The 57,671-nt window shown below is 60.8% G+C and carries 48 protein-coding genes, 3 tRNA genes and 1 pseudogene (1 of these 52 running past the window's edge); 41 read left to right on the plus strand and 11 right to left on the minus strand.

Annotation, left to right across the window (positions count from 1 at the left end):
* Nucleotides 1-103 precede the first annotated feature (103 nt).
* On the minus strand, nt 104-1,900 hold the full coding sequence (locus V7773_RS00005) for a methyl-accepting chemotaxis protein (RefSeq protein ID WP_336071504.1): 1,797 nt from the start codon (nt 1,898-1,900) through the stop codon (nt 104-106).
* 248 nt (nt 1,901-2,148) lie between these two features.
* On the opposite strand from V7773_RS00005, the gene V7773_RS00010 reads away from it, so the two are divergent.
* From V7773_RS00010 to nudC, 26 genes and pseudogenes are all read left to right on the plus strand, one after another.
* Entirely contained in the window at nt 2,149-2,415 is a 267-nt protein-coding gene (locus V7773_RS00010) for a DUF4212 domain-containing protein (protein WP_014338067.1), read from the plus strand.
* A gap of 11 nt (nt 2,416-2,426) precedes the next feature.
* Nucleotides 2,427-4,195 (plus strand): annotated as a pseudogene (locus V7773_RS00015) (sodium:solute symporter family protein).
* Nucleotides 4,196-4,364: 169 nt separating this feature from the next.
* Nucleotides 4,365-6,476, plus strand: a complete 2,112-nt coding sequence (locus V7773_RS00020) for a TonB-dependent siderophore receptor (RefSeq protein ID WP_336071507.1) — start codon at nt 4,365-4,367, stop codon at nt 6,474-6,476.
* An 813-nt stretch (nt 6,477-7,289) separates the two neighbouring features.
* Nucleotides 7,290-8,699 (plus strand): circularly permuted type 2 ATP-grasp protein, encoded by a 1,410-nt coding sequence (locus V7773_RS00025; protein WP_003201697.1) that lies wholly within the window; start codon nt 7,290-7,292, stop codon nt 8,697-8,699.
* Between the two features lie 3 nt (nt 8,700-8,702).
* Nucleotides 8,703-9,653 (plus strand): alpha-E domain-containing protein, encoded by a 951-nt coding sequence (locus V7773_RS00030; RefSeq protein ID WP_003201699.1) that lies wholly within the window; start codon nt 8,703-8,705, stop codon nt 9,651-9,653.
* Nucleotides 9,650-10,447, plus strand: a complete 798-nt coding sequence (locus tag V7773_RS00035; RefSeq protein ID WP_092143684.1) for a transglutaminase family protein — start codon at nt 9,650-9,652, stop codon at nt 10,445-10,447. Before V7773_RS00030 ends, V7773_RS00035 begins: the two co-directional genes overlap by 4 nt.
* Nucleotides 10,448-10,904: 457 nt before the next feature.
* Nucleotides 10,905-11,507 carry a transposase gene (locus tag V7773_RS30310; RefSeq protein WP_014338096.1) on the plus strand — a complete coding sequence of 201 codons (603 nt, stop codon included), beginning with the start codon at nt 10,905-10,907 and terminating at the stop codon, nt 11,505-11,507.
* A gap of 26 nt (nt 11,508-11,533) precedes the next feature.
* Nucleotides 11,534-13,138, plus strand: coding sequence for a ShlB/FhaC/HecB family hemolysin secretion/activation protein (locus V7773_RS00045; RefSeq protein ID WP_336071511.1), 1,605 nt, complete (start codon nt 11,534-11,536; stop codon nt 13,136-13,138).
* Between the two features lie 17 nt (nt 13,139-13,155).
* Nucleotides 13,156-14,955 (plus strand): DUF2341 domain-containing protein, encoded by a 1,800-nt coding sequence (locus V7773_RS00050; protein WP_336071513.1) that lies wholly within the window; start codon nt 13,156-13,158, stop codon nt 14,953-14,955.
* A gap of 10 nt (nt 14,956-14,965) precedes the next feature.
* Nucleotides 14,966-15,391 carry an ExbD/TolR family protein gene (locus V7773_RS00055; protein WP_072398773.1) on the plus strand — a complete coding sequence of 142 codons (426 nt, stop codon included), beginning with the start codon at nt 14,966-14,968 and terminating at the stop codon, nt 15,389-15,391.
* A gap of 2 nt (nt 15,392-15,393) precedes the next feature.
* Entirely contained in the window at nt 15,394-16,101 is a 708-nt protein-coding gene (locus V7773_RS00060) for an energy transducer TonB (RefSeq protein WP_336071518.1), read from the plus strand.
* Nucleotides 16,102-16,141: 40 nt separating this feature from the next.
* Nucleotides 16,142-17,833, plus strand: a complete 1,692-nt coding sequence (locus V7773_RS00065; RefSeq protein ID WP_336071519.1) for a putative porin — start codon at nt 16,142-16,144, stop codon at nt 17,831-17,833.
* Nucleotides 17,834-17,848: 15 nt separating this feature from the next.
* Complete coding sequence (locus V7773_RS00070) at nt 17,849-18,496, plus strand: DNA repair protein (protein WP_092143672.1); 648 nt, start codon at nt 17,849-17,851, stop codon at nt 18,494-18,496.
* Nucleotides 18,497-18,518: 22 nt separating this feature from the next.
* Nucleotides 18,519-18,998 (plus strand): YbjN domain-containing protein, encoded by a 480-nt coding sequence (locus V7773_RS00075; RefSeq protein WP_336071521.1) that lies wholly within the window; start codon nt 18,519-18,521, stop codon nt 18,996-18,998.
* On the plus strand, nt 18,995-19,939 hold the full coding sequence (locus V7773_RS00080; protein ID WP_336071523.1) for a peptidylprolyl isomerase: 945 nt from the start codon (nt 18,995-18,997) through the stop codon (nt 19,937-19,939). Before V7773_RS00075 ends, V7773_RS00080 begins: the two co-directional genes overlap by 4 nt.
* Nucleotides 19,940-20,152: 213 nt before the next feature.
* Nucleotides 20,153-21,133, plus strand: coding sequence for a LysR family transcriptional regulator (locus tag V7773_RS00085; RefSeq protein ID WP_092143666.1), 981 nt, complete (start codon nt 20,153-20,155; stop codon nt 21,131-21,133).
* 143 nt (nt 21,134-21,276) lie between these two features.
* Nucleotides 21,277-21,774 carry a GNAT family N-acetyltransferase gene (locus V7773_RS00090; protein WP_063321351.1) on the plus strand — a complete coding sequence of 166 codons (498 nt, stop codon included), beginning with the start codon at nt 21,277-21,279 and terminating at the stop codon, nt 21,772-21,774.
* A gap of 99 nt (nt 21,775-21,873) precedes the next feature.
* Entirely contained in the window at nt 21,874-22,368 is a 495-nt protein-coding gene (locus V7773_RS00095; protein ID WP_063321350.1) for a hypothetical protein, read from the plus strand.
* A 92-nt stretch (nt 22,369-22,460) separates the two neighbouring features.
* Nucleotides 22,461-23,132, plus strand: coding sequence for a DUF3313 domain-containing protein (locus V7773_RS00100; RefSeq protein ID WP_063321349.1), 672 nt, complete (start codon nt 22,461-22,463; stop codon nt 23,130-23,132).
* Nucleotides 23,133-23,259: 127 nt separating this feature from the next.
* Nucleotides 23,260-23,760, plus strand: a complete 501-nt coding sequence (tpx, locus tag V7773_RS00105; protein ID WP_063321348.1) for a thiol peroxidase — start codon at nt 23,260-23,262, stop codon at nt 23,758-23,760.
* Between the two features lie 177 nt (nt 23,761-23,937).
* On the plus strand, nt 23,938-25,254 hold the full coding sequence (locus tag V7773_RS00110; RefSeq protein ID WP_092224609.1) for an MdtA/MuxA family multidrug efflux RND transporter periplasmic adaptor subunit: 1,317 nt from the start codon (nt 23,938-23,940) through the stop codon (nt 25,252-25,254).
* On the plus strand, nt 25,251-28,346 hold the full coding sequence (locus V7773_RS00115; protein ID WP_336071529.1) for an MdtB/MuxB family multidrug efflux RND transporter permease subunit: 3,096 nt from the start codon (nt 25,251-25,253) through the stop codon (nt 28,344-28,346). The genes V7773_RS00110 and V7773_RS00115 overlap by 4 nt, the downstream gene beginning before the upstream one ends.
* A gap of 175 nt (nt 28,347-28,521) precedes the next feature.
* The gene (locus V7773_RS00120) at nt 28,522-31,626 is read left to right on the plus strand and encodes an efflux RND transporter permease subunit (RefSeq protein WP_336071531.1); all 3,105 of its coding nucleotides are present in this window, start codon (nt 28,522-28,524) and stop codon (nt 31,624-31,626) included.
* The gene (locus tag V7773_RS00125; RefSeq protein WP_336071533.1) at nt 31,623-33,098 is read left to right on the plus strand and encodes an efflux transporter outer membrane subunit; all 1,476 of its coding nucleotides are present in this window, start codon (nt 31,623-31,625) and stop codon (nt 33,096-33,098) included. Before V7773_RS00120 ends, V7773_RS00125 begins: the two co-directional genes overlap by 4 nt.
* A 475-nt stretch (nt 33,099-33,573) precedes the next feature.
* Nucleotides 33,574-34,386 carry a crotonase/enoyl-CoA hydratase family protein gene (locus V7773_RS00130; protein ID WP_336071535.1) on the plus strand — a complete coding sequence of 271 codons (813 nt, stop codon included), beginning with the start codon at nt 33,574-33,576 and terminating at the stop codon, nt 34,384-34,386.
* 6 nt (nt 34,387-34,392) lie between these two features.
* Nucleotides 34,393-35,223: an NAD(+) diphosphatase gene (nudC, locus tag V7773_RS00135; protein ID WP_336071536.1), complete on the plus strand. Its 831-nt coding sequence runs from the start codon at nt 34,393-34,395 to the stop codon at nt 35,221-35,223.
* On the opposite strand, the gene V7773_RS00140 is transcribed toward nudC, so the two are convergent.
* A complete protein-coding gene (locus V7773_RS00140; protein WP_063321341.1) occupies nt 35,191-35,970 on the minus strand; it encodes a TSUP family transporter in 780 nt (259 codons plus the stop codon). The genes nudC and V7773_RS00140 overlap by 33 nt on opposite strands.
* Nucleotides 35,971-36,362: 392 nt before the next feature.
* On the opposite strand from V7773_RS00140, the gene V7773_RS00145 reads away from it, so the two are divergent.
* The 3 genes from V7773_RS00145 (at nt 36,363) to V7773_RS00155 (ending at nt 37,401) form a co-directional block, all read left to right on the plus strand.
* Nucleotides 36,363-36,436 (plus strand) — tRNA-Cys (locus V7773_RS00145).
* Nucleotides 36,437-36,629: 193 nt separating this feature from the next.
* Nucleotides 36,630-36,716, plus strand: a tRNA-Leu gene (locus V7773_RS00150).
* A gap of 217 nt (nt 36,717-36,933) precedes the next feature.
* Complete coding sequence (locus V7773_RS00155; RefSeq protein ID WP_092143638.1) at nt 36,934-37,401, plus strand: hypothetical protein; 468 nt, start codon at nt 36,934-36,936, stop codon at nt 37,399-37,401.
* Nucleotides 37,402-37,529: 128 nt separating this feature from the next.
* Here the strand turns inward: V7773_RS00155 and V7773_RS00160 are convergent, their stop codons facing one another.
* Nucleotides 37,530-37,892 carry an NUDIX hydrolase gene (locus tag V7773_RS00160; RefSeq protein WP_092143635.1) on the minus strand — a complete coding sequence of 121 codons (363 nt, stop codon included), beginning with the start codon at nt 37,890-37,892 and terminating at the stop codon, nt 37,530-37,532.
* Nucleotides 37,893-38,177: 285 nt separating this feature from the next.
* Here V7773_RS00160 and V7773_RS00165 point away from each other — a divergent pair, with 285 nt between their 5' ends.
* Nucleotides 38,178-38,363 carry a hypothetical protein gene (locus V7773_RS00165; RefSeq protein WP_003201747.1) on the plus strand — a complete coding sequence of 62 codons (186 nt, stop codon included), beginning with the start codon at nt 38,178-38,180 and terminating at the stop codon, nt 38,361-38,363.
* An 88-nt stretch (nt 38,364-38,451) separates the two neighbouring features.
* A complete protein-coding gene (locus V7773_RS00170; RefSeq protein WP_014338117.1) occupies nt 38,452-38,679 on the plus strand; it encodes a PLD nuclease N-terminal domain-containing protein in 228 nt (75 codons plus the stop codon).
* Nucleotides 38,680-38,702: 23 nt separating this feature from the next.
* Here V7773_RS00170 and V7773_RS00175 read toward each other — a convergent pair whose 3' ends face one another.
* The 3 genes from V7773_RS00175 to V7773_RS00185 all read right to left on the minus strand — a co-directional run bounded on the left by V7773_RS00175 (nt 38,703) and on the right by V7773_RS00185 (nt 39,887).
* Complete coding sequence (locus V7773_RS00175) at nt 38,703-39,128, minus strand: hypothetical protein (protein WP_092224602.1); 426 nt, start codon at nt 39,126-39,128, stop codon at nt 38,703-38,705.
* Between the two features lie 121 nt (nt 39,129-39,249).
* The gene (locus V7773_RS00180; RefSeq protein WP_063321315.1) at nt 39,250-39,480 is read right to left on the minus strand and encodes a hypothetical protein; all 231 of its coding nucleotides are present in this window, start codon (nt 39,478-39,480) and stop codon (nt 39,250-39,252) included.
* A gap of 152 nt (nt 39,481-39,632) precedes the next feature.
* Nucleotides 39,633-39,887: a DUF6555 family protein gene (locus V7773_RS00185; protein ID WP_063321314.1), complete on the minus strand. Its 255-nt coding sequence runs from the start codon at nt 39,885-39,887 to the stop codon at nt 39,633-39,635.
* Between the two features lie 230 nt (nt 39,888-40,117).
* Here V7773_RS00185 and V7773_RS00190 point away from each other — a divergent pair, with 230 nt between their 5' ends.
* Entirely contained in the window at nt 40,118-41,017 is a 900-nt protein-coding gene (locus V7773_RS00190) for a polysaccharide deacetylase family protein (protein WP_336071543.1), read from the plus strand.
* A 102-nt stretch (nt 41,018-41,119) separates the two neighbouring features.
* On the plus strand, nt 41,120-41,311 hold the full coding sequence (locus tag V7773_RS00195) for a hypothetical protein (protein ID WP_013693334.1): 192 nt from the start codon (nt 41,120-41,122) through the stop codon (nt 41,309-41,311).
* 147 nt (nt 41,312-41,458) lie between these two features.
* Here the strand turns inward: V7773_RS00195 and V7773_RS00200 are convergent, their stop codons facing one another.
* The 3 genes from V7773_RS00200 to V7773_RS00210 all read right to left on the minus strand — a co-directional run bounded on the left by V7773_RS00200 (nt 41,459) and on the right by V7773_RS00210 (nt 44,587).
* Complete coding sequence (locus V7773_RS00200) at nt 41,459-43,255, minus strand: DAHL domain-containing protein (protein ID WP_336071546.1); 1,797 nt, start codon at nt 43,253-43,255, stop codon at nt 41,459-41,461.
* A 265-nt stretch (nt 43,256-43,520) separates the two neighbouring features.
* Nucleotides 43,521-44,375: a prohibitin family protein gene (locus tag V7773_RS00205; protein ID WP_083569183.1), complete on the minus strand. Its 855-nt coding sequence runs from the start codon at nt 44,373-44,375 to the stop codon at nt 43,521-43,523.
* A 124-nt stretch (nt 44,376-44,499) separates the two neighbouring features.
* Nucleotides 44,500-44,587: transfer RNA gene (locus tag V7773_RS00210), tRNA-Ser, on the minus strand.
* A 124-nt stretch (nt 44,588-44,711) separates the two neighbouring features.
* On the opposite strand from V7773_RS00210, the gene V7773_RS00215 reads away from it, so the two are divergent.
* Nucleotides 44,712-45,383, plus strand: a complete 672-nt coding sequence (locus tag V7773_RS00215; protein WP_336071549.1) for a Bax inhibitor-1/YccA family protein — start codon at nt 44,712-44,714, stop codon at nt 45,381-45,383.
* A 275-nt stretch (nt 45,384-45,658) separates the two neighbouring features.
* Here the strand turns inward: V7773_RS00215 and V7773_RS00220 are convergent, their stop codons facing one another.
* Nucleotides 45,659-45,937 carry a DUF1652 domain-containing protein gene (locus V7773_RS00220; protein ID WP_003201764.1) on the minus strand — a complete coding sequence of 93 codons (279 nt, stop codon included), beginning with the start codon at nt 45,935-45,937 and terminating at the stop codon, nt 45,659-45,661.
* 193 nt (nt 45,938-46,130) lie between these two features.
* A complete protein-coding gene (locus tag V7773_RS00225; protein ID WP_336071550.1) occupies nt 46,131-47,594 on the minus strand; it encodes an MFS transporter in 1,464 nt (487 codons plus the stop codon).
* A 132-nt stretch (nt 47,595-47,726) separates the two neighbouring features.
* Between V7773_RS00225 and V7773_RS00230 the strand changes: the two genes are divergently transcribed.
* The 7 genes from V7773_RS00230 to V7773_RS00260 all read left to right on the plus strand — a co-directional run.
* Nucleotides 47,727-48,623, plus strand: a complete 897-nt coding sequence (locus tag V7773_RS00230; protein WP_336071552.1) for a LysR family transcriptional regulator — start codon at nt 47,727-47,729, stop codon at nt 48,621-48,623.
* A gap of 340 nt (nt 48,624-48,963) precedes the next feature.
* Nucleotides 48,964-50,421: a serralysin family metalloprotease gene (locus V7773_RS00235; RefSeq protein WP_092347985.1), complete on the plus strand. Its 1,458-nt coding sequence runs from the start codon at nt 48,964-48,966 to the stop codon at nt 50,419-50,421.
* Nucleotides 50,422-50,492: 71 nt separating this feature from the next.
* Nucleotides 50,493-50,915, plus strand: a complete 423-nt coding sequence (locus V7773_RS00240; protein ID WP_336071915.1) for an AprI/Inh family metalloprotease inhibitor — start codon at nt 50,493-50,495, stop codon at nt 50,913-50,915.
* Between the two features lie 139 nt (nt 50,916-51,054).
* On the plus strand, nt 51,055-52,854 hold the full coding sequence (locus V7773_RS00245; RefSeq protein WP_336071554.1) for a type I secretion system permease/ATPase: 1,800 nt from the start codon (nt 51,055-51,057) through the stop codon (nt 52,852-52,854).
* Nucleotides 52,851-54,185 (plus strand): HlyD family type I secretion periplasmic adaptor subunit, encoded by a 1,335-nt coding sequence (locus V7773_RS00250; RefSeq protein WP_336071556.1) that lies wholly within the window; start codon nt 52,851-52,853, stop codon nt 54,183-54,185. Before V7773_RS00245 ends, V7773_RS00250 begins: the two co-directional genes overlap by 4 nt.
* Nucleotides 54,186-54,199: 14 nt before the next feature.
* On the plus strand, nt 54,200-55,549 hold the full coding sequence (locus V7773_RS00255) for a TolC family outer membrane protein (protein ID WP_336071557.1): 1,350 nt from the start codon (nt 54,200-54,202) through the stop codon (nt 55,547-55,549).
* Between the two features lie 256 nt (nt 55,550-55,805).
* Nucleotides 55,806-57,671, plus strand: the 5' portion of a protein-coding gene (locus V7773_RS00260) for an autotransporter domain-containing protein (protein WP_336071558.1). It continues 1,227 nt past the right edge of the window; only the first 1,866 of its 3,093 coding nucleotides appear in the window; the start codon lies at nt 55,806-55,808; its stop codon lies off the right edge, out of view.

Raw genomic sequence — 57,671 nt, forward strand, 5'->3', positions numbered from 1 at the left:
ATTCTGCGACTGCTGCGCAGCCGAGCGGGAGCAAGCTCCCTCGCCACAGGGTAGTGTTTGGTCCGTGGACATGGTTAGTTGTCTGGCTTGATTGCGCTGTTGATCACTCCGCCAACAACACCGCCGCATCGAAGCCCACCCGCAAATTGCCCCAATGACGGCCGCCGAAGAAGAACGGTACGTCGATCTCGGTCATGATTTCCCCGGTATCGCGCAGGTAGGTCTGCAGCAGGAAACGCTGGACGTTGCCCGCCGCACGCAGGCCGATCGGGTCGTTGAAGATTCGCTTGTTGCGGCACACCGGCAAATCCACCGCCCGGTCGCCGGTTGGCGGCTTGGAGACCCAGCTGTTATTCACCGGGCAGTAGCCCTTGCTGTCGACAATGAACGAAACCTTGCCACCCGGCGTGCTGCGGGTGAGCTTGTCGCATTCCTCCTGGCAGATCTGGGCAAAGCGTTCGGTGTAGCTGGTCATGTACTGCTTGGGGTCGGTGCCGGGAATCGGTTGGTAATTCTGATCGAACAGGTTCAGGCCTTCACCTTGCAGCGCCTCCAGGCGAACCTGGAGCGTGTCGCGGCACTCGCTGGCGCGGGTGATGGCGGCGTCCAGCTTACCGTGGCCGAGCACGAAGCGACCCAGCAGCGCCTGGACCTTTTCGGCCACGCCGGACAGGTCGCGGGTGGCCGTTGCCGAATGCTGCATGCGCTGGTCGATCAACTGGCTGTCGGCGTGGATCTGAGTGACTCGGTCGTTGATCCCCGTGTTGCTGTCGGCGAACTGCTGGATATGGGTCGCAATGTCCGCCAGCTTGCCGTTGGTGGATTCGAAATCGCCGATCATGCTTTCAAAATGACCGGAGGCGCGCTCCACCACTTTCTGGGTTTCCCGGGCGCTGTGGCTGATCTGGGTGGTCTGTTCGTGGGTGGAGCTGACTTCCTCGAGCATGGCGTCGATGTTGCGTGAGATGTCATCGGTGGCCCGGCTGACGTTTTGTGCCAGGGTCCGCACTTCATCGGCGACCACCGCGAAGCCCCGACCGCTTTCGCCGGCCCGGGCGGCTTCGATGGCGGCATTGAGGGCCAGCAGGTTGGTCTGGGCAGAGATCTGCTGGATCAACCCGACAATCGACTTGATGCTTGAGGAACGCTGGTTCAAGGCGTTCACCAGCGTGGCAAATTCACCGAGGCTGCTGGAGATTTCGCTGATGTTGCCAGTCACTTCCAGCAGCTCGGCGTAGGAGTCGCGGGCCATGCTCAGGTTCTGGGCGGTGGTGCTGGAAATGCCCTGGGTCTGGCGCGAGACTTCTTCGATACGGCCCACGGCGGTGTTGCTCTGGTCCATGACTTCCTTGGCGAAGCGAGCCTGGTGGGTGGCACTGTCGCTGGAGTCGCTGATGTTCTTCAACGAGCGGGCCGATTCGACGGCGATGTGCACGGTCAGTGCCTGGACGTTGCTGATGATCTCCCGCTGCTTGGCCAGGAAACGGTTGCAAGTGCCGGCCAGCACGCGGATTTCGTCGTGAGTCACCAGCGGCAGGTCCTTGGACAGGTCACCTTCGCCGTTGGCGATCTCTTCCAGGGCCTTGGTCATGGCGGTGACGGGACGCACGATGAGGTGACGGAAATACCAGACCATGAAGCTGATCATGCACAGCGTCAGGAACGCGCCGAAGAGCAGGGCATGGGTGAGGCTGTCGAGCCGACCTTCGATCTGCCCAAGCAAGGCGCCGTCCAACTGCGCATTGCGCAACTGCAGCACGATCTCGGCGCGGGCGCTGAGAGCCACCCAGTACAGCAAGCCACTGACCAGCACCAACAGGAAAAGGCTCGATAGTTTTTTGGTGAGGGTATCGAAAAACCGCATCTCGATAGACTCGTACAAGGCCTTTAACGTCTGCATGCCGCTGCTCCTGGGCAAAAAAATCTCTCAATGGAATACATTCGACCGCGAGCGCCAAAGCTTTAGGGGCGGATAGGGCTATTTGATATCACCCTGGAGACTCTGCTGCTCTTCAGTCTGGCATGACGATAAGATAGAGATGTCAATACCTGTTGGAGCGAATTAGACGAAAGTCGTACTGCGCCTTGCCTGACGACTGCTACGGTTTGAAGTGCAAAACAATAAAAACAACACGGGAGGACGCCTCCATGTCCACTGAAAAGCAACAGGCTGCGCGTGCCTACTGGACGGAAAACCTACGCTGGATGCTGGTCTTGCTGGCTATCTGGTTCCTGGTGTCGTTCGGCTTCGGCATTTTGCTGGTTGATGCACTCAACACCATCAGTTTCTTCGGTACACCCTTGGGGTTCTGGTTTGCCCAGCAGGGTTCCATCTACGTCTTTGTGCTCGAGATTTTCTTCTATGTCTGGAAGATGAATCAGCTTGATCGCAAATATGACGTCCACGAAGACTGAGGGTGGCGCACATGGACACAAAAACCCTGATTTATCTGGTCGTAGGCGCCTCCTTCGCGTTGTACATCGCGATTGCAATCTGGACGCGTGCCGGCTCCACCAGCGAGTACTACGTTGCCAGCAAGGGCGTGCATCCGGTACTCAACGGCATGGCCACCGGTGCTGACTGGATGTCGGCGGCTTCGTTCATCTCCATGGCCGGGATCATTGCCTTCGCCGGTTACGACGGTTCGGTCTACCTGATGGGCTGGACCGGGGGCTACGTGCTGTTGGCGATGTGCCTGGCGCCGTACCTGCGAAAATTTGGCAAGTTCACCGTACCCGAGTTCGTCGGGACTCGTTATTACTCGCAGACGGCGCGGGTGGTGGCAGTGATCTGCGTGATCTTCATTTCCTTCACCTATGTGGCGGGACAGATGCGCGGCGTCGGGATCGTCTTTTCCCGTTACCTGGAAGTGGATATCAACGTCGGTGTCATGATCGGCATGGCCATCGTATTCTTTTATTCGGTGTTGGGCGGCATGAAGGGCATCACCTACACCCAGGTGGCGCAGTATTGCGTGATGATTTTCGCCTACATGGTGCCGGCGATTTTCATCTCGATAATGATCACCGGCAACCCAATACCGCAGTTGGGCTTTATCAGCGAAGTGGGCGGTTCGGGGCAGAGCGTGATCGAGCGGCTCAACGGTCTGGGTGCCGAGTTGGGCTTCAGCGCCTATACCGATGGCACCAAGTCGACAATGGACGTGTTCTTCATCACCATGGCGCTGATGGTCGGTACTGCGGCCTGCCCCATGTGATCGTGCGGTTCTTTACCACGCCGACCGTACGTGATGCCCGTAAGTCAGCAGGCTACGCATTGCTGTTCATCGCCATTCTCTACACCACCGCGCCGGCCGTGGCGGCCTTCGCACGTACCAATCTGCTGACCTCCATTCCCAACGTCAGTTATGCCACCGCGCCAGCCTGGTTCAAAGCCTGGGAAAATTCCGGACTGATTGCGTGGGCGGACAAGAACAACGACGGCATCATCCAATACAGCCCGGGTGCGGCCCTGGTCGGGGCGCCGAGTTTTACTGGTGAGCGTGGGGCGCATGAGCAGCGATTGCTCAAGAACCAGCTCTCGCCAGTGGCCAACGAACTCTACGTCGATAACGACATCATGGTGTTGGCCAACCCCGAAATTGCCGGCCTGCCGGGCTGGGTGATCGCACTGATCGCTGCCGGTGGACTGGCGGCGGCGCTTTCCACGGCTGCGGGGCTGTTGCTGGTGATCTCCACGTCGGTCTCACATGATTTGCTCAAGAGCAACATCATGCCCAGGATCAACGAGAAGCAGGAGTTGCTCGCGGCACGCATTGCCGCCGGTGTGGCGGTGCTGATTGCCGGATTGTTTGGCATTTATCCACCCGCGTTCGTCGCCCAGGTGGTTGCGTTCGCCTTCGGGTTGGCGGCGTCTTCCTTCTTTCCGGTCATTGTCATGGGGATCTTCTCCAAACGCATGAACCGCGAAGGCGCGATCGCCGGGATGATTGTCGGGCTGACCTTCACATTCACCTACATCGTCTACTTCAAGTTCATCAACCCGACGATGAACACGGCTGAACATTGGTGGCTGGGTGTTTCCCCTGAAGGCATCGGCACGCTGGGGATGGTCTTCAACTTCCTGGCCGCAGTGGTGGTGTCGCGCTTTACCGCGCCGCCACCGGAGCACATCCAGCACCTGGTCGAAGACATTCGCATACCGAGAGGAGCCGGTGCTGCCATCGACCACTGACCACTGATCAGCCCAAGACTGGGAGAGGGAAACAAACGAGGGCGCCGGACTCATCATCCGGCGCCCTCGTTTGTGCGCAGAGTCAAGCGGGGAGATGTTAGAAAGATTTACTGGGAATCATTCTCAAAGTATATTCCCTCGCATTTCCAACCCTCTGTGAGTGCGCGTCTTGAATCGTTCCACCCCTCTCGCTAATCGCAACGTCTTCATCAAGTGTGTATTGCCGACGTTGTCTTACTGCTTCATCGCAAGCCCGGTGTGGGCGCAGGCCGCTCTCGAACTCCCGGCCACGGACATCCAGGGCAGTCGCGTCACTCAGGACGAGGGCTATACGACGTCGCAAGCCAGTACGGCGAGCAAGAGCGATGTACCGATCAAGGAAGAGGCGCAATCGATCAACGTGGTGACCCAGCAGACCCTGGCCGACTATCAGGTGCGCTCGCTGGCCGATGCGATGAAGTTCGTCAGCGGCGTCAGTCAGGGCAACACCCTGGGCGGCTCGAGGGATTCGCTGGTCAAGCGCGGGTTCGGCACCAACGACGACGGCTCGATCCTGCGCGACGGTGTGCGTTCGAACCTGGGCCACAACTTCAGCGCCACCACCGACCGCGTCGAAGTGCTCAAGGGCCCGGCCTCGATGTTGTACGGCGCGCTGGAGCCCGGTGGCCTGGTCAACGTCATCAGCAAGAAACCGGAATACACGCAAAGCACCACGCTGAGCGGCTCGGCCTACAGCGAAGGCGGCGGCACCATGGCCTTGGACACCACCGGGCCATTGGGAGACACCGGCCTGGCCTATCGCTTGATTGCCGAGCGTGGTCACGAGGATTACTGGCGCAACTACGGGGTCAACGAGAGCACGCTGGTCGCGCCGTCCCTGGCTTGGACGGGTGAGCGGGCCTCGTTGAATCTCAGCTATGAGTACAACGAATATTCCAATCCATTCGATCGTGGGACGGTGTTCCGCAACGGGCATCCGGCGGACATCGACTACGACAAGCGCCTCGACGAGCCATGGGCCAAGAGCGTGGGAGTTCGTGAAACGGCCATCGCGCGGTTTGAGTATGAACTGAGCGAGGCGTGGAAAACCCGGGTGACTTACGGGTGGAACAATGACCGGTACAGTCTTTCGATTGCGCAGCCTGGCACCCTGACCGGAAATATGTTGAGCCGAAGGGCCAACGGCGCTCATTACGATGATGAAACCCGCTACGCGAGCTGGGATTTCATGGGTAAGCAGCAATTGTTTGGCCAGCGTCATGACCTGCTGGTTGGCGTTGATAACCAGGTGTCCGATCAATACCGTGGCAAGACCTACCGTGGGACGACACAAGGGCGCATCGATATTACCGCTCCGGTATATGGTAGCCTGGCAGAACCCAGCGTAATAAACCCGACCCAAAGCAACTTGAGCAACCAACTGACTTCCAGCTCGGTGTACCTGAAGGACAACTGGCACCTTGATGATCGTTGGATTCTGGTCGTGGGTGGCCGCTACCAACATTACGATCAATACACCACGCAGGGACTGGTCCCGGCACCGCCGGTTCGCGACGACAATGGCGATGCGTTTGTTCCGTTCCTCGGGCTGGTCTACAAAGTTACGGACGCCCTGTCGCTGTACGGTAACTACAGCCGGTCATTCAAGCCCAACGATGTCGTCGACAAGGACAGTCGTACCTTCAAACCGGAGGAAGGGCGCAGCTATGAGGTCGGCGCCAAGTACGATCCACTGCCGGGACTGAATATCAATCTTGCCCTGTTCGACATCGTCAAGAAGAACGTCGTGACCACCGTTGATGAAGTCTCCGAAGCCGCCGGCAAAGTCGGCTCCCAAGGCCTGGAACTCGACATCACCGGCCGCCTGGCCGACCGTTGGGACTTGATCGGCACTTACGCCTACACCCACACAGAAATATTGGACGATCCGGACGACGAGGGCCATCGCCTCTCCGACGCGCCTAAACACACCGCCAGCCTCTACCTGTCCCACCACCTGAACGTACCCGCCGAATTCGGTGCCTGGCATGCGGGGGCCGGCGCTCGTTACGTCGGCGAACGCGCCGCCAACAACGCCAACGATTTCTGGCTGAGCAGCTACACCGTCGCCGACGCCTTCCTGCGCTGGGACGCTCCAATGTTCGGGCACAAGACGTCGCTTCAATTGAACGTCGACAACCTGTTCGACAAGCAGTACTACCCCTCGTCCACTGGCAGCCAGTTGCAGGTTAATGTCGGCGAGCCGCGTACCGCCCGTTTGAGTGCCAGCGTGACCTTCTGAGGACATCTCAATAAGAGTGCCCGGATGACTTGCGAACGTCTTCCAGTCATTGCTACCGAATCTGCTCCACTGGGGAGCAGAGGGTAGAGTCGGCTTGCGGCAGTTTTTTCCTGCGGGCAGCCTTGCTGGCCTGGACCGGTGAGCTTGCCCGTGGCGAGGGAGCTTGCTCCCGCTCGGCTGCGCAGCAGTCGCAAAACCGGCTGATACGGTCGCCCTGAAGAACCGCCGGGACCTGCTTCGCACGCCGGCGGGAGCAAGCTCCCTCGCCACAAGGGATTTGTGGCGCATACAAATTCTGAGCCCCCAAAAACAACATCCAAGCATGATCTAGAAGGCGCTCCCCGCAGGAACCAAGCGTTTGGCATCAGCTGTGAGTAAAAATTTCCCCCTTTCAGGGCATTGAATCCCTGGCACCTGCCTTTTTGCACCTATTCGACCCGTTCCAGGGTTCGCTGGAGAAGGCTGAAATAAACGTTTCAGCCTTCTTACGGTGTTTTGTCGTATAAATGAAAACAAATTTCGCTTTTAAACAACTTTGCGATGGTTTTTCTAGCGCAGTCTTGAGGCATCGCGCTTAGGCACAGCCTTTGCTAGACCTCAACAGCGAAACCACCGAACCGTTGGATTCAGTACAGGAGTGACCACGCAGATTTAATCAGGGGGCGCACGTCATCCAGACGCAAAGGCCAGATCAGAGACCACTGCTATCGAGGTATCACGGAGAAACAGGGTTCATTAAAACAAAGCAAGGCCAGACCATTGGAATGACGAAGTGATAAGAAATGCCGTGTAGAACGCGGCTGGGAGTTGGCTATGCCCCACGCTTTTTTTAATGAAATGTACGACGCAAAGGGTGACTGCCGCCCGCATTACCAAGCCTTCTCGCGCTGGCTGGCGGACACCCCGCTTGAACTGCTTGAACAACGCCGCCGCGAAGCCGACCTGCTGTTCCATCGAGCCGGTATCACCTTCACCCTCTATGGGGACGAGCAGGGCACCGAGCGCCTGATCCCCTTCGATATCATTCCCCGCAGCATCAAGGCCAGCGAATGGCAGATGGTCGAGCGTGGCTGCATTCAGCGGGTCCAGGCCCTGAACATGTTCCTGGCCGACATCTACCATGGGCAGCACATCCTCAAGGAGGGCATCATCCCGCCCGAGCAGGTGCTCGCCAACGAGGGCTACCAGATCGCGATGCAGGGACTGAACCTGCACCGGGGCATCTACGCCCATATCGCCGGTGTCGACCTGGTTCGCGACGGTGACGGCAGCTACTACGTGCTGGAGGACAACCTGCGTACCCCCAGCGGCGTGAGCTACATGCTCGAAGACCGCAAGATGATGATGCGCCTGTTCCCCGAGCTCTTCGCCGCCCAGCGCGTGGCCCCCATCGATCATTACCCGAACCTGCTGCTCGACACCCTCAAGAGCTCAAGCCCCCTCGAGAACCCCACCGCCGTGGTGCTGACCCCGGGGCGCTTCAACAGTGCCTATTTCGAGCACGCGTTCCTGGCCCGTGAAATGGGCGTGGAACTGGTGGAGGGCGCTGACCTGTTCGTGCGTGACGACCATGTGTACATGCGCACCACCGCCGGCCCACGACAGGTGGACGTGATTTATCGTCGCCTTGACGATGCCTACCTCGACCCGCTGTCGTTCAACCCCGATTCGATGTTGGGCGTGCCCGGGCTGATCGCCGTGTACCGCGCGGGCAATGTGGTGCTGGCGAACGCGGTCGGCACCGGCGTGGCCGACGACAAGTCGATCTACCCCTACGTCGACGAAATGATCCGCTTCTACCTCACCGAAGAACCGATCCTGAAGAATGTGCCCACCTGGCAGTGTCGCAAGCCCCAGGACCTGTCCCATGTGCTGGCCAACCTGCCGGATCTGGTAGTCAAGGAAACCCAGGGCTCCGGCGGCTACGGCATGCTGGTCGGGCCGGCCGCCAGCGCGGCGGAGATCGAAGATTTCCGCGCGCGCCTCAAGGCTCGGCCTGAAGCCTACATCGCCCAGCCCACCTTGAGTCTGTCCACGTGTCCAACCTTTGTCGAGAGCGGCATCGCACCGCGCCACATCGACCTGCGTCCGTTCGTGCTGTCGGGCAAGGAAACGCGCCTGGTGCCTGGCGGGCTGACCCGCGTGGCGCTGCGCGAAGGCTCGCTGGTGGTGAACTCGTCCCAGGGCGGTGGCACCAAAGACACTTGGGTAGTGGAGGACTAAGACATGCTTTCAAGAACTGCTTCGGACCTCTATTGGATGTCCCGCTACCTGGAGCGCGCCGAGAACCTGGCGCGCATGCTCGAAGTCAGCTATTCGCTGTCGCTGATGCCCCAGGCCGGGCGCAGCGATGGCCATGCGGAACTGGCGATGTCGCTGCTGGCGGCCGGTACGCTGGACGACTACAACGCCCGTTATGACGCGCTCAACACCGAGCGCATGCTGCATTTCTTCGCCTTGGACGAAACCAACCCCGGCAGTATCTACAGCTGCCTGCGAGCTGCGCGGACCAATGCCCATGCCGTGCGCGGGCGCATCACCGCCGACATGTGGGAGAACATCAACGCCACCTGGCTGGAAATGCGCAACATCGCCAGCAACGGCCTGGGGCGCTACGGCATCAGCCATTTCTGCGAGTGGGTCAAGGAGCGTTCGCACCTGTTTCGTGGCGCGACGTCGGGCACCATCATGCGCAACGATGCCTACTGCTTCATTCGCCTGGGGACCTTTATCGAACGGGCCGACAACACGCTGCGGTTGCTGGACGCCCGCTATGAGATGTTCGGCGAGGAATCGGAGGAGGTCAGCGACAACTCGGCCCGTGGTTACTACCAGTGGAGTGCCTTGTTGCGCGCGTTGTCTTCGTTCGAGGCGTTCAACGAGATCTACCGCAATGCGCCCAATGCCGAGCAGGTTTCCGAGATGTTGCTGCTGCGCGCTGACGTCCCGCGCTCGCTGCATGCCTGCATCGAGGAACTGGACCACATTCTCGCCAGCCTGCCGGGCAACAACGGCCGGCCAGCGCAACGCCTGGCCGCCGAACTGAATGCACGCCTGCGTTATTCGGGGATCGATGAGATCCTGGCGTCGGGCCTGCATCAATGGCTGACCGACTTGATCGGGCAGATCCGCCACTTGGGCCAGACCGTCCATGAGTCTTACCTGGAGGTCGTATGAAACTGTCCATACGCCACGACACGACCTACAGCTACGCCGATGAAGTCTGCACCAGCATCCAGTTCCTGCGCCTGACGCCCCGGGACACTCAGCGCCAGCGTATCCTGCAATGGCACCTGGAACTGCCGCGACTGGTCCGCAGCCAGCTTGATCCCTATGGCAACATCCTGCATGTGATGACCATGGACGAGCCCCACGGTGCCTTGATCCTGACAGCTTATGGCGAGGTGGAAATCCATCAGTCCATCGCGATGGAACCGGACAACCAGTCGCCGCTACCTTTCCTGCGCACCAGTCGCCTGACCCAGGCGGATGAGACCCTCAGCGCCTTCGCCGTCGAGCAATGCGCCGGCCGGCGTGATCGTACGGCCTTGACCGATCTGATGAACGGTTTGGCGGCGCGGATGCCCTACAGCCCTGGCACGACCGCGGTCAACAGCACAGCCGCCGAGGCGTTTGCCGGTGGGACGGGGGTTTGCCAGGACCATACCCACGCGTTCCTGGCCTGCGCTCGCAGCCTGGGCATTCCTGCGCGCTATGTTTCCGGCTATTTGTGCACCGAGGATGAAAGCCACCTGGCGAGCCACGCCTGGGCGGAGGCCTGGCTGGATGATGGCTGGTACAGCTTCGATGTGACCAACCGCCTGACCCTTCCAGACCGCCACCTGAAACTGGCGGTCGGCCTAGACTACCTCGACGCCTGCCCGGTACGCGGCATGCGCCGGGGGGGCGGGGCGGAACAGATGCAGGCGCGGGTGCAGGTGAGTTCGATGGTGCAGGTGCAGCACCAATAACCCGCGGAACCTGGTGGCCTCATCGCGAGCAGGCTCGCTTCCACACTAGGAGATTGACGGTGGACGTCATTGTCGTGAACACCCGAGAATCTGTTGTGGAAGCGACCTGGTCGCGATAAGGCCGGTACTCATCGCCCCGTGGCGAGGGAGCTTGCTCCCGCTGGGCTGCGCAGCGGCCCCCAAGGTATTTTCCTGACACACCGAGTCGGCAGGTCCCGGGGCCGCTTCGCGCCCCAGCGGGAGCAAGCTCCCTCGCCACAGGGTTCGCTGTCGCCCATCACTTGGTTGAACACTCCCACAAGATCCCACTCCCTCCTTGCCCTCCAAAATGAAGCTTTCATGACAAAAGTTCGGTAGCACATCGCCATTCCCGTCATGCCTGTGTGACGTGTTCAAGGGGACCTTTCAGGTCGTTTTGGAGCCGGGGCGCGAAGCCGGGAGTGAGGCGATGGGGACTATGGAACGTTATTCGAAAGTGGGCATGCAGGAGCTTGACCAGCGGCTGTCGAAGATCGTCGAGGCGGCGCGCAAGCAGCCGGTTTCGGTGTATCGCTACGGCGCGCCGTGGGTCTGGATTGTTTCCCAGGATGACTGGCAGGGCGCGCTCAAGGAAGTGTCCAGCTACATTCCGCAAGGCCATTCACTGGTTTTGCTACGCCCGCAGATCGACGACCTGCTGGATGACCATCGCGATGTGTTGCAGGGGCTGAATGCCGGCGCCCAGATGCTGATCGCACCGCAAACCGCCATGCATATCCTCTTGCTACAACTGCTCTATTCGGTGCCCAGCGAGCAGCAACTCTACGAACAACTCAACTACAACCTGCTGTTTCGCTGGTTCGTCGGCCTGGACCTGAACCAGAAGGTCTGGAGCTTCAACGTCCTGAGCAAAGACCTCGCCACACTGCTGGGCGACGCGCGGGCAGTGCGGCTCATCCAGAAAATCATCGGTGAAGTGTTCTGTGGCGCCTTGCTGCAAATGCCGGAGTTCTCCTTGAACTTCGCGCTTTTGCACACCTGGCTGGCCCGGCACGCCACGACATCGACCGCAAGCAATTGAGCCGTACTTTGAATTCAGGGGGTGGTGTGGAGCATTTCTTCAAATCGCGGCCGGCGCTGTGGGGCTGGTTGCTGCTGGCGGTCGGGGGGCCGGCGGCAATCGCTGCAGAAGGAGGGCAGGAGGCCGAAGCGGTACCGACGCGCCTGGTGGACGTGAACGAGTATTTCGTGCGGGGCAACACCGTGCTCGATGCCCGGGCCATCGAGGAAGCGGTGTACCCGTTCCTCGGCCCGCAAAAGGCCTTGAGCGACATCGAAGGTGCCCGGGAGGCCTTGCAGAAGGCCTATCAGGCCCAGGGTTATCAATCGGTGTTCGTCGAACTGCCCGAGCAGAAAGTCGAAGACGGCATCGTCTACCTGCAAGTCAGCGAGACCAAGATTGGCCGGGTGCGGGTGGTGGGGGCCAAGCATTATTCCCCCGTCGAAATTCGTGATGACGTGCCAGCGCTCAAGGAAGGCGAGGTGCCCGATTTCGCCCAGGTCCAGGCAGAACTGGCGCTGCTTAACAAAACCCCGGGGCGCCAGGTCATGCCGCTGGTGCGCGAAGGCCAGCGCCCCGGCACCATGGACGTGGATTTGCAAGTCGAAGACCAAGACCCCTGGCAGGCCAGCCTGGGGGTGAACAACGACTACAGCGCCGACACCGAGAAGCTGCGAACGGTCGCCAGCCTGGGCTACAACAACCTCTGGCAACTGGGCCACAGCGTTTCGCTGACCTTCTTCACCGCGCCCCAGGACACCGAGAATGCCAAGGTCTGGTCGGGCTCCTACACCGCGCCGCTGAGCGAACGCTGGAGCGTGCAGTTCTCGGGTTACCAATCCGACAGCAACGTGGCGACCGTCGGCGGTAGCAACGTATTGGGCAAAGGCCATTCCTATGGGGTGTCGGCGATCTACAGCCTGCCGTCCACGGGGGCATGGGCCAACAGCTTTTCGGTCGGGGTCGATTTCAAGGACTTCGAGGAAGAGCTGAACCTGGGCGGCGCCAGCGACAAGGCACCGCTCAAGTACGCGCCATTCACCTTCGCCTACAACGGCTTTCGCTACACCGAAACCAGCCAGTTGGGCCTCGGCCTGAGCCTGGTGGCGGGTACCCGCAGTCTGCTGGGCTACGGCAGCTCCGACGAAGAATTCGACTACAAGCGCTATCGCGCCAGCCCCAGCTTCGCCGTACTCAAGGGCGACGGCAATTACACCTTCACCTTCGCCAATGATTGGCAGACCGCCTCCAAGGCCGCCTTCCAACTCGCCTCCGGGCCACTGGTTTCCAACGAACAATTCTCGGCCGGTGGCGCCACCTCGGTGCGTGGCTACCTGGCCGCCGAGCGCACCGGTGATGACGGCTACCTGCTGTCCCAGGAGCTGCGCACCCCGTCCTTGGCCAAGTTTCTCGGCAGTTATGTCCAGGAGTGGCGCTTCTATGCCTTCGCCGAAGGCGCGCAGTTGTACCTGCGCGACGAACTGCCCGATCAGGAAGCCGACTACAGCCTCGCCAGCGTCGGCCTCGGCACCCGCGCGAGCCTGAGCAAATGGCTGTCCGGCAGCCTCGATTGGGGCTATCCGCTGCTCGAAGGGCCGAACACCTCGAAACAGGAATCGCGCCTGCACTTCAACCTGCAAGCGACGTTTTGAACCCAGGAGTCATGTCCATGCAACGCTTACTGTTATCCCTGTTTATCTGCCTGGGGCTGGTGCTTCCGGCGACCGCCAATGCCTGGTGGCAGGACGATTGGCACTATCGCAAACAGATTTCGGTGGACACCACCCCCCAGGGCGCCGCCATCGCCCAGGCTTTGGGACGCACGGCGTTGCTGGTGCGCCTGCACACCGGCAACTTCACCTTCGACGGGGTCAAGGAAGACGGCTCGGACCTGCGCTTCGTCAGTGCCGACGACAAGACCGTGCTCAATCACCAGATCGAAAGCTTCGACCCGCTGATGGGCATGGCGCTGATTTGGGTCGATGTGCCCAATGTGGAGGGCGGCCAGCGTCAGGACGTGTGGATGTATTACGGCAACCAGAAGGCGCCGGCCACAGGCAGCGGCCAGTTGCCCTTCGACCCGGACTACACTGCGTTGTATCACTTTGAAGGCGCCACCGGTGTACCGCCCCGGGATACCACGGCCTACGGCAACAATGCCCAGGGCGCAGCCGGTGTCAGCATCGACGGCGTGATCGGGCGTGCCTTGCAGTTCAACGGCCAGCCGCTACTGTTGCCCGCCAGCCCTTCGATGCAACACAGTGCCGGTGCGGCGTTCACCTTCAGTACCTGGCTGCGTCAGGACCAGGCCAGTGGCGAACAGATCATCCTGGCCCGTCGCGAAGCCACCACCAGCCTGTTGATTGGCGTGAACCAGGGTGTGCCGTTCGTTGCGATCAATGACCAGCGTGCGGTCTCGACTCAGCCGCTGAATCCTGGCCAGTGGCAGCACCTGGCGTTGACCGCCTCGGGCGACCGGGTTGTGCTCTACGTCAATGGGCGTGAAACCGCGAGCCTGGCGGTGGCGATGCCCGCGTTCAACTCGCCGATGGCCTTGGGCGCAGACGTTTCCGCCGGTGCCTTCGCGCCATTTGGTGGGGCCATGGACGAAGCGCGCCTGTCCAAGGTCGCCCGCCCGGCGCCACTGTTGTTGGCTGACGCCAATGCCCAGGGCGCCGAATCGAAACTGGTGGCCTACGGCGTCGATGAAGAGCAGTCCGGCTTCGGTTTCGGCAGCCTGGGTTTCCTGCTCAACGCCGTGCCGATGGACGCCTGGGTGATCATCGGGGTGCTGGTGCTGATGATGTTCCAGTCGTGGATCATCATGATCCGCAAGAACCGCATGGTCAGTCGCCTCAGCCTCGCCAACGAAGCCTTCCGCGAGCAGTTCGCGAGGATCGGCACGCGCCTGGAAATGTTCGCCGACGACCAGGACCTCGCCCAGCGCCTGCAACATTCGTCGCTGTGGCGCCTGTACCTGGTGGCCGTCAAGGAAATCCGCACCCGTCGCGAGCAGGGCGCCGACACTTCGTCGGTGTCGGCGGCCACCATCGAAGCGATCCGCTGTTCCATGGATGGCGTGCGTACCCGGGAAAACCAGCAGCTCAGCTCGAAGCTCTCGACCCTGTCCAACGCCATCGCCGGCGGCCCGTACATCGGCCTGCTTGGCACCGTGCTGGGGATCATGGTGGTGTTCCTCGGCACGGCCATGGCCGGTGACGTGAACATCAACGCCATTGCCCCGGGCATGGCCGCGGCATTGCTCGCCACTGCGATGGGGCTGTTCGTCGCGATCCCTGCACTGTTTGGCTACAACCGCCTGATCACCCGTAACAAGGAAGTCAGCGCCGACATGCGCGTGTTCGTCGACGAGTTCATCACGCGCCTGGCGGAGATGCACGGCGAAGGCCAGTCCGGTGAAGCGGCGCATCGGCGCAATCATCACGCCCCATCGTCCGTACCGGCCTGAGGAAATCGCCATGGCTAGCGTAAACGCTTCACACGATGACGACGATGACGCGGCGGTCGACAGCATCAACATCACGCCGCTGGTGGACGTGCTCATGGTGGTGTTGGTGATGTTCATCCTCACCGCCACGGCCCAGGTGTCGGGTATCCAGATCAACCTGCCCAAGGCCAGTGCCTCGGTGTCGTTGTCCGAGGCCAAGACCAAGGCGATTTCGGTGAACGACGGCGGGCAGGTGTTCCTCGATGCCTACCCGGTGACCCTGGCCGAGCTGGAAGAGCGCCTGCGCATCGAGAAGGCCCAGAGCCCGGACTTCCCGATCATCGTGCGCGGCGACGCCACGGTGCAGTACCAGAAAGTTATTGAAGTGCTGGATCTGTTGCGGCGCCTGGAACTGTCCCAGGTCGGTCTCGTGACCGGCAAACCGAGCCAGGGCTGACCATGACCGCCAGACTTCCCATCGATCCGCCCCCGGTGAAGACCTCGCCGCTGCGCCTGCTCAAGTGGGCCGCCGGCCTGGTGCTCGTCGCCGTGGCGGCCTGGCTGCTGTGGCAGTGGGCCAACGACATGAGTGGCGTGCGCCGTGAAGCACCGAAGGTGCCGACCATCATCCCGTTGCCGCCTCCGCCCCCACCACCGCCGGAGAAACCCAAGGAACCGGAGCCTCAGGTCGAGGAGAAGGTGGTCGAGCCAGAGCCGACTCCGGAGCCCGAAGAGGTCAAGCCCGAGGAAGAGGCGCCGCCGTCGCCAGTCGATGACCTGGCGAATCCGATGCAGATGGACGGCGATGCCCAGTCCGGCAATGACGCCTTCAACATCGGTGCCGGCAAGGGCGGTGGCATGGCCGGGGCAGGCGGTGGCGGTGGGCTGGGGAACGCCACTTACGGCCAGATGATGGCTGTTTCCTTTCAGCGTCTGCTGCGCGATGACCCCGAGCTTCGCAGGCTGGAGTTCACGTTGCAGGCCGATGTCTGGATCAGTGCCTCGGGGGAAGTCACCCGTGTGGAACTGGCGAAGTCCAGCGGCAACCCGCAGACCGACGAGAAAGTCATCGCTTCGCTGCGCGCTTCGCGGCATTTGAATGAACGGCCACCGGCCTCCCTGAAAATACCTGTACGCATGACATTTAAAGGAAAGCGTCCGGGCTAGTCGAAGTTCTAGAAAGTTTGCCAACAGGAGTTGTGTGCAGATGATTTCCAATGTGAATCGATTGTCGTGGGCAGTCGGCCTGATCGTTCTGGGCCTGTCCGGGCATGCGTTGGCCGCCCCGGCGCCTTCGGAAAACGCCACGATCAATCTGATCCGCCTGCTAGTACAGCAGGGCGTGTTGAAACAGGATCAGGCCGATGGCTTGATCGCCCAGGCTGAACGGGAAGCCGTGCAGGCCCGCCAGGCGGCCACGGCGGTTGCCGCAGCGCCGGCCGGTGCGCCGGGGGACGTGCGGGTGCAATACGTGCCGAACATTGTGCGTGAGCAGATTCGCGACCAGGTCAAGGCTGAAGTCATGGCCACCGCCAAGCAGGAAAACTGGGCCCAACCCAATACTTTCCCGGACTGGGTTTCGCGCATCAGTTTTGACGGCGACATTCGCCTGCGGGATGAGTCGCGCTATTACTCGGGCACCAACAGCAACGAAATCGTCGACTTCGCCCGGCTCAATGACAAGGGGCCCTACGACGTCAACCCCAACAGCAGCTCCAGCCTGCCGCCGTTGCTCAACACCCGTGAAGACCGCGAGAACCTGTTCCGCCTGCGCGCACGCCTGGGCATGAAGGCCGTGATTGCCCCGCAATGGACGGCGGGTATCCGCATCGGCACCGGCTCGGACAACAACCCGGTGTCCACCACTCAGACCCTCGGTGGCGGCTTTGGCAAGAAAGACATCTGGCTCGACCAGGGCTACCTGACCTGGAAGCCTTCGGACGAATTGACCTTCACCGGCGGGCGTTTCGCCAACCCGTTCTTCTCCACCGACCTGTTGTATTCCGGTGACCTGAACTTCGACGGTGTGGCGGCGAACTTCAACCACAAGCTCAATCAGGACTGGGGCGTGTTCGGTACCGTTGGCGCGTTCCCGGTGGAGTACACCAACGACACCAGCACCAGCAATGGCAGCGACAAGGAAGAGAGCGACAACAAGTGGCTGTACGGTGCGCAACTGGGGGCCAACTGGGCCATCAACGACAGCAACCGCATCAAGGGCGCGTTGGCCTATTACCGCTTCGACGACATCGAAGGCCAGCGCTCTTCGCCGTGCCAGCCTTGGGCCGGTGATCCAGGCTGCGACAGCGACGGTTCACGCGTTGCGTTCATGCAAAAGGGCAACACCGTGTTCCTGTTGCGTGACATCACGCCCAATCCCCTCAACCCGTCCACCACGCCACAGCCGCAATACGTCGGCCTGGCCTCGGAATTCAACCTGCTGGACCTGAATCTGGCCTGGGACACCGATCTGCCCGAAGACCTGAAGCTGCGCAGCCAGGCTCATTACGTCCACAACCTGGGCTACGACGAAGGCGAGATGCGCAAGCGCTCCGCGGGGCAGTTCGCCAACAACCTGGACAGCAATGGCGAGGTGGAAAGCGGCGCCAACGCCTGGATGCTCCAGTTCACCCTTGGCAACTCGCTGGAGCTCAAGCGCGAGGGCGACTGGAACCTGTTCGCCGGCTACAAGTACATCCAGCCCGATGCCTTGCCGGACGGCTTCAACGATTCGTCATTCCATCTGGGTGGCACCAACGCCAAGGGTTATTTCCTGGGTGGCAACTATGGCCTGGCGAGCAACGTCTTCGCCACCGGTCGCTGGTTGAGTTCCGAAGCGGTGTACGGCGCGCCGTACGACATCGATGTCTTGCAGCTTGAAATCAACACGCGCTTCTAAGCGCAGGGAGGTCTCATGAAAAGGCGAGCCAAATACCCATGCCCGGCCGCGTTATTGGTGCTGGGCCTGCTGCTCAGTGGCGTGGCTCATGGAGAAGGCCTGGAAGAGCGGCTGCGGGCACAACTGCGCAGCACCACCGCCCAGTTGCAGGCCCTGCAAAGCGAGCAGGCCCAGGCCAGCGCCGCTCGCCAGGCTGCCGAGAGCCAGGCCAGAGAAGCCCAGGCGCAGATCAAGCAATTGACCGCACAACTGACCAAGGCCCAGGGCCTGAATGAGCAACTGGCTGGGCATCAGCAAAACCTGCAAAGCCAGGCCCAGGCCCAGGTGGCGGCCAGCAACGAGCAAATTGGCAAGTTCAAGAAAGCCTACGACGAGCTGCTGGTCCTGGCTCGCGGCAAAGAGGCCGAGCGCGCTCGCCTGGAGGCGCAATTGACCGAGCGTGACACACAAGTGCAGCAATGTTCGGTCAAGAATCAGCAAATGTACGAAGTCGCCAAGGCGCTGCTGCATGCCTACGAAACCATCGATGTGACCGACATCGTGAAGATCCGCCAGCCGTTCGCGGCCAAGGCCCGGGTGCGTTTCGAAGAGCTGGCCCAGGGGTTTGGCGATGATCTCTACAAGAACCGTTTCGATGCCCCCCAGGCCTCGATCACTCACTGAACAGAACAAGGAAGAAGCGAACATGACCTCAATGATTGAATACGTTGGTGCAAAATCCCTGACCGAGTGGTTGCAGGCCGCGGGCTATCGGGTCAATGAAACCGAGCAGAACGGTATCGTGCAGCTGCTCAGTGCCAGCCAGGGCATCGGCTTCGCGGTGCGTTTGGGTAATCCTGCGCCGACAGCGGGCCAGTACCTGGACTTCACGTTCAGTTGTGCCTTGCGGGTTCAGGGCGAGTTGCCAGTTGGGTTGGTGGCGTTGTGGAACGCCTCGCGTCGCTTTGCCCGGTTGTCGCTGCAGGGCGAATTCCTGGTGATGGAAATGGACGTCGTGGTTGCGGCGGGCGTGAGTGTCGATCATCTGCGCAGCCACCTGGAACTGTGGGACCGCCTGTTGCAGGAGTTCATTGTCTACCTGCGTGAGTACAGCCAGAACGCGGCGCGCCTGCAAACCCCGGCCGATCCAGTCGAAGCGCCATCGGAGGAGGCCGTCGCATCGTGAAAAAGCCGACCTTCGTCATCAGCGCCGCCGCACTGGGGCTGATTGCCGTGGCGCTGGTGCTGGGCCTGCGGCCAGGCAACGATCCGGTCGCCGCGGTGCAGACCGCCAGCGTTGTTTCGGCCGACACGCCGAGCTTGGCCCGACTGGGCAATCAGCAGGTCAGCCCCGAAGAGCTCAAGACCTTGCTGGCCGCACTGGCCCCGGAGGTTCGCCAGCAAATGCGTGGCAATCGCGCTGCACTGGAAGGCTGGATCCGTGCGCGCCTGGCGGAAAAGGCCGTGTTGGAGCAGGCCGACGCCCAGGGTTGGCGCGAGCGGCCCGAGGTGCAGCGGCAGACGCGAGCGGCGGCTGAGCAGATTGTGTTTCGCGACTACATGCAGTCGGTCAGCCAGGTGCCGGCCGGGTATCCCAGTGACGAAGAACTGAAGCAGGCTTACGACGCCGGGAAAGCCAACTGGACCGCACCGGCGTTGTACCGCGTCAGCCAGATTTTCCTGGCAGCCACCGAGCCGCAAACCGTAGAGGCGGTGCGCCGGCAAGCGTCGGAACTGAGTAAAAAGGCCCAGGCGTCACCTGTCGAGTTTGCCGCCCTGGCCAGCCGTTTCTCCCAGGACCGCACCAGTGCCGAACGCGGCGGTGACAGCGGTTACCAGCCGTTGCAGCAACTGGTCCCGCCGGTGCGTGAGGCGGTGGCGCGCTTGAAAGTCGGCGCGGTATCGGACCCGGTGCAGAGCCCGGCAGGGTTCCATGTCATCAAGCTCACCGATCAACAGCCGGCCCGGGAAGCGACCTTGGAGGAAGTCCGCGAACGCCTGACCCAGGCCTTGCGTGCCCAGCGCCAGGAACAGATCGCCAAGGCCTACCTGGACGGTATGCTCGACACGGCCACATTGAGCATCGATGGCGCGCAGTTGAGCAAGGTGCTGGAGGAGGGGCTTTAGACCGTTCACACCAGACCCGTGGCGAGGGAGCTTGCTCCCGCTGGGCTGCGTAGCAGCCCCCTCACGAACTGACCGCAGTCCTTTAGTGAGAGCCCGGCAGAGCTTTTTGGGGTTGCTGCGCAACCCAGCGGGAGCAAGCTCCCTCGCCACAGGGTGTTTGTGCTGAAGACTCGCGCAGCACCACGTATTCGTACAACCGACAGGGAGTCACCCATGACCTTCACCGAGCCCGCAGGACGCCAGGCTGTCACCGCATACCGCACGCCGTTGCGTGTCCCCGATCCCTGGCTGACATTGGCCGGCGGTATTGAACCGCAAGTGGCGCAGTGTTTCCTGGTCAGTGCCCGTTGCGGCTGCTTCATGCAAGCGGCCCGTAGCCTCAACGTCAAGGCAACCTTTCTGCGCAAACAGTTGGCGCAGTTGGAGACGCGGCTGCAACGCTCGTTGTTCAGCTTCCAGGGCAGCGCCTTGACCCTCACTCGCGAAGGCCGGCAGTTGCAGGCGCGATTGATTACTCTGGCCCACGAAAGCGCGCCGCCGTTGAACGAACAACCCATGATTCGCCTCGCCGTGGCCGAGTCGATTCTGCATGACATCCTGGGACGCGACTTGATCTCGTTGCTACGGCGCAATGCCCGCGTGCGACTGCAGATCATTACCCTGGACAGTGACCTGGCGCTGCAAGCCGTCAGCGCCGACCTGGTGCTGTGGTTGAGCGATGCCCACACGTTAGGGCAGGGGCCGAGTTTCGCCACGTTGCCTGCGGATCGCCTGGCGCGGCTGGACTATGTGCCGCACATTGCCAAGCGTTACTCCCGCTCGGCCACGCGCCCGGACTGCCTGGACGACCTGAACGATTACATGCTGGTGCAATGGCAGGCGGACCGACACGTGGACGGCTTCGCCCCGTGGAACGCCCTGATAGAACAACGCCGGGCCGGTGTGGTGCAGGTGCAATCCTACGAACTGATGCTGGAAATGATTCGCTGCAGCGCCTGCATCGGCCTGTTGCCGCAGTACATGAGCCGTTTCGACCGAGGCCTGGTGGCGTTGCCGCAAGTGTTCGGCTTGTCGATGCAGCGGCACTTGTGGATGGCCGTCAGTGTCCAGGCCGAAGGCTCGCCAGAGGTGCAGATGCTTCGTGAGCTGATCCATCATACGCTGGATGAGCGGCGGGATTGGTTCCAGGCATAATCGAAAAAAGGTGTCTCGCCCTTGTGGGCGCGAGCTTGCTCGCGATAGCGGCGTCCAACTGAACCACCGCTCCCACAGGTTCCCCGTAGTGCCTGGTGCGGCTTATAGTGATCGGCCTTGTACCGTCTCCAGGGAGGAGCCGCATGTCCGAATCATCGATCACCCTCGTACGCTTCACTGAAACCCACATCGCCGGTGTCACCGCGCTCTACAACGATCCGGCGGTGACTCGCCAGGTGCTGCAGATGCCTTTCCAGTCCACCGAAGTCTGGCGCAAGCGCCTGGCAATGGACGACGAGCGTTTATTGAAACTGGTGGCCCTGCACGAGGGTGAAGTCATCGGCAACCTGGGGCTGGAGCAGTTTTCCCGCGTGCGTCGTGCCCATTGCGGCAGCCTCGGCATGGGCGTGGCGGTCGCCTGGCAGGGCAAGGGTGTGGGCTCGATGTTGCTGGCCGCCGCGTTGGATGTCGCGGACAACTGGATGAACCTGCGGCGGGTCGAGTTGACGGTGTACGCCGACAACGAAGCGGCCATCGGGCTGTACCGCAAGTTTGGCTTCGAAACCGAAGGCCTGATGCGCGACTACGCCGTGCGTGACGGACGCTGGGTGGACACCCTGGCCATGGCACGGTTGCGCTGAAAGGCCCAGCTCGCAGGCAAAGAGGGCTTTTACGTACGCCAACGTCTTGAACCTGTCATCATCGCTCTTCGCAGTACTCCCTTAATCGAGGACCGGCCCATGGACGATGTACAGCAATTGGGCGAGATGCTTCGTCACTACGCCGACAGTGAAGCGCACAAGAAACAATTGCACCAGGCCCAGTCGACGGTTTGGGCAGAGCAGATCAAGGCGTTGTATGGGCAAATCGAACAATGGCTGGCGCCTGTCATGGCGCTCGGTCTGCTGGAACTGAGCCGTGAGACGTATGTGGCGCACGGGCCGAGTGAGCCGGTAGAGACGTCCGGTTTCAAGACTGAAAAACTGACCTTGACCATTACCGGTAGGCCGGTGGAATTCGTACCGGAGGTGATGGGCGTAGGTGGGTTGATTTCATTGTCGATCATTGGCCTGGCCGCGACCCGTCACGGCAGTATTTCCCTGGTTTGCCAACCTCCATCGGTGCAATGGCAATGGCGCCGGACCAACGGGTTGAAGGACCCCGACACGTTTGCCTTCGATGCCAACTTCCTCGCACAACAGTTACAGAGCCTGATACCGCGCGAGCGCGGCTGAATCACGCATTCTTTTCAGAGCAGGCAAAAAACTGTCCATTGGCTATACCTGTAGTTCCGGCCCCGCCTCGTGTGGCTTACAGGAGTGACAGCATGAAGTTTTCGTCGATGATCGGCACTGTTTGCATTGCCTCGCTCGCCTTGGCGGGTTGCTCCAGCAAAGTCACACAGCCGGATGAGTACTCCGGGTTCCTGGGGGATTACAGTCGGCTCAAGGAAGAAAAGTCGCCGTCGGGGGCTGAGGTGATGCGTTGGGTCGATCCGAAGATCGACCCAGGCAAGTACACCAGTCTCTATATCGAGCCGACACAGCTTTACCCCAAGCCGCAGCCGACCGAGAAGATCCCTCAGGCGACGCTGTCGGGTATCACCGCCTACTACGATCAGGCCCTCAAGCGGGAAGCAGGAAAATCCTTGCCCCTGGCGACAGCGCCTGGGCCGGGTGTATTGGTGATGCGCGCGGCCATCACGGCTGTCGGCAGCAAGACCGAAGGCTTGAAACCGTATGAGGTGATCCCGATTGCGCTGGTGGCGGCCGCTGTGAGCACGGCAAGCGGCATTCGCGACCAGGAAACCACCCTGGGCACCGAAGCGGTTTTTCTCGACGGTGGCAACAACGCGGTGGTCGCCCAAGTGGTGCGCAAAGGCACGGGCAAGCCGTTGTCCAACGAGTCCCAGGTGATGAAGCCCGATGACGTCAAAGGGGTCATCGATGGCTGGGCGTCGGATTTGCATCAGTCGTTTCTGAAATTCAAGGCTGAATAGCCACCGCCGCAACCTCACGCGCCGGCGTCCAAACCACGACTTTTTATGTCCAACCATAGGTCGCGCAAGCATTTCGTGGTTAACTCCGGCCTTCACCTTTTTCAAACCTGTTAGAAGGAATCCGTTCATGGCTCAAGTCACCCTCAAAGGCAACCCGGTCCAAGTCAACGGCCAGTTGCCACAAGCCGGTAGCAAGGCGCCAGCCTTTTCCCTGGTTGCCGGCAATCTGTCGGACGTTTCCCTGAAGGACTTCGCCGGCAAGCGTAAAGTGCTGAACATTTTCCCAAGTGTCGACACGCCGACCTGCGCCACCTCCGTGCGCAAGTTCAATGCCCAGGCCAACGGCCTGACCAACACTGTGGTGCTCTGCATCTCCGCCGATCTGCCGTTCGCCCAGGCGCGTTTCTGCGGCGCCGAAGGCCTGGAAAATGTCCAGAACCTGTCGACCCTGCGCGGTACCGAGTTCATCCAGGACTACGGCGTGGCGATCGCCGATGGCCCACTGAAAGGCCTGACCGCCCGTGCCGTGGTGGTGCTGGACGAAAACGACACCGTGCTGCACAGCGAGCTGGTCAAGGAAATCGGTGAAGAGCCGAACTACGACGCTGCGCTGGCCGTTCTGAAATAAAGTATTTATTACAATTGTTAACGGCCTGGCCCTGTCCAGGCCGTTTTCTTTTGTGCTTCAACGTCTTAGCTGACTATTCGAAAGGTAAGCCCAACGTAAATTGCCGGTAAAGGCGCTTTGCTAAACACCCGCCAGTGCTTATCGTTCAGCCTCCCGTAAAAGAAGTCCACGCGTCCAATGGTTGATCACTCCATGCAATCCTCTGTTTCCCGCAATTCCCGTCGCTGGCTGTTCGGCCTGTTCATCGTATTGGTCGTCGCGGCGCTGACCTGGAAGTTCTGGCCCAGTGGCTCGGCGCAGAAGCCTGGGGCAGGGGATAAGGCCGCGGCGGGGCACATGGGGCGCTCGGGTGGCATGCGGCCAGGGTTCGGTGGGGCGACGGGGCCGATTCCGGTACGGGTGGCGCCGGCGGTGACCGGGGATTTCCCTCTGTACTTCAAGGCGCTGGGCACGGTCACCGCGCTCAATACCATCAACGTGCGCAGCCGCGTGGGGGGCGAACTGGTCAAGATCGCCTTCGAAGAGGGGCAGATGGTCAAGGCCGGGGACTTGTTGGCCGAGATCGACCCGCGTCCGTACCAGAACGCCTTGCTCCAGGCCGAAGGCACGTTGTTGCAGAACCAGGCCCAGCTGAAAAATGCCCAGGTAGACTTTGAGCGCTATCGCGGCCTGTACGCCGAAGACAGCATTGCCAAGCAAACCCTCGACACCGCCGCGGCGCTGGTGGGCCAGTACCAGGGCACGGTCAAGACCAACCAGGCGGCGGTCAACGACGCCAAGCTCAACCTAGAATTCACCAAGATCCGCGCGCCCATCTCCGGGCGGGTCGGTTTGCGGCAATTGGATATCGGCAACCTGGTGGCGGCCAACGACACCACGGCCCTGGCAGTCATCACCCAGACCCAACCCATCAGCGTCGTGTTCACCTTGCCGGAAAACAACCTCGACACGGTGCTGGCCCGTTATCGCAGCGGGGCGAAACTGCCCGTCGAGGCTTGGGACCGGGGCGATGTGAAGCTGCAGGCCAGCGGCGTGCTGCAAAGCCTGGACAACCAGATCGATGTCACCACTGGCACCTTGAAATTCAAGGCCCGCTACGAGAACCGCGACCAGTCGCTGTTTCCCAATCAGTTCGTCAATGTCCGCCTGCTGGCCGACACCCTCAAAGGCGTGACCCTGGCGCCGACGGCGGCCATCCAGTTCGGGACCAATGGCACCTTCGTCTATGCCCTGGATGGCGACAAGAAGGTCACCATCAAAAAGCTGAAGATCGGCGCCAGCGACGGAGCGAATACCGTGGTCACCGAAGGCCTGGCCGCCGGTGACCGGGTGGTGCTCGAAGGCACCGATCGCTTGAAGGAAGGCAGTGAAGTGGAAGTGGTCAGCGACAGCCAGGAAGTGCCCACCACGCCGACCGAGCACCTGCAGGGCAAGTCCGCAGCGGTGCCCGCTGAGCCGGTTGCGGCCGACAAGGCGAAAAAGGGCGGCGCATGAATCTCTCGCGGCTGTTCATCCTTCGCCCGGTCGCCACCACCCTGAGCATGCTGGCGATCATCCTGGCCGGCCTGATCGCCTATCGGCTGCTGCCGGTGTCGGCCTTGCCCCAGGTCGATTATCCGACCATCCGCGTGATGACCCTGTACCCGGGCGCCAGTCCCGATGTGATGACCAGCGCGGTGACCGCGCCCCTGGAGCGCCAGTTCGGGCAGATGCCGGGCCTGACGCAGATGGCCTCCACCAGTTCCGGTGGAGCGTCGGTGATTACCCTGCGCTTCAACCTCGACATCAACATGGACGTCGCCGAGCAGCAGGTGCAGGCCGCGATCAACGCGGCCACCAACCTGCTGCCCACGGACTTGCCGGCACCGCCGGTGTACAACAAGGTCAACCCGGCCGACACCCCGGTGCTGACCCTGGCGATCACCTCCAAGACCATGCTGCTGCCCAAGCTCAACGACTTGGTGGACACCCGCATGGCGCAGAAAATCGCCCAGATCAGCGGCGTCGGCATGGTCACCATCGCCGGCGGCCAACGCCAGGCCGTGCGGATCAAGGTCAACCCCGAGGCCCTGGCGGCCAACGGCCTGAACCTGGCGGATGTGCGCACGCTGATCGGTGCCTCCAACGTCAACCAGCCCAAGGGCAATTTCGATGGCCCGACCCGGGTCTCGATGCTCGACGCCAACGACCAGTTGACTTCGCCCAAGGACTACGCCGAGCTGATCCTGGCCTACGCCAATGGCGCGCCGTTGCGGCTCAAGGACGTGGCACAGATCGTCGACGGTGCCGAAAACGAACGCCTTGCCGCCTGGGCCAACGAAAACCAGGCCGTGCTGCTGAACATCCAGCGCCAGCCGGGGGCCAACGTCATCGAAGTGGTGGACCGGATCAAGGCCCTGCTGCCGAGCATCACCGACAACCTGCCGGCCGGCCTGGATGTCACCGTGCTGACCGACCGTACCCAGACCATCCGAGCTTCGGTCACTGACGTGCAGCATGAATTGCTGATCGCCATCGCCCTGGTGGTCATGGTGACCTTCCTGTTCCTGCGTCGCGTCAGCGCCACGATCATTCCGTCGGTGGCCGTGCCGTTGTCGCTGATCGGCACCTTCGGCGTGATGTACCTGGCCGGTTTTTCCGTCAATAACCTGACCCTGATGGCCCTGACCATCGCCACCGGTTTCGTGGTGGACGATGCCATCGTCATGCTGGAGAACATCGCTCGTTTCATCGAGGAGGGCGACAGTCCGTTGCAGGCCGCGCTCAAGGGGGCGAAGCAGATCGGCTTCACGCTGATTTCCCTGACGCTGTCGCTGATCGCCGTGTTGATCCCGCTGCTGTTCATGGCCGACGTGGTCGGACGCTTGTTTCGCGAGTTCGCCATCACCCTGGCGGTGGCGATCCTGATTTCCCTGGTGGTCTCCCTGACCCTGACGCCGATGATGTGTGCCCGCTTGCTCAAGCGCGAGCCCAAGGAAGAGGAACAGGGCCGCTTCTACCGCGCCAGCGGCGCCTGGATCGACTGGTTGATCGCCGCCTACGGACGCAAGTTGCAATGGGTGCTCAAGCACCAACCGCTGACCCTGCTGGTGGCGGTGGGTAGCCTGGTACTGACGGTGGTGCTGTACCTGGCCGTGCCCAAGGGGTTCTTTCCGGTGCAGGACACCGGGGTGATCCAGGGCATTTCCGAGGCACCGCAATCGATCTCCTTTGCCGCCATGAGCGAGCGGCAGCAGCAACTGGCGAAAGTGATCCTGGCGGACCCGGCGGTGGAGAGTCTGTCATCCTACATCGGCGTGGACGGCGACAACGCCACGCTCAACAGCGGTCGCCTGCTGATCAACCTCAAGCCCCACAGTGAACGGGATGACAGTGCCACTGAGATCATCGCCCGCTTGCAGCCGCAATTGGATCGGCTGGTGGGCATTCGCCTGTTCATGCAGCCAGTGCAGGACCTGACCATCGAAGACCGGGTCAGCCGGACCCAGTACCAATTCAGCCTGTCGTCGCCGGACGCCGAATTGCTCAGCCTCTGGAGCGGGCGCCTGGTCGAAGCCCTGGCCCAACAGGCGGAGCTGACCGATGTGGCCAGCGACCTGCAGGACAAGGGTTTGCAGGTCTACCTGGTGATCGACCGCGACGCCGCCTCACGCCTGGGCGTCTCCGTGTCGAACATCACCGATGCGCTCTATGACGCCTTCGGCCAGCGGCAGATTTCCACCATCTACACCCAGGCCAGCCAGTACCGGGTGGTGTTGCAGGCCCAGGCCGGGGAACGGATCGGGCCCCAGGCTCTGGACCAGATTTACGTCAAGACCACCGACGGTGGGCAGGTACGGCTGTCGAGCCTGGCTCGGGTCGAAGAACGCCAGGCGCAACTGGCGATTGCCCACATCGGCCAGTTTCCGGCGGTGATGATGTCGTTCAACCTTGCGCCGGGCGTGGCCCTGGGGCATGCGGTGGACGTGATCGAAAAGGTCCAGCGCGACATCGGCATGCCGGTGGGCGTGCAGACCGAGTTCCAGGGCGCAGCCCAAGCATTCCAGGCGTCGCTGTCGAGTACCTTGCTGCTGATCCTGGCAGCGGTGGTGACCATGTATATCGTGCTGGGCGTGTTGTACGAAAGCTACATCCACCCGATCACCATCCTTTCCACCTTGCCCTCGGCGGCCATCGGCGCCTTGTTGGCCTTGATCCTCAGCGGCAATGACCTGGGCATGATCGCGATCATTGGCATCATCCTGCTGATCGGCATCGTCAAGAAAAACGCGATCATGATGATCGACTTCGCCCTCGACGCCGAACGCAACCAAGGCGTCGACCCGCAGACGGCGATCTATCAAGCTGCATTACTGCGCTTCCGCCCGATCCTGATGACCACCCTGGCGGCCTTGTTCGGCGCAATACCTCTGATGTTCGCCACCGGTTCCGGCGCTGAACTGCGCCAGCCCCTGGGCTTGGTGATGGTGGGCGGGTTGTTGGTGAGCCAGGTATTGACGTTGTTCACCACGCCAGTGATCTACCTGTATTTCGATCGCCTGGGCCGCCGCTTTGCCAAGCCAGAAGGGAAAGAGGTGCGGGTATGACGCTTAGCGTGGGCCGGACGCACACCCTGTGGCGAGGGAGCTTGCTCCCGCTGGGCTGCGCAGCAGACCTTTTTGTGAGTGCTGCGCACTCAAGCGGGAGCAAGCTCCCTCGCCACAAAAGTGCCTGCCACAAAAGTGTGTGCTGCATGACGCCTGATGGCTGGAGCGCTCACCCATGAACCTCTCTGGCCCCTTCATCCGCCGCCCCGTCGCGACCATGCTCCTGAGCTTCGCCATCACATTGCTCGGCGGCGTGTGCTTCGGCCTGCTGCCGGTTTCACCGCTGCCGCAGATGGATTTCCCGGTGATCGTGGTCCAGGCCAACTTGCCGGGGGCCAGCCCCGAGGTGATGGCTTCGACGGTGGCTACGCCCCTGGAACGTTCCTTCGGCGCCATCGCCGGGGTCAACACCATGAGCAGCCGTTCCAGCCAGGGTTCTACCCGCGTCATTCTGCAATTCGACCTGGACCGTGACATCAACGGTGCCGCCCGGGAAGTGCAGGCGGCCATCAATGCGTCGCGCAACCTGTTGCCCAGCGGCATGCGTAGTATGCCGACCTATAAGAAGGTCAACCCGTCCCAGGCGCCGATCATGGTGCTGTCGCTGACCTCGGATGTGTTGAAAAAAGGCCAGCTCTACGACCTGGCTTCGACCATCCTGTCCCAGAGCCTGTCCCAGGTATCGGGCGTCGGCGAGGTACAGATCGGCGGCAGCTCGTTGCCGGCGGTGCGCATCGAACTGGAGCCGCATCTGCTCGACCAGTACGGCGTGGCCCTCGATGATGTGCGCACCGCGGTTGCCGATAGCAACGTGCGCCGGCCCAAGGGCTCGGTGGAGGACGATCGGCGCATGTGGCAGGTCCAGGCCAACGATCAACTGGAGAAGGCCAAGGACTACGAAACGCTGATCATCCGTTATCAGGATGGCTCGGTACTGCGACTCAAGGACGTGGCGAAAGTCACCGACGGCGTCGAGGATCGCTACAACAGCGGTTTCTTCAACAACGATGCCGCCGTGTTGCTGGTGATCAACCGCCAGGCCGGGGCCAACATCATCGAGACGGTCAACGAAATCAAGGCGCAACTGCCGGCGTTACAGGCCGTGCTGCCGGCCAGCGTCAAGCTGAACCTGGCGATGGACCGCTCGCCGGTGATCAAGGCCACCCTGCATGAAGCGGAAATGACCTTGCTGATCGCCGTGGCCCTGGTGGTGCTGGTGGTGTTCCTGTTCCTCGGCAACTTCCGCGCCTCGTTGATCCCGACGCTGGCGGTTCCGGTGTCGCTGGTGGGTACGTTTGCGGTGATGTACCTGTACGGTTTCTCCCTGAACAATTTGTCCTTGATGGCGTTGATCCTCGCGACCGGGTTGGTGGTGGACGATGCCATCGTGGTGCTGGAGAACATTTCCCGGCATATCGACGAAGGTGTTCCCCCTATGACGGCGGCGTATAGGGGGGCCGAAGAGGTGGGTTTCACTTTGCTGTCGATGAACGTCTCGCTGGTGGCGGTGTTCCTGTCGATCCTGTTCATGGGCGGGATCATCGAGAGCCTGTTCCGTGAGTTTTCCATCACCCTGGCGGCGTCCATCGTGGTCTCGCTGGTGGTCTCGCTGACCCTTACACCGATGCTCTGCGCCCGCTGGCTCAAGCCTCACGTGCCGGGGCAGGAGAATCGCTTGCAGCGCTGGAGCCTGCGGCTCAATGAGCGGATGGTCCGTGGTTATGCCACCAGCCTGGACTGGGTGCTGCGCCATCGGCGCCTGACCTTGCTGAGCCTGCTGGTGACCATCGGCGTGAACGTCGCGTTGTATGTGGTGGTGCCGAAAACCTTCATGCCGCAGCAGGACACCGGCCAGTTGATCGGTTTCGTGCGTGGCGATGACGGGCTGTCGTTCAACGTGATGCAGCCGAAGATGGAAATCTTCCGCCGCGCCGTACTCAAGGACGAGGCGGTGCAAAGCGTCGCCGGTTTCATCGGTGGCAACAACGGTACCAACAACGCCTTCATGCTGGTGCGCCTCAAGCCGATCAAGGAGCGTAATATTTCTGCACAGAAAGTCATCGAGCGCCTTCGTAAAGAAATGCCCAATGTCCCCGGCGCTCAGTTGATGTTGATGGCCGACCAGGACCTGCAGTTCGGTGGCGGTCGCGAGCAGACCACCTCGCAGTATTCCTACATCCTGCAAAGCGCCGACCTGGCGTCGCTGCGCGCGTGGTACCCCAAGGTCGTGGCGGCCTTCAGGGCCTTGCCGGAGCTGACCGCCATCGACGCTCGTGACGGCGGCGGGGCGCAGCAGGTGACGCTGGTGGTGGACCGCGACCAGGCCAAGCGCCTGGGCATCGACATGGACATGGTCACCGCGGTGCTCAACAACGCCTATAGCCAGCGGCAGATCTCGACCATCTACGACAGCCTCAACCAGTACCAGGTGGTGATGGAGGTCAATCCCAAGTATGCCCAGGACCCGAGTACCCTCGAGCAGGTCCAGGTGATCACCGCCGATGGCGCGCGCGTACCGCTGTCGGCCATTGCCCACTACGAGAACAGCCTGGAGGACGACCGGGTCAGCCATGAGGGTCAGTTCGCGTCCGAGGGCATTTCCTTCGACATGGCCGAAGGTGTCACGGTGGAGCAGGGCACCGCGGCCATCGAACGGGCACTTGCCAAGCTCGGGTTGCCCGAGGATGTCATCGTGAAAATGGCCGGCACCGCCGATGCGTTCGCCGCCACCCAGAAAAGCCAACCGTTCATGATCCTCGGGGCGTTGCTGGCGGTGTACCTGGTGTTGGGTGTGCTCTATGAAAGCTACATCCATCCGTTGACCATCCTGTCTACGTTGCCATCAGCCGGGGTCGGCGCGTTGCTGTCGATCTACGCGCTGGGTGGCGAGTTCAGCCTGATCTCGCTGTTGGGGCTGTTCCTGCTGATCGGCGTGGTGAAGAAAAACGCCATCCTGATGATCGATCTGGCGCTGCAACTCGAACGTGCCGGGCAGACGCCACTGGAGTCAATCCGCAGCGCTTGCCTGCTGCGGTTGCGGCCGATCCTGATGACCACGCTGGCGGCGATCCTTGGTGCCTTGCCGCTGTTGCTCGGCGCCGCCGAAGGCTCGGAAATGCGCCAGCCATTGGGCCTGACCATCATCGGTGGGTTGGTGTTCAGCCAGGTTCTGACGCTCTACACCACACCGGTGGTTTACCTTTATCTCGACAAGCTGCGCCATCGCTTCAATCGCTGGCGCGGTGTGCGCACTGATGCTGCCCTGGAAACTCCGCTATGACCGACCGTTCGCCTTTCAATCTTGCCGCAACGCTGGCCACCGCCCGTGGTTCGCGGGTGCTGAGCCTGGTGCTGTGCGTGGCGATGCTCAGTGCCTGCGCCGTCGGCCCGGATTATCAACGTCCCCAGGCTGCCGAGCCGGTGCAATACAAGGAGGCCCAAGGCTGGCGCCAGGCCAACCCAAGCGATGCGATGGCCAGGGGCGCCTGGTGGGAGCTGTACGGCGATGTGCAACTCAATGCTCTGGTGGACCAGCTCAATGCGTCCAACCAGACCGTGGCCCAGGCCGACGCCCAATACCGACAGGCCCGGGCGCTGGTGCGCAACGCCCGTGGCGCATTTTTTCCCACCGTGGACCTGACCGTCGGCAAGACCCGCTCCAGTCAGGGCACGGGTAGCAGCAGTTCGAGCCTGAGCAGTTCGTCCAGCGGCATTCGCGACACCTATAGCGCCCAGGCCGGCGTCAGCTGGGAGGCGGACGTATGGGGCAAGTTGCGCCGCACCCTGGAAGCCGACGAGGCAAGCGCCCAAGCCAGTTTTGCCGACCTGGCGGCGATGCGCCTGAGCCAGCAATCGGAACTGGTGCAGAACTATCTGCAGTTGCGGGTGATCGATGAACAGAAGCGCCTGTTGCAGACCACCGTCGACAACTACCAGCGCTCCCTGAAAATGACCGAAAACCAGTACCGCGCCGGGGTGTCCGGCAAGGACGCGGTGGCTCAGGCGCAAAACCAGCTCAAGACCACCCAGGGCGACCTGATCGACCTGATCTGGCAACGGGCCCAGTTTGAAAACGCCATTGCCGTACTGGTCGGCCTGCCGCCGGCCGAGTTCAACCTGGCCGAGACCCAGGACATTCCGTCGCTGCCGCAGATCCCGGTGGCGCTGCCGTCGCAACTGCTCGAACGCCGGCCGGATATCGCCTCGGCGGAACGTTCGGTGATGGCCGCCAACGCCAACATCGGGGTCGCCAAGGCCGCGTATTACCCGGACCTGACCCTGAGCCTCAGTGGCGGCTACAGCAGCAGTACCTACGACAACTGGGTGAGCGTGCCGAACCGGTTCTGGTCGGTAGGGCCACAACTGGCAATGACGCTGTTCGATGGCGGCCAGCGTTCGGCAGAGGTCGACCGTACTGTCGCGGCCTACGATCAGACCGTCGCCACCTATCGCCAGACCGTGCTCGACGGCTTGCGCGAGGTGGAAAATTACATGATCCAGCTCAAAGTGCTGGAAGACGAAGCCCGCGTGCGCCAGGAAGCCCTCGACGCCGCCCGCGAATCCCTGCGTTTGACGCAGAACCAGTACAAGGCCGGGTTGATTGCCTACCTCGATGTGGTGACCGTCCAGGCTACCGCCCTGAGCAACGAACGCAGCGTGCTGAGCCTGCAACAGAGCCGCCTGATCGCCAGCGTGCAGTTGATTGCGGCGTTGGGGGGTGGTTGGGATGGGCAGCTAAAGACGGATGAGTAAGCCGTCGAGCCGATAATGCTGCACGGTATTAAGAGCCGAGATGCATTTGTGGCGAGGGAGCTTGCTCCCGCTGGGCTGCGCAGCAGCCCCTCTCAAGCTCACTCAATCAACCTGATCTACCGTGTCGCCGGGTTTTAGGGCCGCTTCGCGCCCCAGCGGGAGCAAGCTCCCTCGCCACGGGGAATTGGGCACGGCGGGGGTTAAGGGAGTGCCTCGAATCAGTGTCAGTTTCAAGAGCAAATCGGTTGCTCGACCGGGATGCTAGCAGCCCCTCTCAAGCTCACTCAATCAACCTGATCTACCGTGTCGCCGGGTTTTAGGGCCGCTGCGCGCCCCAGCGGGACAAGCTCCCTCGCCACGGGTCGATCTTCATGAAAGGCGAGCAGTCCCGCTTTTGGCCGATGCACTGCCTACGTCCTGTTGCGCTGGCTTGTTATAGTTCAAGCCTCTTTTCAGCCGGTAAAGGATCACTGCCATGTCGCAATACCAAGCGTTCAACGTCGAACTTGTAGACAACATTGCCCATGTGCAGATCAATCGCCCGGAAAAGATCAACTCGATGAACGCCGCGTTCTGGAGCGAGATCATCGAGATCTTCCAATGGATCGACGACACCGATGCCGCACGGGTGGTGGTGCTCAGCGGCGCCGGCAAGCATTTCTCCTCGGGGATAGACCTGATGATGCTGGCGGGCGTGGCCAACGAATTGGGCAAGGACGTAGGGCGCAATGCACGCCTGCTGCGGCGCAAGATCCTGCAACTGCAAGCCTCGTTCAACGCCGTGGACAACTGCCGCAAACCCGTGCTCGCCGCGATCCAGGGCTACTGCCTGGGCGGGGCCATTGACCTGATTGCCGCCTGCGACATGCGTTACGCGACCGAGGACGCCCAGTTCTCCATCAAGGAGATTGATATCGGCATGGCCGCCGATGTTGGCACACTGCAACGCTTGCCCCGGATCATCGGGGACGGCATGCTGCGTGAACTCGCTTATACGGGGCGCACCTTCGGTGCCGAAGAAGCGCGCAGCATCGGCCTGGTCAATCGTGTCTACAGTGACACCGCCAGCCTGCTCGACGGTGTGATGGGCATCGCCCGGGAGATCGCCGCCAAGTCGCCGATTGCCGTGACCGGCACCAAGGAAATGATCAGCTACATGCGCGACCACCGCATCGACGACGGTTTGGAATACGTCGCCACCTGGAACGCCGCCATGTTGCAATCGACCGACCTGCGCGTGGCCATGGCCGCCCATATGAGCAAACAGAAACCTGAATTTCAGGATTGATTGACCATGATTTCACGCTGGACCACCGCAGTACTCGATACCGCTCTTGCTGGCGGCTGGGCCGTCGCCCGCAGCCCTGAGGGCTTTCTGTTCGATGACAATGGCGCGCTGTTTCCCCGCGAATGGCTCAAGCGCCAAGACCTGTCGGTCCTCGCCGAGCACGGCATCGGTCACCTGGATGGCGAGCCGGTCTACCTGCTGGAATTGCACAGCTCGCTGGACATCCCAGGCTGTAACTGGAAAGGCCTGCGGGCGTTCATGCTCGAGGATGACCACACGCTGTACAAAGTGTTGGGCTATGCCGCGCAGATCGGCACCTGGGCCCGCGAACATCGTTTCTGTGGCAGTTGCGGCAAGCGCATGGGCCAGATTCCGTTGGAACGGGCCATGTATTGCGATGCCTGTGAGCTGCGGCACTATCCGCGGATTTCACCGAGCATGATCGTGTTGATTACTCGCGGCGATGAAATCCTGCTGGCCCGTTCGCCGCGTTTCGTCCCGGGCGTCTACAGCACCCTGGCGGGGTTTGCCGAGCCTGGCGAATCGGCCGAGGATTGCCTGGTGCGCGAGGTTCGCGAGGAAGTCAGTATCGAGGTGAAGAACATCCAGTACATGGGCAGCCAGTGCTGGCCGTTCCCCCATTCGATGATGCTCGGTTTCCACGCTGAATATGCCGGTGGCGACATTGTGCCCCAGGAAGATGAAATCGAGGACGCCCAGTGGTTCAACGTCCATGACTTGCCACCATTGCCGGCCTCGCGCTCCATCGCCCGCTACCTGATCGATCTGTATGTGGCGCGGCGCTTAGGCCACGCTGAACCAGTGCTGCCAGGCTAGACGTACGGTCAAGCCCAGCACCACGGTGATGAACACCGGTCGGATGAACTTCGCACCGCCGCTGATGGCGGTGCGAGCGCCGAAGAACGCGCCGATCATCACCGACAGGCCCATGCTCAGGCCGATGACCCAATCCACTTGCCCGGAAAAGATGAACACCGACAGCGCCGCGATGTTGCTGACGAAGTTCATGCTACGGGCCACGCCACTGGCCTTGACCAGGTCGATGGGGTAGAGCAGCAGGCTGCTCACAGTCCAGAACGCCCCCGTACCCGGCCCGGCCACACCGTCATAGAAACCCAGGCTGAAGCCCTGGGGCGACTGCCATGTCTTCTTGATCGGTGCATCGCTGTCCAGAGGTGCCTTGGGCGTGCCGCCGAACAACAGATACAGGCCGCAGGCGAAGACGATCACCGGCAGCATCTTGTTCAGCCACTCGGCGGGCAAGTAATGGGCGACGATGGCGCCGGTCAGGGCCCCAACCAGAGTGCCGACGAGGGCATGAGTCCACTGCCTTGGGTGGAACAGCTTGCGCTTGTAGAAGGTGAAGCTGGCCGTCGCCGAGCCGAAGGTCGAACTGAGTTTGTTGGTCCCCAGGACCAGATGAGGCGGCAAGCCTGCCGTCAGCAGGGCTGGCGTGGTCAGCAACCCACCGCCACCGGCAATGGCATCGATGAAACCGGCAATGAATGCGACAACAGCAAGAATAGCGAGGGTAGAGAGGTCAACGCTGAGTTCAAATGGCATGGAATAGGCTTATTTAGCAGGTCGCAGAAGGGCTGCGGGGAAGGCCGGTATGTTACCCATAATGGTGCAGGGCTGCGACAGCCGGTTGGGCGGTGCACCGTAGACCTCACAACCCCGCAAATCCCCGTGACGAGGGAGCCTGCTCACCCAGGGCTGTGCAGCAGCCCCAAAAGGCTTCTGATATCTGCCTGGCACACCGAGACCGCTGGGCGATTTTTTTTTGAAATCAAGGGGTTGCCAGCCTAGGCAAATGAGTACATAATTGCGCCCATCGAACGCACTGAGACGTAAAAAATCTCAATGTTTTCAAGGAGATAGCGCTGAGTAGGTGGCTTGTTTCCTGATCAGTTTGTACCGCGGTTGATGTGGCAGCATCGCATCAAGCGTTCTGAGGCCGAATAGCAAAATGGTTATGCAGTGGATTGCAAATCCACCTACGCCGGTTCGATTCCGACTTCGGCCTCCACTTTTAAAAAGCTCTGTAGATCTATGATTTACGGAGCTTTTTTATTTCGAAGCATTGAAAGCTTTTGTATTGAAAAGGACATGAGCTACCTTGCTTCGCGGGGGAGGGATGTATATATTCCCCCCTCTTGCTGCACCAGCCAGAACATCGGCCATTGGATTTTGCCGATATTTCCATGGCTAACCGCGCTACCGCCCGAATGGCGAAACTGGTAGACGCATGGGACTTAAAATCCCCCGCTCGTAAGGGCGTGCCGGTTCGATTCCGGCTTCGGGCACCATCTAAAATCAAGGGTTTGCGAGCGAAAGCTAATGCAAACCCTTGTTCGTTTCTGCTTCTGGAAATTGCTGCAGAAACGGAGTCCAAGCCTGCGGGTGTTTTCAAGCACAAGCCCTTACACTCGGCGTCGAGATTAGCAAGGGGTCATATCCTCCAAGCCTTGCCCATTACGCTAATCCTTTACCATGGAGAGGTAACGAGTGAAAACAATCGCAACGATGAGTCTGTTGGCCTTGATGAGCAGCAGCGCTGTATACGCAGGGGAGACAACCTCCGTTGATGGGAAATCGCTGGCTGTGGACTTTGGCGAGCCGACCGTCAAGCAGGTTCTGCACTATCGGAAAATGTACGATAAGAAGCCTTTTCCCGATGCGGAAATTTATTACTACAGCAACGGTTTGTACAAGATCATCTCTCAGGGAGAAAATCATTACGGTGTCTACGTCTTGCAGGGCCAACACACCGATGAGACATACACCGTGAAGTTCATTTCCCTGCCTTCCCCGGATTGGGGAAATAAAACGGCGTATCACCAACTCACCTTTATTCGAGGTGATGAACAAAACGTATTTATCCAGAACGCAATTGTCGACACTGGCGAGGCGATAGCCCAGCAGAATGGGACCTATACGCAGGAAAAAAATACCGTGGTCAATCCGATCAGCACCGCCTGGCAGAAAAAGTGAGCCCATTGCCCCCAGTGGCTTGATGGCAGGTTTTCAGGCATTTTCTGATTATCTAATAGTTATAAAACAATAGGTTGCATGATTTATCTCATGCAACCTATTCGGCGTTGATCATCAGTGCCGGCGCCTCACAACCGCCGCCGAAAAGCCTCGAGAATGTCCCGCGTTCCCTTTTTCATTTGCAGTTGGGCAATGGCGTCCAGCGGGTGCCAAAGGCAATCGCTGATTTCATTCTGTGGCTTGGCCGCCGTCGAGTCGCTGACCGATGCTTCGAACACATGATGTTCGGTCTGCCCGTCACTGATTCGCATCAAGTAGAGCAGGTTCTCGACGTCCAGGCCGGTTTCCTCTGCCAACTCCCGTATGGCTGCCCCGGCATGGGATTCCCCGCGCTCGACGGTACCGCCCGGCAACGCCCAGCGGCTGTTGGCTTTGCGAACCAGGAGGATATGGCGATTTTCCTCGCAGATGACGGTCGCTCGAATTTTCATGGCCGTGCTCGATCTGTGACTGTCATTAAAGTGAAATATAACTGCAATATTTGCGCCTGACATTAGCTGCTTCGTTCAAATATCGAGTTTTTCAAGGTCTTATCCAATACGACCGCGACGGTGCGGGAAAGACAGAGCTTATTCGTGCCTGCCATCGCTCCAATCCATCTCTCCGACCACTAGCACTAGGTTTTCGACCGGTTATCGCCTCAAATGAATCAGCTTCAAAAAAATGAATCCATGTTGGGTGCATTGGCCGGCCCCGATAGGGGAAGGAAGCGAGAAATGACCACCGTTGAAGACTTCAAGATCAAATCCCATGAGCTCCTGGTGGAGCTCGATACAGCGACATCGGAAATGATGAAACTCATATGTGTTCATCAAATGAGTGGATCGACTTGGGATGAGGCGGTCCAGCGTCAACATGAGGCCTATGAGCAGTGGGTCGCTTATCTGAACGAGCGGGGATAGCCGCCAATGCGCATCTTGAGGGTGCAAATTCTTTGAACGGCGCCTCAACGGCTCTGCCTAATCCTTGAACCGACAAGAGGATTAGGCCATGTCTGAATTAGCCAGTTATTTCTGGATCGCTGTTGCGGTGCTTTTGCTGCTCGTCGATTTGTGGGCGATCGTCAGTGTCTTTCGAAGCGACAAGTCGGCCGGCACCAAGGCTGGCTGGGCCCTGCTGCTGATCATCTTGCCAGTGCTAGGCCTGGTCATTTGGGGCGTAGCCGGGCCTCGCGGGGTCAAGGAAGGTCCTTCATCGCCGGAGCACAGCAAGGGCTAGCCAGGAAGAGGCTGTGAGCCACCTCAATGGTTTATCCAATTGCCGCCGGTGGTTTCGCAGTCTTCCTGGGCCTGCTGCAACTGCTCGATACCGTAGTAGTACCACGTCAATTTTGCATTATCGGGAAGAGTGGCCGACCCACCGCGCTTGTCCTTGCTGGTTGAGTGCGGGTTGGCCAACGCTTCCTGGGTCGGCTTCGCCTGGCATGTCGCCACGTATCCCTCGGCACAACGCTCGACTTTACGCTTTTGGGTCGTGAGCGTTCCTTTGCTTTCATTGCTGCAAGACCAATCGAGGGTTTCCGCGGGCATGCCTTTGTATTCGTAGCAACTGTGGCTTTCGATGACTGGGACGGCCTGGCTCTGGGATCGAGTGATGACATCGCAGCCTTGGGCGAAGACGGCGACGGGGCTCGCACAAACGATCAATAGCAGGATTCTGGCATTCATGAGTTTCTCCCTTTGCGGTTTCTGCACCGGTGCCTATCAATTTCGAGGTGCAAAAAAAGCCCGCGTTCCATCAGTTTTCCAGCCGGTAGAACTCAGGGAGAAACAAGTCTGGCGCAGCGCGTCAGCGAAACTTGGGCAGAGGGGGTTCAGCAGGCTTGAGCGACATTAGCGCGCTTTGGATCGACGGGGCATCTTTGTCGATGTCGTTGAGCCGGTCCCGGATGCGCACTGCGGTGGGATGCCCGCCCTGGTGGTCGACCCAGTCGGCGATTTCCTTGCAGGCTGCCGTGAGCCGGGCCTGACGCGATTCGAGCAAGGTGAGCAGGGTGGTGATGGACTCTTTTTCGGACATGTCACACCTCCATTCAGGGGTTGATGAGGCAGCACAAAACCCGCCAGGGGCGGGCTGTGCCGTGATTTAAGCGTAGTTGAGTTATTTCAGGTCTGTCGAAGAATCCGGCGTCCGGCTAGACAGCCGGTGCGTCGCAAACAATGCCAATGATGTCAGCTGGACTCCTTGACCCAGGACGGCGTGACGCTCGCCCGCCAGCGCACGTCGGTAATACCGTATTTTTCAGCCAGGGGCTTGGAGACCCGCTTGACCTTCTCTCTCCCGAATTTCGGTATGCGCCCGACCCCCGCGTCGCAACTGGCCCAATGCCAAGCCTCGGAGTTATTCATCGCTTCTGCGCGAATAATGAATGACTTGGGTTCGCCATGGAGCATGTAGTCGATGATGTAAAGCGATGGCCCGCCCATAAATCCTCCCTAATTAGTCCTATACGGATGGATACAAAGGCATGCGGAAAATTCCATCGAATTTCCAGACGGTCAAATTAATACCGCCCAGGCTCGAGCACGGAGCAATACCAGAGCGGTCGGAATTCGCGGCAAGGAACCAAACCCGGTTACCCTTCTCCAAGGTGAGCTTCAACACCGTAGGCCAGGGATCAAAGGCGACGCAGCGCGGCATCAACAAAAGGCAAGACATGAAAAACATCGCCAGGGTGCTGTTCGTCGCAGCCCTCACCATCGGTTTGTCGGGTTGCATTGGCGCCCCCATCGAACTGACGCCGCAAACCGAGCAACGTTTGCGCGAACACCCCCCGATCCGTTTCCTGCTGACATTCGATGATGGTCCCAGTGCCTCGTCTATCTGGAACCCTAGCCTGGAGGTGCTCGACGCACTCGCAGACAATCCGGTACAGCCCGGCATCAAGGCGGTATTTTTCCTGCAAACTCGCGCACCACGTGCTGGTGGCAGTGATATTGGCCGCTCGGTCATGCGCCGTGAACAGCAGGAAGGCCATGTGCTGGCCTTTCATACGGCGACCCACTGGCACACCAATCACCGGTCGCTGAGCCCTGATGAGCTGGAGCAATCGCTCAACAATGGTGGGAGCGACATCGCTGCCATTAGCGGTGCGGCACCGATTTTGGTGAGGCCGCCATTCTGGAGCTTCGACAAGCGCACTGCGGCCGCCTACCGACAGCATGGCCTGCACATCCTGTTGACCGACCTGAGTGCTAATGACGGCAAAGTCTGGGGCATCACGATGAGCCCGCGGCGGCGGATCAACCTGACCCGGCAACTTTCCGAAGTGCGCGAGCGCATCGCCGCCGGGCAACTGCCAGCGGTGGATGGGGTTATTCCAGTGGTGGTGACGTTTCACGACATCAATCGTTATACCGCCCGGCATGCTCGCGAATACCTGCAAATCCTGCTCGAGAGTGCCAAGGCTACCGGCGTGAGGACCGACGCCAAGCCGTTCTATGATGACCACCAGGCGCTGGAGCGAGCGGCCTTGGCTCGGACGGTCGATCACAGCGCTGGGCCCGTGCATTTGCCGGGGCTGTGGGACTGGTTGTGGGATTCGGATTCCCACTGAGAGCGCCACGAATGCGGCGGGTGTCGCGACGTTCGGTTGGCCGCCCAGCGCAATCCGCGTGTATGGTAGCCGTGCACCCTTGGTTAAAGTCGGAGGTGACCAATGAGTACTGCAATGCTGACGAAAATGCACATCAACGGTTATGACGTGCTTAGCGTAAACAGCGGCCCGTGGAGGGTCTGCACCCAGGCTGACCGGTTGGGTTCCTTTGCTTCCCGTGAGGAAGCGCTGGCCTACGCCGCCGCGTTGCCGACCCGAAGAGCTCGTAGTGGCCGGCCTGTAAACACGAAATAGAGGGGGCCGGTACATCCACTCTCTCGGTGACAGGTACACCGCTATCGCGAGCAAGCTCCCACAGTTTTTCCGGCTGTTCACCAAAAATCCCCTGTGGGAGCCGCTTGCTCGCGATGCCGGCGGGCCAGCCTGCGCCCGTCACGATGATCAGGCGCGGGCCAATTCCAACGGGACTTCCAGGGTAAACAGAGCGCCTTGCCCCGGTCCGTCGCTATGGACATAAAGGCGGCCATTCATTTCAACCGCCGCCAGGGCGCAACTGTGCAAGCCAAACCCATGGCCGTCCTTGCGGGTCGTGAAACCGTGATTGAAGATGCGGGCCAGGTTCTCCGGGGAAATGCCTTCGCCTCGGTCCTTGACGCTGAGGCATAGTGTCGTTTCGTCGAGGATGCGGATCCCCAGGGTCATCTCCCGTGGGTGCTCGCTGATGTGCGACATCGCGAATTTGGCGTTGCTGATCAGGTTGATCAGGATCAGCAGCAACCTATGCTTGTCGCCCATGATCGCAGGAACGTCCTGATACTCCTTGATGACGGTGACGTGATGCCGACTGAGCGCGCCCGAGTTCATGCGTAGCGCATCTTCGAACAGATCGCTGACATTGAGTGGTTCGATCAGCCTGGCTGCTCCTGCATAGGTTTGTTGAGTGGTGACGATTTCCTTGATGTGGTCGATGCTCTTGGTCAACTGCGCCAGCTCATCGATAAGCAAGGCCTGTTCTGCGGCGATGGAGTCGACCAGTTCGTTGAAATAACGCGGCAGCAACCGACCTTTTTCATCATGGGTGATGAACTGGCCAAGATCTTCGGCATGTTCATTCATCATTTTGACCGCCTTGGTGAGCCCGGTCGTCTTGCTGTTCCTCAACTTGCGGGTGACGAGTTCGGCTGAAATGTTCACGCTGTTGAGCACATTCCCGACGTTGTGCAACACATTCGTGGCGATTTCGGCCATGCCCGCCATTCGTGCCGCATCTACCAGTTCGCGTTCGGCCTCCATCAGTTCTCGGGTGCGCTCCTGCACGCGCTCTTCGAGCCGTTCATTGGACGTTTGCAGTTGCTGGTTGATCTGGTTGATGACGGCGTAACTGCGAACCAGCCGCACCGCCAGGTAGATCATCAACAGCGCCATGAGGCTGGCACACGCGCCCAGGTAGATATGGTATTGACGGTCCGCAGCGGCGGTCCTGCGCTGGGTTTCATTCAATAGCTCGGTGATGCTGTCCAGTTCCTGGGCCACCGGAATCACGCTGATGCGATCCAGCAGATCATTGACGATCGGTTGTTCCTGGATAATGGATTTAACGTGCTGGGCCAGGGCAATGAAAAGGGGCTGGCTGGTCACGGGCAGTTGATCGACCTGTCTTTCCAGATCACTCAATTGGCGCTGCACTTCCTCGGCTTTGTCCGCGGTGACATAAAGTGCGTACTCCAGCGTCGTCAGCGTCAGCTCACGAACATTGGAAGCTGTTGCCAGATGTTCCGTCGGGCTTTCGGCGCTCATCCCGTCGAGCAAGGTTTGAATACCATCCTCGACCATCGGCAACGCATCCAGGGCTGTGCGCAGATTGGCGTTGTGTTGCTGGAATTGATCGACCAGTACCGTTTTGTTCTTGACCGCGTCCACGTAGCCGTTGCGTCTGGATGCCCAAAGAACGGCCAGTGGACCAGCGTTATTGAGCTGCTCCAACTGCTCCCATCGACTGCCGGCCTCGAGTGGCGGTGTCAACGACAGGTTGTTGTTCACGCCGATCTTTTTCCTGAGGATCTTGACGTTCCAGTTAGCGTCGGCTTGCTTGAGCTGGCGAATGAAGTCGCGGGATTCGAAGTAGGTCGATGAGTCGTATGTGTATGACTTGATCAAAAAGAATATCAGAGCCGAAAAAACAACAAGCGCGATGGCCAATAGGGCGGGCCATTTATATTTTTTGATAATAGTGGTCACGCTATTCTCCTGTTCAGGGCGCTTATCGAAGGAGTTCGTGAATGCTCGAGGGCGAAGAGAGGCTCGAGAGGGAGCCGGAAGGGGGAAAAGTAAACGTCGTGCGGGGGTGGCGTGCCGGTTTGCTTTGGCCTGGGTACACGTTGAGCTCCCTGCTAACGATGAACGTCGGTTTCATGGCTGAGTGTAGCGCTAACGAGAGGGGCGATGTTTGCTGCGCAGCGCGCCGCAGTGAAGCAGGCGCGGCCGGATAGCCGCGCCGGTGGCATTACTTGATGTCGATGAAGGGCAGGGCGCCGTTTGGCAGCACGGTGGTTGGCAAGACACCATTCCAGCGTTCGGCCTTGGTCAGTTCCACCAGGTTCTGGTTGCTGGCCAGGGCCTGGGCCCGTGCCTTGATGGCTTCGGCCTCGGCTTTGCCGCGCAACTCGGTCGCCAGTGCGTCTGCCTTGGCCTGCGCAACTTGCGAATCGGCCTCCGCCTGGGCCTGGGTCACGCGAATCTGTGCTTGTACCTGCTCGGTGGCGAGCTGTTGTTCGCGGGTCTTGACCTGGACTTCCGCAGCCATGCGCGCTTCGATGGCTTTTTCGTAGGCGTCACTGAAGTCGATGTTCTCGACCTGGACGCTGTCGATGATCACGGGGCCGGTAATGGTCGCCTTGATGGCCGTGGAAATATCGTTGACCAGTTGGACGCGGTTCTGCACGGCAGCCACGGCGTTAAACTTGCCGAATACGTTTTCCACCTGGGTTGGCACCTGGCGGCTGATCATCCGGTCGCGGATACCTTCCAGGTCCTTGAACTGGGTATAGACCTTCGCGACATCGGAAGGCGCGATGTGCCAGGACACGGACACCTTGAGCTGGGCGGACTGTTGGTCCTTGCTGTAGGCCTGGAGGTCTTCATAAGCCGTCACTTGGCTCTGGACGCTGATCAGGCGTACCGACTCGATAAAGGGCGTCTTGAAGGACAGTCCCGGTTCAATCACCCCGACCAGCGCCCCGTTGCGCAGCAGTACGCCACGCTCGGTTTCGTCGACCGTGTACCAACTGCCAAAGAACACGCACAACAGGACGATGCCCGCGATTGCAGCAACGATGGAGCCGATGGTTTTACTGGTCACTTTTCTTTCCTTGATTGGCTTGGGAGGGTTTGCCATAGCGGTGTCCAATGTTGAAGCTGCAATTGGCGTTCTGAATGCCAGACACGAAAAAGCCCTGAATAATCAGGGCTTTAACGTTAAAAAATGGCGGAGGCGATGGGATTCGAACTCATGGACCTGTTACAGTCGACGGTTTTCAAGACCGTTGCCTTAAACCACTCGGCCACACCTCCGTACTGCGTTGCGGGCGCCATAATACCCGAATGAAACACACTGTCAAACTCTCTACGTAGCTTGTTACAGAGCGTCTGTTATGATCCTTGCCACTGAATGTTTCAAAACCGGAGGAGTGTCGCCATGCGCGAACAGGATTACGCAGTGAACAACAGCGTGCAGGCTGAGCAGCTAGAGGTTAGCCGCGTCCTGCGCAACACTTATGGCTTGCTGGCACTCACGCTCGCTTTCAGCGGTGTGATGGCTTATGTCGCACAACAGATGCGGGTGGGTTACCCGAACATCTTCGTCGTGCTGATCGGTTTCTACGGCCTTTTCTTCCTCACCAACAAACTCCGTGATTCGGCCTGGGGCCTGGTGTCGGCTTTCGCCCTGACCGGCTTCATGGGCTTTTTGCTCGGCCCGATCCTCAATCGCTACCTGCAAATGCAGGGCGGCGCCGAAGTGGTCAGCTCGGCCTTCGCAATGACCGCACTGGTATTTGGTGGTCTGTCGGCCTACGTGCTGATTTCCCGCAAGGACATGAGCTTCCTGGGTGGCTTTATCACCGCAGGTTTCTTCGTGTTGCTGGGGGCGACGCTGGCCAGCTTCTTCTTCCAGATCAGCGGCCTGCAACTGGCGATCAGCGCCGGCTTCGTGCTGTTCTCCTCGGTCTGCATCCTGTACCAGACCAGCGCCATCATTCACGGCGGCGAGCGTAACTACATCATGGCCACCATCAGCCTGTATGTATCGATCTACAACCTGTTCGTCAGCCTGTTGCAGCTGTTCGGCCTGATGAGTCGCGACGACTGATTGCATGGGGGATGAGTGAGAAGCCCGCTTTGGCGTGATGCTGTTCACCTAGAAACAACGGCGTTTTTCAGAGATGAAAAGCGCCGTTTTTTTTGGTTTTCCGTTTTTTAGGTACATTTTTTTTGGGGGGGGGATATCCATTTCTGCGGCAACGGATATAGACACCAAGGCAAGTAAATCCCGAACCCTTCTCAAAAAAAAACGGCACCCCCCTTGGAAAAAGGGAAGTGCCGCTTTTGGAGCCTAGGTAAACGGTATTGCCACATGAAGTGGACTTAAGAAGCAAACCGCCGCAACCCCACCGGTGGTACAAAGGCTTCCAGCTCGGCCTCCACGGCCTCGATTATTCGTTCAACATCCGGGGCATTCATCACCGTCGCGCAGGGGATACCCGCAATGGCGATCATGGTCTCGCCGCTGGCACGGTCAAACAGCCGGGCAACCATGCTGCCAGGCGCATCCATGCTTGCTTCGAATCCCATGGGATGGAAGTGCCAGCGCATCAACTGGCAAGCATTGGGGAACGTAACCTTGCTGAAGGATCCTTTATTCATGTGTTGCCCGCCTTCTTCAATCGAGCGCTTCCTTTTGCTCATGTCAGGAAGGAAGAGCCATCATGGCTCTACCAGTGAGAACTAAAAATAGCACCTGAAAATGAAGCTCATGTGGATTTTTTCAGTCCGTTTTGCGATTGGTTCACTTTTTTTGATCTGGATCACGACTTAAACGGCAAAGTCCAGAATGCCATCACGCTTGGCTGGGCTTGTCCCGAGGCTTGGACAATGGCTCTGGGACGCGGCTTTTCCAGGCGATGAGCAGGGCCAGGATCATCATCGCCAGGGCGACGGCGAAGGTCATGTGCAGACCGTTCGTCACAGCTGCGGGGCTGGCGCCGGTAATGTCATTCGTCGCCGCCGCGGCTGCAAACACCGCGCCGAGCACGGAGGCTCCGGTGAAAAAACCCAGGTTGCGCGACAAGTTGAGCAGCCCGGCGATGACGCCTCGCCTCTGGGCTGCTACATCGGCCATGACTGCCGTGTTGTTGGCCGTCTGGAAGAACGCATAGCCAAGGGTCGTCACCACGATAGCCGCGAGGTAGCCGACGGTGCCAAGGGTAGGGGGGACCAGTGATAACATCAGGCAGCCGAGCACCATGTTCGCCAGGCCGGCGAGTCGCATGGGGTGCACGCCGAAGCGATCCACCAGGCGCCCGGCAGGTACTCCGGCCAGCGCCGCAACAGATGGGCCTACGGCCAGCGCCAGTCCCACAAAGGCCGCCGGCAGTGCGAGGGTGATGGACAAGTAAAAAGGCCCGACCAGCAGCGTCGCCATCATGACCGTCGCAACCAGGGCGCTCGTCACCAGGCCGGATACCAATGATCTGTCGTGGAACACTTTCAAGGGAATCAACGGCGATACGGCCCGGGACTGGGCCCGAATGAATAGCCCGCCGCCCACGACGGCGATCAGCAGCAGCGCAAGATTCAATCCGCCAAAGCTCCCGCGTCCGGAAGTCATGGACAAGGCATAGGTGGCGAGCGTCACTGCCAACAGCAAGGTACCGGTTACATCGAAGCGGGTTCCTTCGGGCTTCGGCGGCACTTCACGCACCGGTAGCGAATACCACGCCAGCCCTAGCGTCAGCAGGCCCAGTGGGATGTTGACCAGGAACAAGGCCGGCCAACCGAACCCGCTGATCAGCATGCCGCCAAAGGACGGTCCGAGGGCTGTGCCCACTGCCGACAGCGTTGCCAGTAGCCCCATGGCGCTGCCGGTTTTTTCCTGGTCGACCGTTTCGCCCACGAGCGCCAGGGTCAGCGCCATCATGATGGCGGCCCCCAGGCCTTGCAGTGCCCGACCGGCGACCAGCAGCCAAAGCGAGGGCGCCAAGCCGCATACCGCTGATGCCAAGGTGAACAGGGCGATACCGGCCAATAGCAGCTTGCGCCGGCCCATCAGGTCTCCCAAGCGGCCGACACTGACAATCAGCGTGGTGATTGCCAGCAGATAGGCCAGCACCACCCATTGGACCTGCTGGAAAGAGGCCCCGAGCACCTCGGCCAGCGTCGGCAGTGCCACCGCAGCCACACTGGCGCCAAGGGAGGCCAGCAGCGTCGAGAGCGCAAGGCTGGCCAGGGCCCAGCGAGGTGAAAAGAGCCGGTGTGCGGGCGCGGTTGCCGGCCGGTTTTGTGGCGTGTTGACGGGTTTCATCGTGTCACCTGTATCCGTGGCGCTCGAAACGGAGCTGTCAGAACGTTACGCCTGGGCATAACATGGCGGAAGACGCAGCATTTGCACGTTATAGCTGCAGCAAACGCCATCTGTTCAAATCGAGATACCGCCATGTCCTCGCCTGATCTCAATCTGCTCGTCACCCTTGATGTGCTGCTCTCGGAAGGCAGCGTGGCCCGTGCCGCCCGGCGCTTGCAGCTCAGCCCGTCGGCCATGAGCCGGGCACTGGCGCGGTTGCGTGAAACCACCGGTGACCCGCTGTTGGTTCGGGCCGGGCGAGGGTTGGTGCCGACCCCTCGTGCGCTGGAGTTGCGCGAACAGGTCAGCCACCTGGTGCAGCAGGCCCAGGCGGTGCTGCGGCCAGTGACGACTCCGGATCTTAGGCGCTTGAGCCGAACCTTCACGTTGCGCACCCGTGAAGGGTTCGTGGAAAACTTCGCCATCGACCTGATCACTCGCATCCACGAGCAAGCGCCCGGCGTGCGCCTGCGCTTTGTGGAAAAGACCGACCGGGACAGCACGACGCTTCGCGAAGGCACCGTGGACTTGGAGACCGCCGTCGTGGACAAGGACACCAGCCCGGAACTACGAACCCAGGCGTTGTTCAGCGACCGCTTGATTGGCGTTGTGCGCGCGGGACACCCGCTGAGCCAGGCAACGGTGAGCGCCGCCGGTTATGCCGCAGGCGGGCATGTCGGTGTGTCGATGCGCGGCCTGGATCATGGCCTTATCGACCAGGCCCTTGCGGCTCTGAATCTGTCCCGCGAAATCGTCACCACGGTGCCAGGCTTTTCCTCGGCGCTGGGACTGGCCCGCTCCAGTGACCTGATCGCCAGCGTGCCCGAACGCTACACCGCGAGCCTGCGGGTCGGCCTGCACAGTTTTACGCTGCCGTTTTCCGTACCTGGGTTCACGATCGCCATGCTCTGGCATCCGCGGATGGACGCCGATCCTGTGCATCGTTGGCTTCGAAGTTGTCTGCGGGAAGTGTGCGCACGTAAACCGTAGAGATTTAGTAGATATTCGTTAATAGCATTTCGCTGGCACTTAGTTGGCCAAAGTGCGACGCCGTACGCAAATTGCTAGTTATCGATATTTAATATTTAAATAGTTTTTTGTCCGACAATCCGCAACTCGGGCGGTTTAGTTGGGGCACTAACGAGGCAGAACCCTATTGTTTATGGGCGTTACGGGCAGGGCGTGAAATTGAACGAAAAAAATTGCTAGACGTTTGATTTCCAATTGTGTCAGGTTTCTTACGTCCTCATTGGGCGAGTGATAGGACGATCTCGCCAGAGATTGTCTGTCTGACTAAAACTGTTCCATTTGCAAACAAGGAAGTGTGTTTATGTCGAAAGTCAAAAGCAGCGCTATTGATTCTGCCGAACAACTCCTCTGGGCGCCGCAATCATTGGCGGCTGCCAGTAATGCGTTCAACCAGATCAATAGTTTCAGCCACCAATACGACCGGGGCGGTAACCTGACCGTCAACGGCAAACCGTCGTACTCTGTCGACGAGGCGGCCACTCAGTTGCTGCGCGACGGTGCGGCTTACCAGGACCGGGACGGCAGCGGCAAGATTGAGCTGACCTACACTTTCCTGACTTCCGCCTCTTTCAGCACCATGAACAAGCATGGGATCAGCGGCTTCAGCCAGTTCAGTGCGCAGCAGAAAGGCCAGGCCGCCCTGGCCATGCAATCCTGGGCGGACGTGGCCAATGTCACCTTCACCGAAAAAGCCAGCGGCGGCGACGGTCACATGACCTTCGGCAACTACAGCGGCGGCCAGGATGGCGCGGCGGCGTTTGCTTATCTGCCAGGGACGGGTGCCGGCTATGACGGGACCTCCTGGTACCTGATCAACAGCAGCTACACCCAGAACAAGAACCCGGACCTGAACAACTATGGCCGCCAGACCCTGACCCACGAAATCGGTCACACCCTCGGCCTGGCCCACCCGGGTGACTACAACGCTGGCGAAGGCAGCCCGACCTACGATGACGCCACTTATGGCCAGGACACCCGTGGCTACAGCGTCATGAGCTACTGGAGCGAAAGCAATACCGACCAGAACTTCAGCAAGGGCGGCGTCGAAGCCTACGCCTCCGGTCCGCTGATGGATGACATCGCGGCCATCCAGAAGCTCTACGGTGCCAACACCACGACCCGTACCGGCGATTCGACCTACGGTTTCAACTCCAATACCGGTCGCGATTTTCTCAGTGCGTCATCATCGTCGGACAAAGTGGTGTTTTCGGTATGGGACGCAGGTGGCCGCGATACCCTGGACTTCTCCGGTTTCACCCAGAACCAGAAAATCAACCTCAATGACGCCTCGTTCTCCGATGTTGGCGGCATGGTAGGCAACGTCTCCATCGCCAAGGGTGCCGTCATCGAAAACGCCATCGGCGGCTCCGGCAGCGACTTGCTGATCGGCAACACGGTAGCCAACGAGCTCAAGGGTGGAGCGGGCAACGATATCCTTTGGGGGGCCGGTGGTGCAGACAAACTCTGGGGCGGCTCGGGGTCGGACACGTTCGTGTTCGCCGCCAGTTCCGATTCGCGGCCTGGAGCGACGGACCAGATCCTCGATTTCGTCAGCGGCCTGGACAAGATCGACCTGACCGGTATCACCAAGGGCGCGGGCCTGCACTTCGTGAGCGCGTTCACTGGTGCGGCGGGCGATGCGGTGTTGTCGACATCGGGTGGCAACAGCCTGCTGTCGGTGGACTTCTCCGGGCACGGCGTGGCTGACTTCCTGGTCAGCACCGTTGGCCAGGCTGCGGTCTCGGATATCGTGGCCTGATGTCCCTGTCCCGTGGGGGCGGCTGCTCCTGCGGGACCCCGGCCAGGATGAAAAAAATGCGTAGGAAATTCATGCCCAATAGCGTTCGAGCAACCGCCGGGTTGCTCGCTACGCTGATGATGTTATGTGGAGAAGTCGCCATGGCGCGCAGCCTGTTGTTAGCAGAACCCTCGCAGTTGGCCGGTCAGTGGCAGGCTGTTTTGTCGAGCCCGCAGGACAACGCGCAAACCCAGGCGATGCAGGACAAACCGTCCAACAGTTGTCTCGTCGAACTCAAGGCGGATCAGACCCTGGGCGGGCAAACCGATTGCCTGGGCCAATGGCTGGGGGACGAGCCGGTTCGTTGGTTCACTGAACCCGACGGACTTTCCCTGATTGGCAAACAAGACTCCAGGACACACTTGGGCCTGCGTCAGGGAGACCATTATCAAATGACGTTGAAGTCCGGTTTGATACTCAGGCTTGAACGGAATAAGTCCCAGAGTGCTCATTAACGAATGAGTACACTTGAGTCTTGAACGAAGTGCGCTTGTTTGAACGGGCGTGCTTTTCGGTGTCGGCCGAATCGAAAAACAAAGATTGGCAAGTTGAATAACGGCCAGTTCGCTGGCGAAGCCAACAACAAGGAAGATCATGAATAGGGTAAGGAGCGCTGTTGCGGCGCCGCTGTTTAAAGCGCTGGGCGATTATAAAAATATTTTGATCAGTGTTGGATGTTTTACCGCGTTGATCAATGTCCTGATGCTCGCGCCTTCGATTTATATGCTCCAAGTGTATGACCGTGGGTTGTCATCACAGAACGAGACCACGCTGGCGATGTTGTCATTGATGGTCGTCGGCTTCTTCGTATTCATCGGGCTGCTGGAAATGGTCCGCAGCTTCGTGGTCATCCGCATCGGCAGCCAGTTGGAGCGACGCTTCAATCTCCAGGTGTACAAGGCCGCGTTCGAGCGCAATCTGCGCCAGGGTGAAGGCAACGCCGGGCAATCCCTGGGCGACCTCACGCATATTCGCCAATTCCTCACCGGGCCGGCGCTGTTCGCGTTCTTCGACGCACCGTGGTTTCCCATCTATCTGCTGGTGATCTACCTGTTCAACGTGTGGCTCGGCGTGTTTGCCTCCGTCGGCACGCTGCTGCTGATCGGTTTGGCCTGCCTGAACGAGGCCATGACCAAAAAGGCCTTGGGGCAGGCCAGCGTCTACTCGCAACAATCCAGTCAACTGGCCACCAGCCATTTGCACAACGCCGAGACGATCCAGGCCATGGGCATGCTCGGCGCGCTGCGCAGCCGCTGGTTCGCCGTGCACTCACGGTTTCTGGGCCTGCAGAACCAGGCCAGCGACACCGGCGCGGTCATCAGCTCCTTGAGCAAGACCCTGCGCCTGTGCCTGCAGTCGCTGGTGCTGGGTTTGGGCGCACTGCTAGTGATCAAGGGCGACATGACCGCCGGAATGATGATTGCCGGCTCGATCCTGATGGGCCGAGTGTTGAGCCCTATCGACCAGTTGATCGCCGTGTGGAAGCAGTGGAGCGGCGCCAAGTTGGCTTACCGGCGTCTCGACGCGCTGTTGCAAGCGTTTGCGCCCCAGGACGACGGCATGACGCTGCCTGCGCCTGAGGGCCAGGTGAGTTTCGAACACGTCAGCGCCGGGCCGCCAGGGCAACGCAACGCGACGCTGCAGCAGGTCAGCTTCAGCCTGGCCGTGGGGGAAGTGCTGGGTGTGCTGGGGGCGTCCGGTTCCGGCAAGTCCACCCTGGCCCGGGTGCTGGTGGGCGTGTGGCCGACCCTGGCGGGTACGGTGCGCCTCGACGGGGCCGATATTCATCGTTGGAATCGCGAGCAACTCGGCCCGCACATCGGCTATCTGCCACAAGACATCGAGCTGTTTTGCGGCAGCATCGCCGAGAACATCGCCCGGTTTCGCCAAGCCGATCCGCAAAAGGTCGTCGCCGCCGCGCAGCAGGCTGGGGTCCATGAGCTGATCCTGCGCCTGCCCCAGGGCTATGACACGGTGCTGGGGGAGGACGGCGGTGGTTTGTCCGGCGGACAGAAACAACGGGTTGCGCTGGCCCGGGCGATGTACGACCGGCCGAGCCTGGTGGTGCTCGATGAACCCAACTCCAACCTCGACACGGTTGGCGAAGCGGCGCTCGCCAGTGCCATCGCCCAGATGAAGGCCCAGGGCACCAGTGTCGTGCTGGTCACTCATCGTTCCTCGGCACTGGCCCAGGCCGACAAGTTGCTGGTGCTCGACGAAGGCCGGCTACACGCCTTCGGCCCAAGCCAGCAAGTGTTGCGGGCGCTTTCCGGCCAGTCGGGTTCACAGGACAACGCGCCACGCAGCTCACCGCCGAACAGTCCCCAGGTGGCCCCCAACGGACTGAGCATGAGTCGCCAGTACCAGGCCGCCAGCAAACCCGGTGGCGCATGAGCAAGGAGCTCGACATGAATCTCGAACATACGCAGGACGTTGAGCGCCCGGAGCGCGACGCCCACTTCTTCACGCGCGTGGGCTGGGCACTGGCGCTGGTTGGCGCGGGCAGTTTTTTCACCTGGGCCAGCCTGGCGCCGTTGGACCAGGGCATCCCCGTGCAGGGCACCGTGGTGGTTTCAGGCAAGCGCAAGGCGGTGCAGTCGATGAGCAGCGGTGTGGTCAGCCGGATCCTGGTGCGTGAAGGCGAAGCGGTGAAGCAGGGCCAGCCGCTGTTCCGCCTGGACCAGACCCAGGCCGCCGCCGATGTGCAATCGCTGCAGGCGCAGTACCGGATGACCTGGGCGAGCCTGGCGCGCTGGCAAAGCGAGCGGGACAACCTGTTGCAGGTAAGTTTCCCGGCTGAGCTGAGTCGCGATCCCGATCCACGCCTGGCCCTGGTGCTTGAAGGCCAGCGGCAACTGTTCAGCAGCCGCCGCGAAGCCTTCACCCGGGAGCAGGCGGCGTTGCGCGCCAACATCGAGGGTGCGGCGGCGCAATTGGCGGGTATGCGTCGGGCCCGCAGCGACCTGACCGCCCAGGCCGAATCCCTGCGTCTGCAACTGGGCAACCTGCAACCCTTGGCCGACAACGGTTATATCCCGCGCAACCGCTTGCTGGACTATCAGCGCCAGTTGTCGCAAGTGCAGCAGGAACTGGCGCAGAACAGCGGCGAAAGCGGGCGGGTGGAGCAGGGGATCGTCGAGTCGCGACTGAAGCTGCAGCAGCACAACGAGGAATACCAGAAAGAGGTGCGCAGCCAGTTGGCCGACGCCCAGCTCAAGAGCGAAACCCTGCAAGAGCAACTGAAATCCGCCGGCTTCGAGTTGCAACACAGCGAGATCCTTGCCACCGCCGATGGCATCGCCGTCAACCTGGGGGTGCACACCGAGGGCGCCGTGGTGCGCCAGGGCGACACCTTGCTGGAAATCGTCCCCCAAGGCACGCGGTTGGAAGTGGAAGGGCATCTGCCGGTGCACCTGATCGACAAGGTCGGCGCGCATTTGCCGGTGGACATCCTGTTTACCGCCTTCAACCAGAACCGCACGCCAAGGGTGCCAGGGGAAGTCAGCTTGATTTCTGCCGATCAAATGCTCGATGAGAAGACCGGCGCGCCGTATTACGTCCTGCGCAGCAGCGTCAGCGACGTGGCGATGGACAAGCTCAACGGCCTGGTGATCAAGCCTGGAATGCCGGCCGAGATGTTCGTGCGCACGGGCGAGCGCTCATTGCTCAACTACCTGTTCAAACCGCTGCTCGACCGAGCCGGCTCTGCGTTGACCGAAGAATAAGGATGTCCGGCGGTATGAAGCGTTTCTATTGGGTAGCCGTGCTGGCCGCTTCCGTGTGTAACAACGCCTGGGCCATGGGGCCCTTCGAGTTCTACGAGCAGGCCCTGCGCAATGACCCGGTCTACCTGGGCGCGATCAAGGAGCGCGATGCGGGCCTGGAAAATCGCGCCATTGGCCGCGCCGGGCTGCTGCCGCACCTGGGCTACAGCTACAACAAGGGTCGCAACCAGTCCAAGGTCACGTACCTCAACGATCGCGGCGCCAGCCAGCATGATGATCGCAACTACAGCAGCTACGGTTCCAGCCTGACGCTGCAACAACCGCTGCTGGACTACGAGGCGTACGCGGCCTACCGCAAAGGCGTCGCCCAGGCGTTGTTCGCTGACGAAAGTTTTCGTGGCAAGAGCCAGGAGTTGTTGGTGCGGGTGCTGAGTCATTACACCCAGGCGCTGTTCGCCCAGGACCAGATCGACATTGCCCAGGCCAAGAAAAAGGCGTTCGAGCAGCAATTTCGCCAGAACGAGCATCTGTTTCGCCAGGGCGAAGGTACGCGCACCGACATCCTCGAGGCGCAGGCGCGCTATGAACTGGCAATCGCCGAAGAGATCGAGGCGCGAGATGAGCAGGATGCCGCGTTGCGCGAGCTGGGCTCGCTGATTGGCGTCCCGGCCCTGGATATCGGCGACCTGGCGCCGCTGCATGACACCTTCCAGACCTTTGCCTTGCAACCGGCCAGTTTCGACACATGGCACGAGCTGGCGGTGAGCAACAACCCCAGCCTGGCGTCCCAGCGCCAAGCCGTGGACGTAGCGCGTTTCGAGGTGGAGCGCAACCGCGCCGGGCACCTGCCCAAGGTCAGCGCCTACGCGACGATGCGCCAGAACGAATCGGAAAGTGGCAATACCTACAACCAACGCTACGACACCAACACCATTGGCCTGGAAGTCAGCGTGCCGCTGTACGCCGGTGGCGGGGTCTCGGCGTCGACCCGCCAGGCCAGCCGCACTATGGAACAGGCCGAATACGAGCTGGAGGCCAAGACCCGCGAGACGCTGATCGAATTGCGCCGCCAGTTCAGCGCCTGCGTGTCCGGGGTGAACAAGCTGCGCGCTTATCAGAAGGCCCTGAGCTCCGCTGAAGCGCTGGTGGTCTCGACCCGGCAAAGCATCCTTGGCGGCGAGCGGGTCAACCTCGATGCACTCAATGCCGAGCAACAGCTCTACAGCACCCGCCGCGACCTGGCCCAGGCCCGTTACGACTACCTCATGGCCTGGACCAAGCTGCATTACTACGCCGGCACCCTCGGCCCGCAGGACCTGGCGAAGGTCGACGAGGCGTTTGTGTCCCGGGCGCCCATTCAATGACCTGTGGCGAGGGAGCTTGCTCCCGCTCGAGTGCGAAGCGCTCGCAGGCTTTTTTTGGGGCCGCTACGCAGTCCAGCGGGAGCAAGCTCCCTCGCCACAAAGGCAAAGACAAAAGCAAAGACAAAGGCAAAAGCAAAGACAAAAGCAAAGACAAAAGCAAAGGCAAAGGCAAAGGCAAAGCAAACCACTAGGCCAGGACAGGTTCCATCAGGCCGCGCAACTCCAGGATTCTTGCAACAACTAAGGATGGTTCGTGATGAAAATCGATAACAACAAACAGCCCCGACAGACGGGGCGCGTGTTTCTGCCCAAGGCCCTCAACCGCGCCGTGCTCTGTGCACTGGCGACCTTGGGCACGGCCCAGGCGGCGCCTTATGTCGAGAGCGGCAGGGCGGGTAATCCAGACAGTTGGCGCAGCAGTGAATTCAACGCCGAATGGGGGTTGGGGGCAATCAACGCGCAACAGGCCTACGCCGCCGGGTATACCGGCAAGGGCGTCAAGCTGGGGATCTTCGACCAGCCGGTCTACGCGGCGCACCCGGAGTTCTCCGGCACTGGCAAAGTCGTGACCTTGGTCACCAGTGGTATCCGCGAGTACACCGACCCCTACATCCCGGTGAAAGCCGGTGATCCGTTCCGCTACGACGGCTCGCCCACCGTTGGCTCCGATGGCAAGCTGGGTTCCCACGGCACCCATGTCGGCGGGATCGCTGCCGGCAGTCGCGATGGCAGCCCGATGCACGGCGTGGCGTACGATGCGCAGATCATCAGCGCCGACAACGGCGACCCGGGCCCCGAAGACGGCATCATCCTGGGCAACGATGGCGCAGTGTACAAGGCGGGTTGGGACGCGTTGATCGCCAGCGGCGCACGCATCATCAACAACAGCTGGGGCATTGGCATCACCGATCGCTTCGACCTGGGCGGCCGCGATCCGGCGTTCCCGCACTTCACCGTGCAGGACGCGCAACTGCAATTCGATCAGATCAAGCCGCTGCTGGGCACCAAGCCTGGCGGCGCCTACGAGGGCGCCATCGCCGCAGCCCGCAGCGGTATCGTCACGATTTTCGCCGCCGGCAACGACTACAACCTCAATAACCCTGATGCCATCGCGGGCCTGGCGTATTTTGTGCCGGACATCGCGCCGAACTGGCTCACCGTGGCGGCGCTGCAAGTCAATCCGGACACCGCCAGCGCCGATCCTTACACCATCAGCACCTTCTCGTCGCGCTGTGGCTACAGCGCCAGTTTCTGCGTGTCGGCCCCCGGCACCCGGATCTACAGCGCCGTGATCGGCGGCACCAGTGCCGACGACCTGACTGTCGGCTACGCCAACAAGAGCGGCACCTCCATGGCCGCGCCCCATGTTGCCGGCAGTGTGGCGGTGTTGATGGAGCGTTTCCCCTACATGACCGGCGCCCAGGTCGCCAGCGTCCTGCGCACCACCGCCACCGACATGGGCGCGCCGGGCGTCGATTCGTTATACGGCTGGGGCATGATCAACCTGGGCAAGGCCATCGACGGTCCATCGATGCTGGTGACCGAGCAGGACATCCCCGCAGAGTTTCGTATCGATGGCGCCTATGGTTCCGGTCAGTTCGTGGTGGACCTGCCGGGCATCGGCGCGATCATCGATGCCGGCAAACCCACGGAACGGGTGTGCAGCGGCATCCAATGTGGCCTGGACGTTTGGCGCAACGACATCGCCGGCCACGGCGGCCTGACCAAGGAGGGCATCGGCACCCTGGTGCTCACCGGCGCAAACACCTACAGCGGGCCGACCCTGGTCAATCAAGGGCGACTGGCGATCAATGGCTCGCTGGCCTCGGCCGTTACGGTCAACGACGGCGGCATCCTCGGTGGCAACGGGCGCATCGCCAGCCTGACCGCCAACCGCGGCGGCAGCGTGGCGCCGGGCAACTCCATCGGCACCTTGCAGGTGGCCGGCGACGTGACCTTTCAACCCGGTTCGAACTACGCAGTGGAAGTCTCGCCCACCGCCAGCGACCTGATCGTGGCCGACGGAAAGGCGTCCATTGACGGGGCGACGGTGTCGTTGTCCCTGGAAAACAGCCCGACACTGCTGACGGCTGGCGAGGTGAAAAGCCTGCTGGGCCGGCAG

It is taken from the genome of Pseudomonas sp. 3JA, assembly GCF_036961705.1.
Taxonomy (GTDB): Bacteria; Pseudomonadota; Gammaproteobacteria; order Pseudomonadales; family Pseudomonadaceae; genus Aquipseudomonas; species Aquipseudomonas fluorescens_Q.

What these genes read in the sequence shown, in the direction of transcription:
- tpx (WP_063321348.1), top strand. Translation starts at nt 23,260, where the DNA reads ATGGCTCAAGTCACCCTCAAAGGCAACCCGGTCCAAGTCAACGGCCAG.
- V7773_RS00170 (WP_014338117.1), top strand. Translation starts at nt 38,452, where the DNA reads ATGTCTGAATTAGCCAGTTATTTCTGGATCGCTGTTGCGGTGCTTTTG.
- V7773_RS00115 (WP_336071529.1), top strand. Translation starts at nt 25,251, where the DNA reads ATGAATCTCTCGCGGCTGTTCATCCTTCGCCCGGTCGCCACCACCCTG.
- V7773_RS00155 (WP_092143638.1), top strand. Translation starts at nt 36,934, where the DNA reads ATGAGTCTGTTGGCCTTGATGAGCAGCAGCGCTGTATACGCAGGGGAG.
- V7773_RS00160 (WP_092143635.1), bottom strand. Translation starts at nt 37,892, where the DNA reads ATGAAAATTCGAGCGACCGTCATCTGCGAGGAAAATCGCCATATCCTC.
- V7773_RS00060 (WP_336071518.1), top strand. Translation starts at nt 15,394, where the DNA reads ATGACCGCCAGACTTCCCATCGATCCGCCCCCGGTGAAGACCTCGCCG.
- V7773_RS00100 (WP_063321349.1), top strand. Translation starts at nt 22,461, where the DNA reads ATGAAGTTTTCGTCGATGATCGGCACTGTTTGCATTGCCTCGCTCGCC.
- V7773_RS00035 (WP_092143684.1), top strand. Translation starts at nt 9,650, where the DNA reads ATGAAACTGTCCATACGCCACGACACGACCTACAGCTACGCCGATGAA.
- V7773_RS00070 (WP_092143672.1), top strand. Translation starts at nt 17,849, where the DNA reads ATGAAAAGGCGAGCCAAATACCCATGCCCGGCCGCGTTATTGGTGCTG.
- V7773_RS00180 (WP_063321315.1), bottom strand. Translation starts at nt 39,480, where the DNA reads ATGTCCGAAAAAGAGTCCATCACCACCCTGCTCACCTTGCTCGAATCG.
- V7773_RS00090 (WP_063321351.1), top strand. Translation starts at nt 21,277, where the DNA reads ATGTCCGAATCATCGATCACCCTCGTACGCTTCACTGAAACCCACATC.
- V7773_RS00165 (WP_003201747.1), top strand. Translation starts at nt 38,178, where the DNA reads ATGACCACCGTTGAAGACTTCAAGATCAAATCCCATGAGCTCCTGGTG.
- V7773_RS00245 (WP_336071554.1), top strand. Translation starts at nt 51,055, where the DNA reads ATGAATAGGGTAAGGAGCGCTGTTGCGGCGCCGCTGTTTAAAGCGCTG.
- V7773_RS00230 (WP_336071552.1), top strand. Translation starts at nt 47,727, where the DNA reads ATGTCCTCGCCTGATCTCAATCTGCTCGTCACCCTTGATGTGCTGCTC.
- V7773_RS00225 (WP_336071550.1), bottom strand. Translation starts at nt 47,594, where the DNA reads ATGAAACCCGTCAACACGCCACAAAACCGGCCGGCAACCGCGCCCGCA.
- V7773_RS00235 (WP_092347985.1), top strand. Translation starts at nt 48,964, where the DNA reads ATGTCGAAAGTCAAAAGCAGCGCTATTGATTCTGCCGAACAACTCCTC.
- V7773_RS00075 (WP_336071521.1), top strand. Translation starts at nt 18,519, where the DNA reads ATGACCTCAATGATTGAATACGTTGGTGCAAAATCCCTGACCGAGTGG.
- V7773_RS00140 (WP_063321341.1), bottom strand. Translation starts at nt 35,970, where the DNA reads ATGCCATTTGAACTCAGCGTTGACCTCTCTACCCTCGCTATTCTTGCT.
- V7773_RS00220 (WP_003201764.1), bottom strand. Translation starts at nt 45,937, where the DNA reads ATGAATAAAGGATCCTTCAGCAAGGTTACGTTCCCCAATGCTTGCCAG.
- V7773_RS00085 (WP_092143666.1), top strand. Translation starts at nt 20,153, where the DNA reads ATGACCTTCACCGAGCCCGCAGGACGCCAGGCTGTCACCGCATACCGC.
- V7773_RS00255 (WP_336071557.1), top strand. Translation starts at nt 54,200, where the DNA reads ATGAAGCGTTTCTATTGGGTAGCCGTGCTGGCCGCTTCCGTGTGTAAC.
- V7773_RS00110 (WP_092224609.1), top strand. Translation starts at nt 23,938, where the DNA reads ATGGTTGATCACTCCATGCAATCCTCTGTTTCCCGCAATTCCCGTCGC.
- V7773_RS00065 (WP_336071519.1), top strand. Translation starts at nt 16,142, where the DNA reads ATGATTTCCAATGTGAATCGATTGTCGTGGGCAGTCGGCCTGATCGTT.
- V7773_RS00055 (WP_072398773.1), top strand. Translation starts at nt 14,966, where the DNA reads ATGGCTAGCGTAAACGCTTCACACGATGACGACGATGACGCGGCGGTC.
- V7773_RS00050 (WP_336071513.1), top strand. Translation starts at nt 13,156, where the DNA reads ATGCAACGCTTACTGTTATCCCTGTTTATCTGCCTGGGGCTGGTGCTT.
- V7773_RS00130 (WP_336071535.1), top strand. Translation starts at nt 33,574, where the DNA reads ATGTCGCAATACCAAGCGTTCAACGTCGAACTTGTAGACAACATTGCC.
- V7773_RS00175 (WP_092224602.1), bottom strand. Translation starts at nt 39,128, where the DNA reads ATGAATGCCAGAATCCTGCTATTGATCGTTTGTGCGAGCCCCGTCGCC.
- V7773_RS00120 (WP_336071531.1), top strand. Translation starts at nt 28,522, where the DNA reads ATGAACCTCTCTGGCCCCTTCATCCGCCGCCCCGTCGCGACCATGCTC.
- V7773_RS00030 (WP_003201699.1), top strand. Translation starts at nt 8,703, where the DNA reads ATGCTTTCAAGAACTGCTTCGGACCTCTATTGGATGTCCCGCTACCTG.
- V7773_RS00125 (WP_336071533.1), top strand. Translation starts at nt 31,623, where the DNA reads ATGACCGACCGTTCGCCTTTCAATCTTGCCGCAACGCTGGCCACCGCC.
- V7773_RS00010 (WP_014338067.1), top strand. Translation starts at nt 2,149, where the DNA reads ATGTCCACTGAAAAGCAACAGGCTGCGCGTGCCTACTGGACGGAAAAC.
- V7773_RS30310 (WP_014338096.1), top strand. Translation starts at nt 10,905, where the DNA reads ATGGAACGTTATTCGAAAGTGGGCATGCAGGAGCTTGACCAGCGGCTG.
- V7773_RS00005 (WP_336071504.1), bottom strand. Translation starts at nt 1,900, where the DNA reads ATGCAGACGTTAAAGGCCTTGTACGAGTCTATCGAGATGCGGTTTTTC.
- nudC (WP_336071536.1), top strand. Translation starts at nt 34,393, where the DNA reads ATGATTTCACGCTGGACCACCGCAGTACTCGATACCGCTCTTGCTGGC.
- V7773_RS00250 (WP_336071556.1), top strand. Translation starts at nt 52,851, where the DNA reads ATGAGCAAGGAGCTCGACATGAATCTCGAACATACGCAGGACGTTGAG.
- V7773_RS00095 (WP_063321350.1), top strand. Translation starts at nt 21,874, where the DNA reads ATGGACGATGTACAGCAATTGGGCGAGATGCTTCGTCACTACGCCGAC.
- V7773_RS00195 (WP_013693334.1), top strand. Translation starts at nt 41,120, where the DNA reads ATGAGTACTGCAATGCTGACGAAAATGCACATCAACGGTTATGACGTG.
- V7773_RS00240 (WP_336071915.1), top strand. Translation starts at nt 50,493, where the DNA reads ATGCCCAATAGCGTTCGAGCAACCGCCGGGTTGCTCGCTACGCTGATG.
- V7773_RS00025 (WP_003201697.1), top strand. Translation starts at nt 7,290, where the DNA reads ATGCCCCACGCTTTTTTTAATGAAATGTACGACGCAAAGGGTGACTGC.
- V7773_RS00185 (WP_063321314.1), bottom strand. Translation starts at nt 39,887, where the DNA reads ATGGGCGGGCCATCGCTTTACATCATCGACTACATGCTCCATGGCGAA.
- V7773_RS00215 (WP_336071549.1), top strand. Translation starts at nt 44,712, where the DNA reads ATGCGCGAACAGGATTACGCAGTGAACAACAGCGTGCAGGCTGAGCAG.
- V7773_RS00190 (WP_336071543.1), top strand. Translation starts at nt 40,118, where the DNA reads ATGAAAAACATCGCCAGGGTGCTGTTCGTCGCAGCCCTCACCATCGGT.